The organism is Streptomyces purpurogeneiscleroticus (assembly GCF_020024005.1).
Taxonomy (GTDB): Bacteria; Actinomycetota; Actinomycetes; order Streptomycetales; family Streptomycetaceae; genus Streptomyces; species Streptomyces purpurogeneiscleroticus.
In genome coordinates this window covers 1-52,115 of sequence record NZ_NHSG01000386.1, presented here as the reverse complement: position 1 = coordinate 52,115, position 52,115 = coordinate 1, and the positions used below count along the sequence as shown (strand labels likewise).

47 protein-coding genes and 2 pseudogenes are annotated in these 52,115 nt (G+C 70.4%); 23 read left to right on the top strand and 26 right to left on the bottom strand.

Annotated features, from left to right (window positions below; translation table 11 throughout):
- Positions 1–346: DUF6314 family protein (locus tag CCS38_RS28220; RefSeq protein ID WP_223736158.1), on the top strand; the 346-nt coding region annotated here is incomplete at its 5' end.
- Here CCS38_RS28220 and CCS38_RS28215 read toward each other — a convergent pair.
- Positions 325–4,902 (bottom strand): caspase, EACC1-associated type, encoded by a 4,578-nt coding sequence (locus CCS38_RS28215; protein WP_223736157.1) that lies wholly within the window; start codon positions 4,900–4,902, stop codon positions 325–327. The genes CCS38_RS28220 and CCS38_RS28215 overlap by 22 nt on opposite strands.
- A 3-nt stretch (positions 4,903–4,905) precedes the next feature.
- Positions 4,906–5,346 carry an effector-associated constant component EACC1 gene (locus CCS38_RS28210; protein ID WP_223736156.1) on the bottom strand — a complete coding sequence of 147 codons (441 nt, stop codon included), beginning with the start codon at positions 5,344–5,346 and terminating at the stop codon, positions 4,906–4,908.
- Between the two features lie 403 nt (positions 5,347–5,749).
- On the opposite strand from CCS38_RS28210, the gene CCS38_RS28205 reads away from it, so the two are divergent.
- The 3 genes from CCS38_RS28205 to CCS38_RS28195 are packed head-to-tail and all read left to right on the top strand — an operon-like array spanning position 5,750 to position 9,154.
- Positions 5,750–8,269 (top strand): YwqJ-related putative deaminase, encoded by a 2,520-nt coding sequence (locus CCS38_RS28205; RefSeq protein WP_223736155.1) that lies wholly within the window; start codon positions 5,750–5,752, stop codon positions 8,267–8,269.
- 29 nt (positions 8,270–8,298) lie between these two features.
- Positions 8,299–8,775, top strand: coding sequence for an SUKH-3 domain-containing protein (locus CCS38_RS28200; protein WP_223736154.1), 477 nt, complete (start codon positions 8,299–8,301; stop codon positions 8,773–8,775).
- Positions 8,738–9,154, top strand: coding sequence for a YwqJ-related putative deaminase (locus tag CCS38_RS28195; protein WP_223736153.1), 417 nt, complete (start codon positions 8,738–8,740; stop codon positions 9,152–9,154). The genes CCS38_RS28200 and CCS38_RS28195 overlap by 38 nt, the downstream gene beginning before the upstream one ends.
- A gap of 442 nt (positions 9,155–9,596) precedes the next feature.
- On the opposite strand, the gene CCS38_RS28190 is transcribed toward CCS38_RS28195, so the two are convergent.
- Positions 9,597–10,970 carry an FAD-binding oxidoreductase gene (locus tag CCS38_RS28190; RefSeq protein ID WP_223736152.1) on the bottom strand — a complete coding sequence of 458 codons (1,374 nt, stop codon included), beginning with the start codon at positions 10,968–10,970 and terminating at the stop codon, positions 9,597–9,599.
- A gap of 181 nt (positions 10,971–11,151) precedes the next feature.
- Here CCS38_RS28190 and CCS38_RS28185 point away from each other — a divergent pair, with 181 nt between their 5' ends.
- The 10 genes from CCS38_RS28185 to fabG all read left to right on the top strand — a co-directional run bounded on the left by CCS38_RS28185 (position 11,152) and on the right by fabG (position 21,034).
- Positions 11,152–12,171, top strand: a complete 1,020-nt coding sequence (locus tag CCS38_RS28185) for a beta-ketoacyl-ACP synthase III (protein ID WP_223736151.1) — start codon at positions 11,152–11,154, stop codon at positions 12,169–12,171.
- A gap of 62 nt (positions 12,172–12,233) precedes the next feature.
- A complete protein-coding gene (locus tag CCS38_RS28180) occupies positions 12,234–12,476 on the top strand; it encodes an acyl carrier protein (RefSeq protein WP_223736150.1) in 243 nt (80 codons plus the stop codon).
- Entirely contained in the window at positions 12,473–13,696 is a 1,224-nt protein-coding gene (locus tag CCS38_RS28175; RefSeq protein WP_223736149.1) for a beta-ketoacyl-[acyl-carrier-protein] synthase family protein, read from the top strand. The genes CCS38_RS28180 and CCS38_RS28175 overlap by 4 nt, the downstream gene beginning before the upstream one ends.
- Before the next feature lie 57 nt (positions 13,697–13,753).
- Positions 13,754–15,598 carry an acyl-CoA dehydrogenase family protein gene (locus tag CCS38_RS28170; RefSeq protein WP_223736148.1) on the top strand — a complete coding sequence of 615 codons (1,845 nt, stop codon included), beginning with the start codon at positions 13,754–13,756 and terminating at the stop codon, positions 15,596–15,598.
- A 5-nt stretch (positions 15,599–15,603) separates the two neighbouring features.
- A complete protein-coding gene (locus CCS38_RS28165; RefSeq protein ID WP_223736147.1) occupies positions 15,604–16,020 on the top strand; it encodes an acyl-CoA thioesterase in 417 nt (138 codons plus the stop codon).
- Positions 16,017–16,904: a fumarylacetoacetate hydrolase family protein gene (locus tag CCS38_RS28160; protein ID WP_223736146.1), complete on the top strand. Its 888-nt coding sequence runs from the start codon at positions 16,017–16,019 to the stop codon at positions 16,902–16,904. Before CCS38_RS28165 ends, CCS38_RS28160 begins: the two co-directional genes overlap by 4 nt.
- On the top strand, positions 16,901–17,575 hold the full coding sequence (locus CCS38_RS28155) for a 4'-phosphopantetheinyl transferase family protein (RefSeq protein ID WP_223736145.1): 675 nt from the start codon (positions 16,901–16,903) through the stop codon (positions 17,573–17,575). The genes CCS38_RS28160 and CCS38_RS28155 overlap by 4 nt, the downstream gene beginning before the upstream one ends.
- A gap of 3 nt (positions 17,576–17,578) precedes the next feature.
- Positions 17,579–19,162: an acyl-CoA carboxylase subunit beta gene (locus CCS38_RS28150; protein WP_223736144.1), complete on the top strand. Its 1,584-nt coding sequence runs from the start codon at positions 17,579–17,581 to the stop codon at positions 19,160–19,162.
- Between the two features lie 29 nt (positions 19,163–19,191).
- Positions 19,192–20,274 carry a branched-chain amino acid aminotransferase gene (locus CCS38_RS28145; RefSeq protein WP_223736143.1) on the top strand — a complete coding sequence of 361 codons (1,083 nt, stop codon included), beginning with the start codon at positions 19,192–19,194 and terminating at the stop codon, positions 20,272–20,274.
- Positions 20,275–20,329: 55 nt separating this feature from the next.
- Positions 20,330–21,034, top strand: a complete 705-nt coding sequence (gene fabG, locus CCS38_RS28140) for a 3-oxoacyl-ACP reductase FabG (protein ID WP_223736142.1) — start codon at positions 20,330–20,332, stop codon at positions 21,032–21,034.
- Between the two features lie 61 nt (positions 21,035–21,095).
- Here fabG and CCS38_RS28135 read toward each other — a convergent pair whose 3' ends face one another.
- Positions 21,096–21,677, bottom strand: coding sequence for a helix-turn-helix domain-containing protein (locus tag CCS38_RS28135; protein ID WP_223736141.1), 582 nt, complete (start codon positions 21,675–21,677; stop codon positions 21,096–21,098).
- 66 nt (positions 21,678–21,743) lie between these two features.
- Here CCS38_RS28135 and CCS38_RS28130 point away from each other — a divergent pair, with 66 nt between their 5' ends.
- Positions 21,744–22,436, top strand: a complete 693-nt coding sequence (locus CCS38_RS28130; protein WP_223736140.1) for an AzlC family ABC transporter permease — start codon at positions 21,744–21,746, stop codon at positions 22,434–22,436.
- A complete protein-coding gene (locus CCS38_RS28125; protein ID WP_223736139.1) occupies positions 22,433–22,771 on the top strand; it encodes an AzlD domain-containing protein in 339 nt (112 codons plus the stop codon). The genes CCS38_RS28130 and CCS38_RS28125 overlap by 4 nt, the downstream gene beginning before the upstream one ends.
- Here the strand turns inward: CCS38_RS28125 and CCS38_RS28120 are convergent.
- From CCS38_RS28120 to CCS38_RS28060, 13 genes and pseudogenes are all read right to left on the bottom strand, one after another.
- On the bottom strand, positions 22,737–23,141 hold the full coding sequence (locus CCS38_RS28120) for a response regulator transcription factor (protein WP_223736138.1): 405 nt from the start codon (positions 23,139–23,141) through the stop codon (positions 22,737–22,739). The two genes, CCS38_RS28125 and CCS38_RS28120, sit on opposite strands and share 35 nt — an antisense overlap.
- A 10-nt stretch (positions 23,142–23,151) precedes the next feature.
- Positions 23,152–23,868 carry a thioesterase II family protein gene (locus tag CCS38_RS28115; RefSeq protein WP_223736137.1) on the bottom strand — a complete coding sequence of 239 codons (717 nt, stop codon included), beginning with the start codon at positions 23,866–23,868 and terminating at the stop codon, positions 23,152–23,154.
- Positions 23,868–24,725 carry a class-II aminoacyl-tRNA synthetase family protein gene (locus CCS38_RS28110; RefSeq protein WP_223736136.1) on the bottom strand — a complete coding sequence of 286 codons (858 nt, stop codon included), beginning with the start codon at positions 24,723–24,725 and terminating at the stop codon, positions 23,868–23,870. The genes CCS38_RS28115 and CCS38_RS28110 overlap by 1 nt, the downstream gene beginning before the upstream one ends.
- A gap of 2 nt (positions 24,726–24,727) precedes the next feature.
- A complete protein-coding gene (locus CCS38_RS28105; protein ID WP_223736135.1) occupies positions 24,728–24,988 on the bottom strand; it encodes an acyl carrier protein in 261 nt (86 codons plus the stop codon).
- Between the two features lie 41 nt (positions 24,989–25,029).
- A complete protein-coding gene (locus CCS38_RS28100) occupies positions 25,030–26,226 on the bottom strand; it encodes a cytochrome P450 (RefSeq protein WP_223736134.1) in 1,197 nt (398 codons plus the stop codon).
- Between the two features lie 64 nt (positions 26,227–26,290).
- Positions 26,291–27,493 carry an MFS transporter gene (locus CCS38_RS28095; RefSeq protein ID WP_223736133.1) on the bottom strand — a complete coding sequence of 401 codons (1,203 nt, stop codon included), beginning with the start codon at positions 27,491–27,493 and terminating at the stop codon, positions 26,291–26,293.
- A 189-nt stretch (positions 27,494–27,682) separates the two neighbouring features.
- Positions 27,683–28,837 (bottom strand): annotated as a pseudogene (locus CCS38_RS28090) (FAD-dependent oxidoreductase); the annotation flags it as partial.
- Between the two features lie 111 nt (positions 28,838–28,948).
- Positions 28,949–31,003, bottom strand: a pseudogene (locus tag CCS38_RS28085) (molybdopterin oxidoreductase family protein); the annotation flags it as partial.
- Between the two features lie 121 nt (positions 31,004–31,124).
- Positions 31,125–31,949, bottom strand: coding sequence for a PAS domain-containing protein (locus CCS38_RS28080; RefSeq protein ID WP_223736132.1), 825 nt, complete (start codon positions 31,947–31,949; stop codon positions 31,125–31,127).
- An 87-nt stretch (positions 31,950–32,036) separates the two neighbouring features.
- Entirely contained in the window at positions 32,037–32,753 is a 717-nt protein-coding gene (locus CCS38_RS28075) for an SDR family oxidoreductase (protein WP_223736131.1), read from the bottom strand.
- On the bottom strand, positions 32,750–33,166 hold the full coding sequence (locus tag CCS38_RS28070) for a hypothetical protein (protein WP_223736130.1): 417 nt from the start codon (positions 33,164–33,166) through the stop codon (positions 32,750–32,752). Before CCS38_RS28070 ends, CCS38_RS28075 begins: the two co-directional genes overlap by 4 nt.
- Positions 33,167–33,185: 19 nt before the next feature.
- Positions 33,186–33,518 (bottom strand): cupin domain-containing protein, encoded by a 333-nt coding sequence (locus CCS38_RS28065; protein ID WP_223736129.1) that lies wholly within the window; start codon positions 33,516–33,518, stop codon positions 33,186–33,188.
- A gap of 232 nt (positions 33,519–33,750) precedes the next feature.
- Positions 33,751–34,527, bottom strand: a complete 777-nt coding sequence (locus tag CCS38_RS28060; RefSeq protein ID WP_223736128.1) for a methyltransferase domain-containing protein — start codon at positions 34,525–34,527, stop codon at positions 33,751–33,753.
- Positions 34,528–34,810: 283 nt separating this feature from the next.
- On the opposite strand from CCS38_RS28060, the gene CCS38_RS28055 reads away from it, so the two are divergent.
- Positions 34,811–36,649 carry a helix-turn-helix domain-containing protein gene (locus tag CCS38_RS28055; RefSeq protein ID WP_223736127.1) on the top strand — a complete coding sequence of 613 codons (1,839 nt, stop codon included), beginning with the start codon at positions 34,811–34,813 and terminating at the stop codon, positions 36,647–36,649.
- An 8-nt stretch (positions 36,650–36,657) separates the two neighbouring features.
- Here the strand turns inward: CCS38_RS28055 and CCS38_RS28050 are convergent, their stop codons facing one another.
- On the bottom strand, positions 36,658–37,836 hold the full coding sequence (locus CCS38_RS28050) for an IS701 family transposase (protein WP_223736126.1): 1,179 nt from the start codon (positions 37,834–37,836) through the stop codon (positions 36,658–36,660).
- A gap of 10 nt (positions 37,837–37,846) precedes the next feature.
- Between CCS38_RS28050 and CCS38_RS28045 the strand changes: the two genes are divergently transcribed.
- Both CCS38_RS28045 and ilvA read left to right on the top strand, forming a co-directional pair.
- Entirely contained in the window at positions 37,847–38,071 is a 225-nt protein-coding gene (locus CCS38_RS28045) for a hypothetical protein (protein ID WP_223736125.1), read from the top strand.
- A 35-nt stretch (positions 38,072–38,106) separates the two neighbouring features.
- Entirely contained in the window at positions 38,107–39,351 is a 1,245-nt protein-coding gene (gene ilvA / locus CCS38_RS28040; protein WP_223736124.1) for a threonine ammonia-lyase IlvA, read from the top strand.
- Positions 39,352–39,452: 101 nt separating this feature from the next.
- On the opposite strand, the gene idi is transcribed toward ilvA, so the two are convergent.
- The 5 genes from idi to CCS38_RS28015 all read right to left on the bottom strand — a co-directional run bounded on the left by idi (position 39,453) and on the right by CCS38_RS28015 (position 43,880).
- The gene (gene idi / locus CCS38_RS28035; protein ID WP_223736123.1) at positions 39,453–40,037 is read right to left on the bottom strand and encodes an isopentenyl-diphosphate Delta-isomerase; all 585 of its coding nucleotides are present in this window, start codon (positions 40,035–40,037) and stop codon (positions 39,453–39,455) included.
- Between the two features lie 33 nt (positions 40,038–40,070).
- Positions 40,071–40,985 carry an aromatic prenyltransferase gene (locus CCS38_RS28030; RefSeq protein ID WP_223736122.1) on the bottom strand — a complete coding sequence of 305 codons (915 nt, stop codon included), beginning with the start codon at positions 40,983–40,985 and terminating at the stop codon, positions 40,071–40,073.
- 17 nt (positions 40,986–41,002) lie between these two features.
- Positions 41,003–41,542 carry a cupin domain-containing protein gene (locus tag CCS38_RS28025; protein WP_223736121.1) on the bottom strand — a complete coding sequence of 180 codons (540 nt, stop codon included), beginning with the start codon at positions 41,540–41,542 and terminating at the stop codon, positions 41,003–41,005.
- Between the two features lie 49 nt (positions 41,543–41,591).
- Positions 41,592–42,593: a type III polyketide synthase gene (locus CCS38_RS28020; protein WP_308050885.1), complete on the bottom strand. Its 1,002-nt coding sequence runs from the start codon at positions 42,591–42,593 to the stop codon at positions 41,592–41,594.
- Positions 42,594–43,055: 462 nt separating this feature from the next.
- Positions 43,056–43,880, bottom strand: a complete 825-nt coding sequence (locus CCS38_RS28015) for a helix-turn-helix transcriptional regulator (protein ID WP_223736119.1) — start codon at positions 43,878–43,880, stop codon at positions 43,056–43,058.
- Between the two features lie 83 nt (positions 43,881–43,963).
- On the opposite strand from CCS38_RS28015, the gene ilvD reads away from it, so the two are divergent.
- Both ilvD and CCS38_RS28005 read left to right on the top strand, forming a co-directional pair.
- Complete coding sequence (gene ilvD, locus CCS38_RS28010) at positions 43,964–45,808, top strand: dihydroxy-acid dehydratase (protein WP_223736118.1); 1,845 nt, start codon at positions 43,964–43,966, stop codon at positions 45,806–45,808.
- A gap of 88 nt (positions 45,809–45,896) precedes the next feature.
- On the top strand, positions 45,897–46,757 hold the full coding sequence (locus CCS38_RS28005) for an NAD(P)H-binding protein (RefSeq protein WP_223736117.1): 861 nt from the start codon (positions 45,897–45,899) through the stop codon (positions 46,755–46,757).
- A 127-nt stretch (positions 46,758–46,884) separates the two neighbouring features.
- On the opposite strand, the gene CCS38_RS28000 is transcribed toward CCS38_RS28005, so the two are convergent.
- A complete protein-coding gene (locus CCS38_RS28000) occupies positions 46,885–47,742 on the bottom strand; it encodes a LysR family transcriptional regulator (protein WP_223736116.1) in 858 nt (285 codons plus the stop codon).
- 58 nt (positions 47,743–47,800) lie between these two features.
- On the opposite strand from CCS38_RS28000, the gene CCS38_RS27995 reads away from it, so the two are divergent.
- A complete protein-coding gene (locus CCS38_RS27995) occupies positions 47,801–48,265 on the top strand; it encodes a PDDEXK family nuclease (RefSeq protein WP_223736115.1) in 465 nt (154 codons plus the stop codon).
- Between the two features lie 161 nt (positions 48,266–48,426).
- Here the strand turns inward: CCS38_RS27995 and CCS38_RS27990 are convergent, their stop codons facing one another.
- Both CCS38_RS27990 and CCS38_RS27985 read right to left on the bottom strand, forming a co-directional pair.
- Positions 48,427–49,359, bottom strand: a complete 933-nt coding sequence (locus CCS38_RS27990) for an alpha/beta hydrolase (protein WP_223736114.1) — start codon at positions 49,357–49,359, stop codon at positions 48,427–48,429.
- Positions 49,360–49,615: 256 nt separating this feature from the next.
- Positions 49,616–50,533, bottom strand: coding sequence for a helix-turn-helix transcriptional regulator (locus CCS38_RS27985; protein WP_223736113.1), 918 nt, complete (start codon positions 50,531–50,533; stop codon positions 49,616–49,618).
- Positions 50,534–50,670: 137 nt separating this feature from the next.
- Here CCS38_RS27985 and CCS38_RS27980 point away from each other — a divergent pair, with 137 nt between their 5' ends.
- Positions 50,671–51,966 (top strand): MFS transporter, encoded by a 1,296-nt coding sequence (locus tag CCS38_RS27980; RefSeq protein ID WP_223736112.1) that lies wholly within the window; start codon positions 50,671–50,673, stop codon positions 51,964–51,966.
- Positions 51,967–52,115: the final 149 nt, after the last annotated feature.

Below are 52,115 nucleotides of genomic sequence, written 5' to 3'. Positions count from 1 at the left end.
GAGCGAGGGGTGGCTGCATGTGGAGAAGGGCGTGGTGGAGTGGGGCGGCGTGACGGGGGACGCCGGCAGGACCCTGCGGATGCTGGCGCTCCCGGACGGCACCGCGGAGGTGTCATTCGCGGACGGCCGCCCCTTTCACCTGCTGGATCTGCGCCGCGGCCGCTGGACGGCCGTGCATCAGTGCGCCGCTGACCGTTACGAAGGCACGTTCACCGTGTTGTCGCCGGATGAGTGGCACCTGCGGTGGGCCGTCCGCGGCCCCGCCAAGGATCAGCTGCTCACCTCGGTCTATCGTCGCGTCCGCGAGCCGGCCGGGCGGTGCGGTCAGTCGCAGGAGGGGCGGTAGGAGAGATGGGGGAAGAGGTCGCGCCATTGGGTTTTTGTGAGGTTCGACGGGTGTAGGCGGCACAGGCGGTCGTAGGCGCGGCCCGGATCGAGCGGGAGCACGAAGGTATGGTCGTCGTCGCCTTCCGCGCCGTCGGGTACGACGGTGAGGTAGGGGCGTTCGTCCGGGAAGAAGGCGGCGTCCTCGGCGAACGGCAGGGCGGTGAAGGCCGGGGTCTCCCAGCGGCCGCTGCTGCGGGCCGTCCAGAGGCGGTACGGCGTGCTGGTCATCACCCACGCACCGTCCGGGCTGGTGGCCAGCGCCCGGACGTCCTTTTCCAGGCGCAGGCTGTCCATGCGGCGGATGTTCTTCGGGTCCGAGACGTCCCACACCAGTACCTGACCGCTCGTCAGGACTGTGGCCAACTCGCCCTTGCGCAGCCGGAAGTAGCCGTTGGGTGCGGCCGGCAGCAGCTCGCCGCGGACCGGGTGCCGCATGTCGGACAGGTCCCACAGCCGGAGGTTGGCCCCCGGCTCCTCGGTCAGCAGCATGCGTGCGGAGCGGATGTAGGCGGAGCCGCCGCCCTGGAGGGTGGCGTCGCGGAAGCGGGCGCCCTTCTTCGGCCGGGCGGGGTCGCTGACGTCCCACAGCCGCAGGTCGTCCTTCTCCTGCACGCCGATCGTCCGGTCGTCCAGCCACCACAGGAACCCGTTCAACGCGACCAGCGGCACACGCAGGACACCGCGCCGGTGCGGGTGCCGGATGTCGTCGACGTCCCAGAGCTCGACCGTGCCCCTGGTCCCGCCGAGAGCGAGCAGCCGGCCGTTGGGACTGGGGCTGGACAGCACATCGCCCTCGTCGAACCGGATCTCCTTCCCCGGTACCGGCGGCGCGTCCGGACCGGAGGCGAACTCCCACAGACGGTAGGTGTTGAAGTCATCGCCGTTCCGGAAGCGGTGGGTGAGCAGGACAGGGTGCGGACGCTTGTGGAGGAAGTACTGGGCTCCCCACTGCTCCGGGGGAGTGAACCGCCGCCGGGGTGCTGCCGGGTTGCTCAGGTCCCAGACCGTAGTCCGGGACTCGTAACCCTTCGTGCGCTCGCGGGTGAGCGCCAGCTTTCCGTCGTCGCTGAACGAAGGGCGTTCCGGCTCCCCGGCGACCTGTCTGCCCTGGAGCACGGGGGCCGGGAAGCCGTCGCGCCACAGTCGGATCTCACCGCGGAAGTCCCCGGCGGCGAGCACCTTCCCGTCCGGGCTCCAGGCGACGGACTGCACCGGCTGGGCGGCCGGCAGCCTCCCGAGCGCCGCCGAGCTGTCGAACAGGTCGTTCATCGCGGTCCCGGTCTTCCGCTGCTCCACCGACCCCGAGGCGGCGGTGTTGGCCGCCGCGAGGACCTTGCCGTCCGGCCGGAAGGCCAGGGACGGGGCCTCGGTGCCCCAAGTGGTGCCGTACAGACCGCGCTTGGCGGCCGTGAGTTTCCCGTCCCGGCCGACGGTCCATGCGTACAGTCCGTCGGCGCCCGTGGCGGCGATCATGTTGCGTTGCGGGTGGAAGGCGACCGCCATGATGGAGCGGGCGCCGGCGGTGTCCCGCAGTGCCGGCCGCGCGGGATCACGGACGTCCCACAACCGGACCTGCGCCGACCCGTCCTTCCCCGCGCCGTCCTTCCCCGCTTCTTCCGTTCCTTCCGGAGCGCCTTCCGGAATGCCGTTTCCCGCGGCGAGGTACCGGCTGTCGTGGCTGAAGGCCACGGAGATCACCTGTTGCTCCGCAGCCTCCTTTTCCCACCGCAGGTCGGGTGCCGACGGGTCGGTCATGTCCCACAGCGCGAGCCGCCCGTCGTCCCTGCCCGCTGCCAGGGTGCGCCCGTCGTGGCTGAACGCCAGGGAGAACGTGACACGGGACGCGGTCCGGCGCTCGGCCAGCCGCTCCGGGTGCCGCAGGTCCGAGACGTCCCATACGGTGAGCCGGTCGGCGGTCTGCACCGCGAGGACCGGCTTGCTCGGGTGGTAGGCCAGGACCGGGTTGCCTTCGTCGCTCCTCATCGGGATAACAGCCGCCGGACGCTGGGCGGCGGCACCGGACCCGAGCCGCCACAGCACCAGCTGGGCGGGCTTCTTCCGCTTGCCGTCCCGCTCCAGCCGGAGGGCCGCCGCCAGGCTCCGCCCGTCGGGCGCGAACGCCAGCTTCAGCACGGGCCGGGAGGCCGCCTGGAGTATCTCGGGCGTACGGGTGACGTACGAGGAGTACAGCGCGGACCGGGCCTCCGGGGTGGGGGAGAGCCGGTAGGCCGCCAGGCTGAGCCGGAGCGCGGTGACCGGGTCCTGGTCGCGGATGTCGTCGGCGCGGGCGGCGATCTCCTGCGCGATCTCCACGGCCTCCTTGTGCGCCGCGTCCTTCGCGGCCCGGTCACCCCGCACGACCGCGATGCCGAGCACCAGCGCCAGTACGACCAGCAGCGAGATGCCCGCCCGTAGCCGGAACCTGCTGCGGCGTTGTGCCGTCCGTCCGGCGGCGAGGAAGTCCCGTTCCACCTGGCGCAGTTCGAGCACCTGGCCGCCGCCGTCGATCCGGTGCTCGACGGCCGTCAGGTGCTTGCCGGTGTACAGACCGCTCGGGAGCCGGCCCGCCGCGTCCCAGGCGTCGGCCGCCTCCGCCAGACTGCGGTGGGTCAGCAGGACTTCGAGGTTTTCGGTGATCCAGGTGCGCAGCGCGGGCCAGCCGTACAGGAGCGAGTCGTGGCACAGCTGGGCCCAGTTGTCGTCGACCACGACGAGCCGGGCCTCGACGAGGCGGTCGAGCAGCGCCGTATTGCGCTGCCTGCCGTGCTCGTCGGAAGCCGCGACGAGGTCGTCGGTCCTGACCCGGCGGCGTACCGCCTTCCCGCCGTCGCCCACCAGGTGCACCAGCCGCAGCAACACCGTACGCAGCGCCTGCTGTCCGGCCGGTTCGAGTGCGGCGAGGAGGGTCTCGGCGGTCTGGGCGACCGAGCCCCGGATGCCGCCGGTGGCGTGGTACCCGGAGATGGTCAGCCGGCCGTCCCGGCGCCTGGCCCAGGTCTCCTGGAGGGCGTGGGCGAGGAACGGCAGGGCGATGGTGTCGCCGCTGCCTCGGTGCTCCTCGCGGACCTCCCGCAGCAGCAGGTCCGCGAGCCCGTCCTCCAGCCGCAGCCCGGCGTGCTCGGCGGGCCCGGTGACGGCCCGGCGCAGCTCCTCGTCGGTCATCGGCGGGATGGTGAACTGGCCGGTCCGCACGGCCCGGGACAGCCGGGGATCCCGCAGGCAGTGCCCGTAGTAGTCGGCGCGCAGGCCCAGTACGACACGGGGGCCGGGCCCCGTGTCCGTGGGGGCGGTCACCGCACGGACGAAGAGCTCCCGCTCCTCCGCGTCCCTGCACTGCGTGAAGAGCTCCTCCAGCTGGTCGACCACCAGCACGCCGGGGGCGCGGCCGCCGTCCGCCGGACCGGGGAACCGGCCCGCTCCCAGCGCGTCCGCCACCTCCCCGAACGGCCGGCCCACCGCCCCCGCCCAGCAGGTCACCAGCTCACGGAACGGCGTCGGCCCCGGCGCCGGCACCAGCAGCACCGGCCCCACCCCGTCCGCGGCGGCCAGCCCGGCGCGCAGCAGGGACGATTTGCCCGCACCCGACGGGCCCACCACCACCACGGGCCCCGGCGCCGCGGTGTCGGTCACCCGCTCCAGCAGCGCCCGCGTCAGCTCGTCCCGGCCGAAGAACAGATGGCGCTCCTCGGGCAGGAAGGGCCGCATACCGGGATACGGGCAGGGCGTGCCGTCATGCACCGGCTCGGGCGGCGGGACGTCGGGCGCCGCGACGTACCGCGGGTTGGGCGCGAGGACGAAGTCCCCCATGCGCCCCACACTGTCGGCGTGCGGCCGGGCGGGACCGTGCTGGAAGTGCCGGTCCAGGTGCCGGTAGACGTCGGCGAGGGTGAAGCGGCTCGGGCCCGCCGCGTCCCCCTCGGTCAGCAGCCGCAGCAGCGCACCGCTGAACAGGGTGTGCCGCTGCCCCTCCGGGGCGAAGGACACGGCGTAGTGGGAGGCAGAGGTCAGCAGGAAGCTGCCGGCGGGCCGGGCCGAGGCGTACGGGTCCCGGTGCTGCCCCCGCGATGCAGCTTCGGCGAGCCCGGAGAAGCAGCAGTCGAGGATCACCACCGGGCGGACGGGGGCCGCGCTCAGCAGGTTCCTGATCTCCGCGTACGGGACGGCGTGCACGGTGCTGTCCGCCGACGTGCTCGCCGCGGTCGCCAGGTACAGCTGGTCGCCGGGGCCGAGGAGGCCGTGCCCGACGAAGCAGAAGACGACGACGCCGTCCGCCGCCTCGTCGACCGCCCGCTCGACGGCGGCCAGCACCTCGGTCGGACCCTCGGGATCGGTCAGCAGCGCGATGTGCTCCTCGGCCATGCCGCACGCGGTGTGCAGCGCGGCGGCGAGGTCGGCCGCCGAGCGGCGCGCGCCCGGCAGGTCCGACAGCAGGGCCCCCTCCGGATGCCGCCCGGTGCCGACCACCACCGCACGGCAGCCGGCACCGGACAGCCCCCACGTTCCCGGCTGTTCCACGGCTCAGCCCTGCTCCTGCCGCGGACCGTTCCCGGCCGCCGGCTCCGGCTGCTGGGGCGCTCCGGGGTCCTGAAGCGCCGCTGCCGGGTCCTGGAGCGCCTCGGCGATCTGCCGGGCGAGATCGCCCGAACCCTCCGCGGTCAGCCCGCGCACCCGCTCGGACGTGACGGTGACCTGGGTGCCGTCGGGGCGCGTGATCGTGACCGTCTGGTTGCCGCGACGGTGCTGCAGCCAGGCCACGACGGCTGCCGCCAGGGCGGCCGTCAGCCCGCCGGGAGCGAGGAGTACGGAGATCAGCTCGCCCGCCGCACCCATCGTGCCGGCCGGCGGTACGGCCCCGGACGGCCCGGCGGTACGGCTGCGCAGTTCGGGATCGCGTAACAGCCAGCGCCGCAGATCCCCACACGCACCGCTGTCACTGCCGACCGACAGGGTGATTCTCATGAACCCCTCCCCGTAACGAGCGCCCCCTGCGCCCCTCCCGGAGGCTAGCGCCTGGCGTGCGCCCCCACCAGATCGTTGCGCCCAGCACCAGGTCATCGCGCACGACAACCGGCCACGCGGACACCCTGGAGGGAAAGTGGGGCGAGCCCGCTTCGTGAAGCTGCTTGGTAGGCGGACGACATGGTGACGAGCCTTGGCAACGCCGTGCGGAAGACAGCACACTGACGGCGTTTGCCGGCAAGGACATCCGTGAGTGAATATGGCAACTTAGCCGTGTTGCATGTGTGGCCGACGTGACCGGTCGGGCTGTCGTGCATCAGCACGTCTGCGGGACGCGGCACACGGATCCGTGGTCGCCGGTGCGGGGCTGCGCCGTGTTGCGCGGAAGCGGGGGGTAAGTCAGGTGGAGATCAAGCTCAAGCCGGAGGAGATTCCGCAGTACACCGGCGACCTGGAGCAGTTGGAGAAGGACCACGCGGCACTGAAGAAGGACGCCGGGAACATCCGTTCCGCTGGCGCGGACGTCCACTCCCACTTCCAGGGCCTGTCCGCTTACTACAAGGCCCCCGAGGCCGAGCAACTCTTCGCCACCACCAAGCCAGTGCAGGACCGGGCGGACGGTTTCGCCGACGACCTGGAGACCGTTGCCTCGGCGCTGTCGGACTACGCCGATGAGATCCGGCCGCTGGTCCCGAAGCTGGCGGAGCTGAAGACCAAGGCGCGGGACTTCATCCGGGACCACAGGGACGATGACGACGCGGATTACGACGCTGAGCTGACCGCCGAACACAATCGGATCCGGGATGACATCACCGCCACGGTCGCGGCGTTCTGGGCGGCGGAGCGGACCTGTTACAACAAGATCGTCGCGTTGTGGAACGGCCCGAAGATGGTCGCCGGCGACGGCAGCAAGAAGGCCCATCAGTACGGGTTTGCCGCCGAGGACATGAAGAACGCCAAACTCCCCTGGGGCGACCCGGTGGAGCAGAAGCACCACTGGTACGACGTCGGCCACTGGGTGAAGTCCTTCGTGTGGGACGGCCTGATCGTCGACGGGATCTGGGGCACCATCAAGGGCCTGGGCACGCTCGTCGGCTGCGACGGCTGGGAGGCCATGGGGCAGGCGTGGAAGGGCTTGGCGCAGCTCGGCACTGGTCTGGCCATTCTGACGCTCGGCGGTCCCGGGGCGGCAGCCTTCATGGTCCTCCCGGACGACAAGCTGCCTTCCTGGCTGCGGGATTCGCGTACCGCGATGAAGGAGACCGGCAAGGCGCTGGTGGCCTGGGACGAGTGGGGCAAGAACCCCGGCCGCGCCGCGGGTGCGGTCACCTTCAACGCGCTCACGACGGTCCTCACCGGCGGGGCGGGCGGAGCGGCAGCCGGGGCCGGGAAGGCCGGGTCGGTGGCCAAGGCCCTGTCTGTGGCAGGCAAGGCCGGCAAGGTCATCGATCCGATGACCTATGTGGGGAAGGCCGCCGGGGCGGGCCTGTCGAAGGTCGGGGACATCGCAAAGAGCCTGAAGGGCATCGGCAAGGTCGACATCTCGGGCCTGCCGGCGGACGCACTGAAACTTCCGGAGGGTACGGTCCACCTGCCCGACGGCACCGTCCACCTCCCCGAGGGCGCGACGCTCCCCGATGGGGCCACCAAACTGCCGGGCGGCAACGTCAAGCTGCCCGACGATGTCCCGGCGCTGCCCGAGAATGCCACCCCGGTGCCCGTCGATCCCGGAAAGCCGGCCCGCTACTTCGACGGCCAGGGCAACCTCCTTGACGAACACGGCAAAGTGCTCCAACACATCGACGACGCGCCCAAGGAAGGCTCCCCGACCGCCAATCCCCACACCGGAGCGGACGCTCCGCGGGTTGAGGCCCCGGTCAAGCAGCCCGCCCTGGTTGGCGCGGGCGTGCATGCGGTCGACAACGCAGGCCATCACATTCGCGTAGGCGACAGCCCGAGCAATGGCCTCGGTGATGTCGGTCGGGTGAGCGAGGATGCAACCAGCCTCCGCCTTGGCGACAACACACCCGGCGGAGGCATCAGCGGTCACAACGAGGGTCCCGGCACTGGCGGCGGTCACAGCGATGGTCCAAGTGGTCCCAGCGACACTGAGCGACTGGGGGAGAACCATGGAGCCTCGGGGCGTCATCCTGATGACGGTGCTCACCGTGCCTCCGAGAGCCATCACGATCCGTTTGCGAGCCATTCCGACGACGTATCGTCCGGCGACGGCGTTCATGCTGATCAGGGAGGGGGCAATGGCCCCGCACACCCTGTCGCGAATGACGCCGGCAACGGACCGGAAGGCGCTCCGCTGGAGCCGCAGCCCGACTGGCACGGACAAAGCGCCGATCAGATGCGCCATTACCGCCATCCTGCGCTGGATGTGTCGCACCTGACGCCGGAGGAGCAACTCTCCGTTCTGGAGCATGAAGCGGCGACGTTGGCAGATGAGGCTCGCGGGCTACCCCCGGGTGAGGCGCCTCCTGGGCAGAATCATCTCAAGACCGGCTGTGCAGGCTCTTTCCTGCACGACAACGTGGTTACGGCGCACAGCAGCACCACCAAGATGCACGGACAGGGCCTTCCGCACACGCACAAGGTCCTGGCGGACATCCTGAAGCAGATCGACGATGACGCCAAGGCGGGCGTCATCGACAAGAAGGGAAGCGGGCACGGGAAGTGCGCTGAGATTTCACTGATCAGTGACCGGTTGGCGCAGCTGGATCCGACCGGCACGCAGATCCGTACAATCGGTGACGCCCGTCGGGTACTGGACGGGGGTGTCATGCACACCAGACGCATCGGAGATTTTGTCATCAAGAGGACCGGCGAGGTGCGGGGTCGGCACGGTGACTATCTCCCGCCGTGCGACACGTGCAAGCATGTGCTCCCTCAACTCGGTATCCAGCCACACTCTTGACCGTGCACCACAGAAAGGGAATCGCCCTGATGACCTCCACCGCACAGCCGCCGCAAGTGCATGACTGGCTGCGCCAGCAGGGCTGGTATTCCGGCCGTGACATCGGGGACGAAGCTGACGCTCTTGTGTCTGTGAGACTTCAGGACGCATCGGCGCAGGGTTACCCTCTGGAGGCTGTGGACGCTGCCGTTCGCGTGATCCGCGCTTATGGAGGGCTGAAGTTGGCTCATCCAAGGGCCTCGGATTCTGCGTTCGAGATGGATCCAACGGGTGGATATGACGGCGATGCCGGTGAGATCGCAGAGATGGCGTCAGGTCTTGGAAAGAAGCTCTTCCCCGTAGGCTTCGAATCTTCGGAATACGGCATCCTTCTCGTGGATGAAACAGGCCGCTGGTTCCTTCTTCATCACACGGGAGGGTACTTCTTGGGGGAGGACGACCAGGACGCGTTCGCGCGATTCATCACCAATGCGGATACACCGGACGTGGAGGACTACTTTGTCTGACCGGCTGCCCGCTGTCGCATCGTCGCTGTTGGTACAGGGGAAGGTGCTGAGTCACACCAGCATCACCGGTGAGGGCCGCCCGAATCTGCATCCGGCAATCTGGGATTTTGTGCAGGAGCTGCCGGAGGGGCCACGTGAATCCTTCACGGGCCGATGCGCAGAGTCCGCTCTGATTTCCGACCAGCTCTGGCAGCTCAGTGGAGCCGGCGGCAATGACCATGCGGTGACGCTTTCTCAAGCTACTCCGCATTTCGCGGGATCAGCTATTACCTCTCGGAAGGTCAGAGAGTCGGGTAATCCTGAGCACGGCGAGGTCACGGATCCGTGCGCCGTGTGTTCCGCCTTGCTCGAGAGGCTGGGTGTCCGCATCATCCGATAGAACGGACTCGGGGAAATTGTGCGCGTCCCGCACTCTTGGCAGACCTCGTTTGAAACCGAGGAAAGCGACCACCACCGTTTCGCTGATGAACACGAACCTGTCCGGCGTTCGCCGGGCGACAGCCAGTTGCCTCGTGACCTCGACGTGCTGCCGACGCCGTTCTTCCAACGCCGCTGCCGCCATGACACGGTCGGTCTCGGTCTGCTCGATGGCAGCACGACTGCTTTCGATTTCCTTGGGCGGTTCTTCAGGCCTGGGCGAATGACCGCGCGTTCCTCCGCCCGTCTCAGGTCGCCCTCGCACGGCAGCGCGCGATGCATCATCATTGCCCTTGGGTCTTCAGGAGGGCGTCCCCTACGCCACGCGTGACCAGGTGACCGCCGCGGGCCGGCCGGGTTATGGTCGGCCCGCGGGATTTCCGCCGTCGTGGTCGTCCGCCCGGTTACGTGAACACCTTGCCCGGGTTGAAGATCCCGGCCGGGTCGAGGGCCCGCTTCACCGCGCGGTGCAGGGCGAGTACCTCATGGCCCAACTCCGCCTCCAGGCCCCGCTTTTTCAGCAGGCCCACACCGTGTTCGCCGGTGACCGTGCCGCCGAGGGACAGGGCCTCGTCGACGACGCGTTCCAGTGCCGCGTGGCCGCGGGCCCGCGCGTCGTCGTCGCCCGGCGGCACCACGGTCATCGGGTGCAGATTGCCGTCGCCCGCGTGGGCCAGGGTGGCGATGGTGACGTCGTGTGCGGCCGCCACGTCCTCGATGCGCCCCAGCATCTCGGGTACCAGCATCCGGGGCACGCAGACGTCCTCGGTCAGCACCGCGCCCAGCCGCTCCAGCGCCGGGTAGGCGAGCCGCCGCGCGGCGAACAGGGCGTCCGCCTCGGCCTCGTCCGTGGAGCGGGCGCTCCAGGTGGCGCCGCCCTTCTCGAAGCAGGACAGCACTCGCTCGGCCTCCTCGTCACCGGCCGGCCCCGGCGCGTCGCACCGGGCGAGCAGCAGGACGTCGCCGCTCTCGGTGAGGCCCATGTGCTTCCAGTCGTCGACGGCCCGCAGGCAGTGCCGGTCGACCAGTTCGAGGGCGCTGGGGACCACCCCGGATGCGGTCACCTCGGCGACCGCGCGGCCCGCCGCCGCGAGACCGTCGAACGCGCCGACGACGGTGCGTTCCGCCGCCCGTGCTCCGCGCAGCCGCAGTGTCACCTCGGTGACCAGGCCCAGCGTGCCCTCGGAGCCCACCATCAGCCCGGTCAGGTCGTATCCGGCGACGCCTTTGGCGGTGCGGCGGCCGAGGCGGACGACATCGCCGCGCCCCATGACGGCCTCCAGGCCGAGGACGTAGTCCCGCGTCACGCCGTACTTCACACAGCACACCCCGCCGGCGTTGGTCGAGACGTTGCCGCCGATCGTGGACCAGGGGGCGCTCGCGGGGTCCGGTGGGTACCACAGGCCGTGGCGGGCGGCGGCCTGCCGCAACTCCTCGTTGACCACGCCCGGTTGCACCACGGCGAGGCGCTCTTCCGGATCGATGCGCACGATCGCGTTCATTGCCTCGAACGACACCACCACACAGCCCGGGACCGCGTTGGCACCGCCGGAGAGCCCGGTGCCGGCGCCGCGCCCGATGACGGGGATGCCGTGCTCGGCGCAGAAGGCGACGACGGTCGCCACTTCGGTGGTGCTGCGCGGCCGCACCACCGCGCCGGGGACGGCGAACGGGGCGCGCTCGGCCTCGTCGTGGGCGTAGGAGGACAGCACGTCCGGATCGGAAAGGAAACGGCCTGCGGGAAGGGCCCGGCCCAGCTCCAGCAATAGCGAATTCATTCCCGCACCATATTTTCCGAAGTGATGGGTGCTCAAGAGAAAACCGGGGGGTGAGTGGGGTGTACCAAAGGTCAATTGCGGTGGTCAGGCGCGGCGTGGAAGGTTCTGTGCGAGGTACTTCAAGGCAATGTGCGAATTCCGGGTGCGGGGTTCGGAATCGCCGAGGAAGGGGGATGTTCTGATGGCCGCCGTAATCTCCGGTCTGGGCGGTGCGCTGCCCGCGGATGTCGTGACCAACGACGACCTGTGCCGGACGCTCGACTCGACGCACGAATGGATCGAGACCCGTACGGGCATCAGCGAGCGGCGCATGGTCGCCAAGGGGCAGTCGACGCGGGACCTGGCCGTCGCGGCCGGCGCCCGCGCGCTGAAGTCGGCGGGGCGCGACGCCGTCGACGCGGTCGTGGTGGCGACCACCTCGGCCGACCGGCTCTGCCCGGCCGTCGCGCCCGAGGTCGCCCACGAGCTGGGCCTGGGCACGGTACCGGCCTACGACCTGACGTCCGCGTGCAGCGGATTCCTCTACGGACTCGCCTCGGCCGTCGGCCACATCGCCTCCGGTGTGGCCGACTCCGTGCTGTTCATCGGGGCCGAGGCGTTCACCACGATGGTCAACCCCGAGGACCGCGCCACCGCGCCGATCTTCGGCGACGGGGCGGGCGCGGTGGTGCTGCGCCGGGGCACCCCGGACGAGCCGGGCGCGGTGGGCCCGTTCGACCTCGGCAGCGACGGCTCCCTCGCCGATCTCCTGGCCATTCCCGCGGGCGGCTCGCGGCAGCGCTCCGCCACAGGAGGGCCGGTCGCCGGGCCGGTGCCCACCGAGGACTGGTACCTCCACATGGAGGGCCGCCCCCTGTACGTCCAGGCCGTCGAGCGCATGGCGGCCTCGTCGCGTGCCGTGCTCGACCGCGTCGGCTGGTCCGTCCGGGACGTCGACGTCTTCGCCGGGCACCAGGCCAATGTCCGCATCGTGCGGGCCGTGGCCGAGGAACTCGAACTCCCCGAAGAACGCGTCGCCGTCAACATCGGCCGGGTCGGCAACACGCTGGCCGCTTCTGTTCCGCTGCTTCTCCTCGACGCCGCGGTGAACGGCCGGCTGGTCCCGGGAAACCGGGTCCTGCTGTCCGCGTTCGGCGCCGGACTGTCGTGGGGTTCCACCGTGCTCACCTGGCCGGAACTTCGGGTGGAAGAAGTGGTCTGACCCTCGAAGGAAATTCCCGGTCAGCGCTGCGAAAAAGACAAGAAAAGTAAGAGGAGAAATTGATGAGTGCGCTTTTCGATGCCGTCGCCGATGTGATCGTCACCCGCTTCGGGCTCGACCGTGACGCCATTACCGCCGAGGCGACGTTCGACGACCTCGGCCTGGACTCGCTCTCCCAGATCGAGCTCGTGACGGCGCTGCGCAAGCGCCTCGGCGCCGACATCGACGACGAGGAGATGGCGGAGCTGTCCGCCGTCGGCGAGGTCGTCGAGGCCCTGGAGGCGAAGGGGCTGACCGTCGCATGACGGGCTTCGCGGCGGCGATCACCGGCATCGGCCTGGTGACTCCGGCCGGTGTGAGCGTGCCGGACAACTGGGAGCGCGTCGTTGCGGGCCGGCCCACCGCGGCCCACGCCCCCGGCCTGGCGGGGCTCCCCGTCCCCATGGCCTGCCAGGTCCCGGACTTCGGGACCGCGCTGAACGGGATGCGCGGGGCCCGCCAGTGGGACCGCTACACCCAGTTCGCCGTGGTGGCCGCGTACGAGGCGCTCGCCCAGGCCGGGTTCACGGCAGGGGACTGGCCCGACAGCGCACGGGTGGCCGTCGTCGTCGGGTCCGGCGCCGGCGGCACCGCCACGCTGGAGGAGCAGCACGCCGTGCTGCTCGCCGAGGGGCCCGACGACGTCTCCCCGCTGACCCTGCCGATGGGCCTGCTCAACATGGCGGCCGGCCAGGTCGCCATCGAGCTGAAGGCCAACGGCCCCTGCCTCGCCCCCTGTTCGGCCTGCGCCTCCGGGGCGTCGGCGATCGGCATGGCGCGCGACATGCTGCGTACGGGTGTCGCGGACATCGTCGTCGCGGGCGGTGCCGAGGCCCCGGTGACACCGCTGTACGCCTCGGCGTTCGCCAGGATGCGGGCCCTGTCCCGGCGCGTGGACGACCCGCAGTCCGCCTCGCGCCCCTTCGATGTGGACCGGGACGGCTTCGTACTGGGCGAGGGGGCGGGGATCTTCGTCATGGAGTCGGAGGAGCACGCCCGCAGCCGCGGGGCGCAGCCGATCGCCAAGGTCGTCGGGTACGGCGCCTCGGCGGACGCCCATCACGTCACCCAGCCCCACCCGGACGGCCTCGGCGCCAAGCTCGCGGTGCGCGCGGCGCTGAAGGACGCGGGGCTGACCGGTGCAGACGTGGCGTACGTCAACGCGCACGGCACCTCGACGCCGCGCAACGACGCCGTCGAGTCCGCCGTGATCCGGGAGGTGCTCGGCGCCGGTACCGCGGTCAGCTCGACCAAGGGCGTGACGGGACACCCGCTGGGCGCCGCCGGGGCCATCGAGGCCGCCTACGCCGCGCTCACCGTGCAGCGGGGCGTCATCCCGCCGACGGCCAACCTGACCACGCCGGACCCGGTGGTGGACGTGGACCTGGTGTACAAGGCGGCGCGGCAGGGCCCGGTGGACGTGGCCCTGAGCAATTCCTTCGGCTTCGGCGGCCAGAACACGGCGCTGCTGATCGCCGCCGCCTGACCCCGCGACAAGGACCGCCTGTCCCAGCGACAAGGACCGATGGAGAGAACACACTCGATGACCTCTGACGCATCCCACCGGGACGACCTCACCCGGCTGGTCTTCGACGGCTCGTACGAGCAGACGCACGCCGACATCAAGGAGACGCTGCTCGACCCGATCTTTGACGCGCGCGAAGGGCTGACCCTCCGGGAAGCCGGCCTGCTGGCGTACGAGCGCTCCCGCTTCCTGCACGGCAAGCTCGAACGGCCGACCGAGATCGTGCGCACGCCGCGGCGCCTGTTCGCCCTGGCCGAGTGGCCCTCGCTGCTCGACGTGTCGACCTTCTCGCTGCTGATGGTGCACTACAACCTCTGCTTCGGCACGGTCCTCGAACACGGCGCGGACCGGCCGGACGTGAAGGACTACGTCGACGAGCTGGACGGCCTGAAGTCGTTCGGGCCGTACATGGCGACCGAGCTCGGCTACGGCAACAACGTCGCGGCCCTGCGCACCGAGGCCGTCTACGACCGGGCCGACGAGAGCTTCGTCCTCAACACCCCGGACCCGCTCGCGCAGAAGTTCATGTCGTACAGCGGCTTCGGGGACATACCGAAGATCGCCGTGGTGATGGCCCGGCTGATCGCGGACGGCAAGGACCACGGGGTCTTCCCGTTCCTCGTCCGGATCAGCGACGAGCACGGCCTGTGCGAGGGCGTGCACGCAGCGGCCTGCCCCGAGAAGCCGGTGCAGGGCCTCGACAACGGCGTCACCTGGTTCGACCACGTCCGCATTCCGCGGCGCAACCTGCTCATGGGTGACATGGCCGGCTTCGACGAGGACGGCACCTTCCGCCCCGCGCCGGGCAACCAGCGCAAGCGGTTCCTGCGCGCCATGTCCCGCATCCAGCCGGGCCGCCTGTGCGTGTCGAGCTCCGCCGTCGGCGCGGGCCGGGCGAGTGTCTACATCGCCCTGCGCTACGCCGCCCAGCGGCTCACCAACGCCCCCGGCCGGCCCGACACACCGATCATCGAGTACCGCAGCCACCAGGCCGCCCTCTTCCCGGCGCTGGCGAAGGTGTACGCGATGACGTTCCTGCTCAACCACGCCAAGCGGGAGTTCCTCCGCTCGCCGCACGACATATCGGCCGACCTCAACAACCTGATCTCGATCACCAAGGCGCTGTCCACCTGGGAGATGACCGACGTCATCGCCACCTGCCGGGAGCGGTGCGGCGCCCAGGGCATCTTCAGCGCGAACCGCATCGCCGACTACGGCTCGCTGCTGCAGGGCCTGGTCACCGCGGAGGGCGACAACCAGGTACTGCTCGCCACCACCGCCGCGCAGATGCTGGCCGGGCGCGATGCCACCGACGAGCGGACCGTCCCCGCCCCCGGGGGCCGCGACCTGCTCGAACCGGGCTTCCACAGTGAGCTGTTGCACTACCGCGAGGACAGCCTGCTGCGCCAGGCGCGCACCGCGATGACGGACGGCCCCGACGACCAGACGTACTTCGACGCCTGGAACGGCAATGTGAACACCGCGCTGGACATGGCCAGGACCAAGGGCGTCCGCATCGCTCTGGAGCACTTCCGGGCCGCCGCCGACGACGCGCGGTCGGACGTGGTGCGCACAGCGCTCGGTGACCTCGCCTCGCTGTACGCCCTCACCGAGATCGACCGGCACTCGGGCTGGTACCTGGCCCGCGGTGCGATGACCGGGCAGCAGGTGAAGGAAATCCCCGCCCGGATCGACGGCCTCTGCGTCCGCCTCCTGCCCCACGCATCGATGCTGATCGACGGCTTCCAGCTCACGCCGGAGCTGCTGCGCGCGCCGATCGCCGCCGACGACTACGTGTCCGCGTTCCAGCGGCTGGCAGGCGCCGCGCCGGCCACCGCACCGGTCACCGCCGAAAGGAGCTGACCCGCATGGCGCGCCATGTGTACCGCTGCCCGCTGCGCTGGTTCGACATGGATGTCTACGGCATCGTGAACAACGTGGTCTACCTCCGTTACCTGGAGGAGGCGCGGGTGGACTTCATCTTCCGGATGGGGCCCACCGAAGGCGACGCGTTCTTCAAGGACGGGTCCGTCGTGGTCAGCCATGAGATCGCGTACAAGAATCAGCTGACGCACCGTCATGAGCCGGTGGACATCGAAATGTGGGTCAGCCGCCTGGAGTCGGCGACGGTAGCCGTCGACTACCAGGTCAAGGACGGCGACACCGTGTATGCCACCGCTTCCACGGTCATGGCGCCGTTCGACTACGAGCGCGGCCGCCCCCGCCGGCTGACCGACGAGGAGACCGCCTTCTTCGAGAAGTACCTGGAGGAGCGGGCCGCATGAGGCTGCTGAGGGTCGGCCCGGCCGGCCACGAGCGTCCCTGTGCCGTCGATGCCGACGGCATGGTGCGGGACCTGTCGAAGTGGCTGAACGACTGGACGGGCCCCCTGCTCGACCCGGAAACACTGTCCGAGACCGAACGGCGGCTCGCACGCGAGGCGGCCACCCTGCCCGCGGTCGATGTGCGGGCGGCCCGGATCGGGCCGCCCGTCAAGGCGGGCGGCCATCTGATCTCCATCGGCCTCAACTACCGTGCGCACGCGGCGGAGGCGGGGATGGAACTGCCCGCCGAGCCCATAGTGGCCAGCAAATCGCCGTGGTCGATGGCGGGCCCGTACGACGATCTGCAGCTGCCGCCGGGCGAGAGCAACACCGACTGGGAGGTCGAGCTCGCCGTGGTGATCGGCCGCCGGGCACGCTATCTGACCGACGACTGCGATCCATTGGCGTACGTGGCCGGGTACTGCACGGCCAACGACGTCTCGGAGCGGCGCTGGCTGCTGGAACGCGGCGGACAGTGGGTCAAGGGAAAGTCGTTCGACACCTTCACCCCGCTCGGCCCCCACCTGGTGACCCCGGACGAAGTGGGCGATCCGCAGAAGCTCGCGCTGACCTGCAAGGTCAACGGGCGGACCATGCAGGACGGCAACACCTCCGACATGGTCGTCCCGGTGGCCGAACTCATCAGATACCTCAGCCAGTTCATGACGCTCCAGCCGGGCGACGTCGTGCTCACCGGTTCCACGGCCGGTGTCGCCCTCGGCCGCCCCGACACGCCCTATCTGAAGTCCGGGGACATCGTCGAGGCCGAGGTCGAGGGCCTGGGGGCGCACCGTCAGCGATGCGTTCCCGCGCAGCGGACCACTGGCGCGCCGGAGCGTCCGTGATCCAGGACGTCGTGGCCGCACAGGCCAGCTGCGCGGAGACGGCCGGCGATCCGCCCGGCCTGACCCTGCACCCGGCAGAGGCGGACGCGGTACGCAACGCCCTGCCGGGCCGCCGGGCGGAGTACACCACGGGCCGGCACTGCGCGCGCCGCGCCCTGGCGGGCCTGGGGGTCACAGCCGATGCGATCTCTCGCGACCCGAAGGGCGCACCGCGCTGGCCGGCCGGCATCGTCGGGAGCATCACGCACTGCGAGGGCTACCGCGCCGCCGCCGTCGTCCGCACGACGCACGCCAGGGCGCTCGGCATCGACGCCGAACCCAACCAGCCGCTCGCAGAAGGGGTGTTGGAAGTCGTGGCGCTGCCGCAGGAGCAGGCACACCTCGCGGACCTGCGTACGCGAAGAACCGACATCCACTGGGACCGCCTGCTCTTCAGCGCCAAGGAATCCGTCTACAAGAGCTGGTACGCGCTGACGGGCACCCCGCTCTGGTTCGACGACGCCGTGCTCGACTTCGACGCCCGCAACGGGACGTTCACGGCGCGCGTCGTGCGGCCCGGCGGCCCCGGCACCACTCTGCGCGGGCGCTGGACCGAGCACAACGGCCTGCTCGCCACCGGGATCGTCATCCCCGCAGCGGGGACGGACGAGACCGCCGACGGAAGGAGGTAGCACATGACGACGTCCGCACAGGCGCCCATGGAACCCACCGACGGGCGCGGGCGCGTGGCCGAGCTGCACGCGATCCGTGAGCAGGCAGCGCGCGGTCCCAGCGACAAGGCGACCGAGGCCCAGCACGCGAAGGGCAAGCTGACGGCGCGCGAGCGCATCGCACTGCTCCTGGACGAGGGGTCCTTCAATGAGGTGGAGCCGCTGCGCCGGCACCGGGCGACCGGCTTCGGGCTGGAGAACAAGAAGCCCTACACCGATGGTGTGATCACGGGCTGGGGCACGGTGCACGGCCGGACCGTGTTCGTGTACGCGCACGACTTCCGGATCTTCGGCGGCGCGCTGGGCGAGGCCCACGCGCAGAAGATCCACAAGATCATGGACATGGCCATTCAGGCCGGTGCGCCGCTGGTGTCGCTGAACGACGGTGCCGGTGCCCGTATCCAGGAGGGCGTCTCGGCGCTCGCCGGGTACGGCGGCATCTTCCAGCGCAACACCAAGGCGAGCGGTGTCATCCCGCAGATCAGCGTGATGCTGGGCCCGTGCGCGGGCGGCGCGGCGTACTCGCCCGCGCTGACCGACTTCGTGTTCATGGTCCGGGACACCTCGCAGATGTTCATCACCGGGCCGGACGTGGTCCGTGCGGTGACCGGTGAGGAGATCACCCAGAACGGGCTGGGCGGCGCGGACGTGCACGCCGAGACCTCGGGTGTCTGCCACTTCGCGTACGACGACGAGGCCACCTGCCTCGCCGAGGTGCGGTACCTGCTGTCGCTGCTGCCGCAGAACAACCACGAGAACCCGCCGGCGGTCGCCTCCGCGGACCCGGTGGACCGCCGCTCGGACGCGCTGCTCCAGCTCGTCCCGGCGAACGGCCGGTTCCCGTACGACATGCGGGGAGTCATCGAGGAGCTGGTCGACGACGGCGAGTATCTGGAGGTCCACTCGGCCTGGGCCACCAACGTGCTGTGCGGGCTGGCCCGTCTCGGCGGGCGCTCGGTCGGCATCGTCGCCAACCAGCCGCAGCACCTCGCCGGGGTGCTCGACGCCAGAGCGAGCGAGAAAGCGGCCCGCTTCGTGCAGCTGTGCGACGCCTTCAACATCCCGTTGGTGACGCTCGTCGACGTGCCCGGTTTTCTGCCGGGCGTCGACCAGGAGCACGGTGGCATCATCCGGCACGGCGCCAAGCTGCTGTACGCGTACTGCAACGCCACCGTGCCGCGGATCTCGGTCGTGCTGCGCAAGGCGTACGGCGGTGCCTACATCGTCATGGACTCGCAGTCCATCGGCGCGGATCTGACGTATGCCTGGCCGACGAACGAGATCGCGGTGATGGGCGCGGAGGGCGCCGCCAACGTGGTCTTCCGCAAGCAGATCGCCGAGGCCGCCGACCCGGAGACCATGCGGGCCCGGATGGTCAAGGAGTACAAGGCGGAGCTGATGCACCCGTACTACGCGGCGGAGCGCGGCCTGGTCGACGACGTGATCGACCCCGCGGAGACCCGCGAGGTGCTGATCCGTTCCCTGGCGATGCTGCGCACCAAGCACGCCGACCTGCCGCCGCGCAAGCACGGCAATCCCCCGCAGTGATGGAACACGTACACCCCATGGAGTACCGCATGAGCCTGGAATTCTCGCAAGAACGTGTCGTGGGCACCCCGGACGCCGAGCGCGCCCGGGTGCTCGCCGATCCGGTCTTCGGCGAGGTGATGACCGACCACATGGTGACCATCAAATGGAGCCGGGAGCGGGGCTGGCACGACGCGCGCCTCGGCGCCTACGGGCCGCTGACGCTGGACCCGACCGCGCAGGTGTTCCACTACGGTCAGGAGATCTTCGAGGGGCTGAAGGCGTACCGGCGCGCGGACGGGTCGATCGTGTCGTTCCGGCCCGATGCCAACGCCGCCCGGCTGAACACCTCGGCGGCGCGGATGGCGATGCCCGCGCTGCCCGAGGAAGCGTTCTTGGAGGCGCTGCGGCTGCTGGTCGACGCCGATCGCGACTGGGTGCCCACCGGCGAGGGCCGGAGCCTCTATCTGCGTCCTTTCATGATCGCGACGCAGAGTTCGCTGGGCTTCTACCGCCCGTCGGACTCCTATCTCTTCGTCGTGGTCGCCGGTCCCGCCGGTGCCTACTTCAAGGGCGGTGTCGAGCCGGTCTCCGTGTGGCTGACGACCGACTACACCCGGGCCGCCGACGGCGGGACCGGGGCCGCCAAGTGCGGCGGCAACTACGCGGGCACCCTCGTCGCCCAGGAGCAGGCCGCGGAGCACGGCTGCGACCAGGTCGTCTGGCTGGACGCCAAGGAGCGGCGCTGGGTCGATGAAATGGGCACGAGCAATATGTTCTTCGTCTACGGCGACCGGCTGGTGACCCCCGAGCTGACCGGCACGCTGCTGGCCGGTATCACCCGGGACTCCGTCCTCACGCTCGCCCGGGACCTCGGGCTGGTCGCGGAGGAGGGCAGGATCAGCGTCGAGCAGTGGCGGGCGGACGCGGAGGCCGGCCGGCTGACCGAGGTCTTCTCGTGCGGCACCTCGTCCATGATCACGCCCGTCGGCCGGGCGAAGAGCGCGGACGGGGAGTGGCTGATGGGCGATGGCCGGCCCGGCGCGGTCACGATGCGGCTGCGCGCGGAACTGATGGGCATTCAGTCCGGTGAGCTGCCCGACCGGCACGGGTGGGTCCACAAAATGGCCTGAGCCGTTGTTACTTGAGCCTCTCCGACATTCTCATGACGTACCGAAAGGTCGACCGTTGAACCGCTCGATTCTCGTTTCCGGGGGCAACCGTGGCATCGGCCTGGCCGTCGCCCGTGCCTTCGCCGACGCCGGCGACAAAGTGGCCCTCACCTATCGCTCGGGGGAGCCGCCGGAGGGCTTCCTCGGCGTCCGCTGCGACATCACCGACAGCGGACAGGTCGAGCAGGCGTACAAGGAAGTGGAGCGCGAACACGGCCCCGCCCAGGTCGTCGTGGCCAATGCCGGGATCACCAAGGACGCCCTGATGGCCCGCATGTCGGAGGACGACTTCAGGTCGGTCCTGGACACCAACCTGACCGGTGCCTTCCGCCTCGTGCGGCAGGCTGTCGGTGGCATGATGCGGGCGGGCGGCGGCCGGATCGTCCTCGTTTCCTCGGTGGTGGGGCTGTACGGCGCGGCGGGTCAGGCCAACTACGCCGCTTCAAAGGCCGGCCTGGTCGGACTCGCCCGGTCCCTGGCGCGCGAACTCGGCTCGCGCGACATCACCTGCAACGTGGTCGCCCCGGGCTTCGTCGACACGGACATGACCCGGGGGCTGAGCGAGACGCAGCGCACGCGGGTACTGAATCAGGTTCCGCTGGGGCGGTACGCGCGTCCCGAGGAGGTCGCGGGGGTCGTCCGCTTCCTCGCCTCCGAGGAAGCCGCGTACCTCACGGGAGCCGTGATCCCGGTGGACGGCGGCTTGGGCATGGGCCACTGACGGTTCATCAGGTGGATCGAGAACGTCGGGTACGCCAAGTACGCCAAGTACGTCAGATGCGTCAGTAGTGGTCGGAGGCGAGCAGGGCCCGGGTGGCCGGCTCCAGCGCCTCGAAGACGTGCGGCTGGTCGGCCGGGTAGGTCACGAAGTCACCGGGGTGCAGTTCGACGGGCTCGTCGGACGGGCCGGCCAGGGCCCTGCCCGAGGAGAGCAGGACGTGTTCGACGACCCCCGGCGAGTGGGCGGCGGAGTCCCGTGACGTGCCCGGTTCGGCCTCGATGCGGTACAGGTCGCGGCGGGCTCCGGGCGGGCAGGCCGACAGCAGGGTGGCCCGGTAGTCCGCCCGTGACGAGGCGACCGTGGCGCCCTCGCCCGCCCTGATGACCTGCACGGGTGTCCGCGGCGGGTCGAGGAGCTGGGAGAACGGCAGCCCGAGGGTCGTGCACAGGGCCCACAGCGTCTCCAGGCTCGGATTCCCCCGGCCGGCCTCCAGCTGGGACAGGGTCGACTTCGCGACGCCCGCCCGGAGCGCGAGCTCGGTCAGGGACAGTCCCGCGGCCTCGCGCGCCCGGCGGAGGGCCGCCGCGATGAAGTCCAGGGGCGCCTTGGCGGCGCCGGCGTCGGGCTTCTCCCGTTGCGTCATGCGTTCGCTCCAGAAGTCGATTGTTCGCCTTGACGAACACTCATCAGGGTGTTCACTATATCGGTCATGGGTTCGTTATGGAAAACGCTGGACCGGGCGCTGCTGCGCGACGTCGCGTTGGTGTGTCTGGCCGTGGGCGTCATCGGTCTGTCGTACGGGGCGATCGCTGTGGCGTCCGGCTTCCCGTTGTGGCTCCCCGTGGTCCTCGGGCTGCTGGTGGTGGCCGCGTCGTCGGAGTTCCTGTTCATCGGGATCATCGCCGCGGGCGGCAGCCCGGTCGCCGCGGTCATCGCCGGTCTCCTGGTCAACGCCCGGCATCTGCCCTTCGGGCTGGCCGTGCCCGACGTGCTCGGGCGCGGCGCCTGGTGGTTCCTCGGCACACACCTCATGAACGACGAGACGGTCGTCTTCGCCCTGTCCCAGAAGGACACCGCCCGCGGACGCGCCGCCTACTGGGCCTGCGGCCTGGGCATTCTGGTGTGCTGGCCGATCGGGGCCGCGATCGGCGGCCTCGCCGGCACCGTCATCGAGGACACCGACGCCTTCGGCCTCGACGCGATGTTCCCGGCGATCCTGCTGGCCCTGATCCTCCCGGCGCTGCGCGGCGACCGCGAGAAGCGCCGGGCCGCCCTGGCGGGCGCCGCCCTCGCCCTCGCCACCACCCCCTTCCTGCCCGCCGGTCTTCCCGTGCTGCTCGCGCTGGCCGGGCTGGCGCTCACCGCCGTAGGAGAGAAAGCTCCGCGAAAGGCCCCGCGATGAACACGTCCGTGATGCACAGCCCCCTCGTCCTGGTCGTCTCGATCCTCGTGCTCGCCGTGGGAACGTACGGATTCCGCCTCGCCGGACCGCTGCTGCGCTCCCGTATCACCTTTCCGCCGCGCGCCGAGCGGCTGATGGAGACGGCTGCGGTCGTCCTGCTGGCTTCCCTGGTCGCGACGACCGGCCTGATGGAGGGACACGAAGCGGCCGGCGTCGCCCGGCCGGTGGGGGTGGCGGTGGCGGGCCTGCTCGCCTGGCGCAAGGCGCCGTTCGTGGTGGTGGTACTCGGCGCAGCCGTGGTCACCGCGTTGCTGCGGTTGGCCGGGATCCACTGAGGGGCAGTGGCCCGGAGGCGCCACAGGCGACGGGCGACGGCCGGAACGGCGGACCCTCGTCGAGGTGTGCGGGCCGGGTCCAGGCGAAGGCGATGATGCCGGCCTGCAGCCGGGACTCGACGCGCAGCTTCGTCAGGACCTGGGCCACATGCGCCTTCACCGTCCGTTCCGTGATGGCCAGGCGGCCCGCGATCCGTCGGTTCGACGCGCCCTCCCCGAGCGCCCGGAACACCTCCAGCTCACGCTCGGACAACGTCGAGACGCGGGCGAACACGGTGTTCCAGTCCTCGTACGGGGCGGCCGAAGCGGTGGGGGGCGGCGCGCTGCTCGGTTCTCGTCGCTGCGCCGTGACTAAGGGATGGGTGCGCATGGATGCTTTCCTAACGGTGCACCGGTGCGATGTGGGGGGTGATCGCGGCGGCCAGTGGCTTCGCCTGCTGCTCCAGGTAGAAGTGGCCGCCGGGGTAGGTCAGGAGCTCGTGGCTCCCCGTGGTGGCGGCGTTCCAGGACTTCAGCTGGAGCGGGGTGAAGATGTCGTCCGTGCCGCACACCGTGACGATGTCCGCGCGGGTGACGGTGTCGCGGTGGCGGCGCAGGAACGTGTCGGTCAGGGAGAAGTCGGCACGCAGCAGGTTCGCGGTCCACGGGCCGAGCATGGGGTGGTCGCGGATCCGCGGGTCGACGTCGCCGCCCGCCCGCCGGGCCATCGCGAAGGTCTCCTCGTCGTTCAGCAGCAGCGGCGAGCGCGGGCTGGGCAGGACGGCGTTGCTCGGTGCCGCGTTCGCCGAGGCGAACAGCGTGGTGCACCGCGCGCCGCGCGGCCGCTCGTCGAGCTCGGCGGCCAGCGCCAGGCCCAGATAGGCGCCCAGACTGTGGCCGAACACGGCGAAGTCCCCGGTGAGTTCGTCGGTACGGCGCAGCAGATCGGCGACGGCGTCCTCGACCGTGGTGACCAGGGGCTCGCGCCAGCGCCGGCCGCGGCCGGGCAGCTCCCAGACCAGCGGCGCGACGGAGGCGGGCAGGGCGTCGATCAGCTCATGGAAGATCTGCGCCGACCCGCCCGAGTGATGCAGGAGCAGCAGGGGAGTGGCGGCCATCACGCCCCTGTCCCGGCGCCCGCCGCGACCTCGGCGCCGGCCCGGCGCAGCTCGCGCACGGCGACGTCCGAGTCGCCCTTGTACGTCGTCAGCAGCATGTGCGTCCAGCGCTCCAGGCCCGCGCCGAGACACGCGGAGTAGGCGTACTCGCCCCCGGGCCCCCGGATGTCGCACCGCTCCCCGAAGAAGTTGCGGTGCAGGTTGACCGACGACACCGCCAGGTCGCCGTCGTGGACCAGCTCCTCCTTGACCTTGGACAGCCGCTGCATCATGGCCCGCGAGCCGCCCGAGTCGAAGAACGGGTCGGACGCGGGCTGCAGCCGCGCGTCGACGTCGAGCCGGGCCACCACGTCGGTCAGCCACTGCTTGCCGCGCCGCGCGAACTCCTCGGCGGACTCCTGGGTGCCGATGTGGATGACCTCGCGCATCTGGAACGTGCGCAGCCTGCGCAGGGACTCGTAGTACGACTCCGCGCGCGAGCACAGTGCGCGCGTGGTCAGCAGCACGGGCGCGTCGAGCCGGGTGCCGCTGTACGCGAAGTACGCCCCGTAGCAGGCCGCCGACGGCAGTACGAGGGAGGTCGGCCGGAGGTGCTCCTGCCGGATGTCACCGGCGGTGAACTCTTCCGAGGCCGCGGGGGCGAGGGTGGCCACCGCATGGGCGAGGTGCGGGAAGTTGGTGAAGTAGTCGATCTTCGCGAGGTTCCGTGCCTCGACCATGGCCGGCAGCCCGACGGCCTCGGCGCCCGTCGTGCGGGCCCAGTCCGACACCAGGTCGTCGACCGCGGTGAGGACGGCGATCTCGGGGCCGCGCAGCAGCGGAAGCCCGAGGGAGGAAACAGCGGTGGTCACGGTCATGGTCACTCCCCTGCCGTGAGGCTGTGGGCGAAGTGGCGGTCGACGATGGACCGCAGGGTGCGGAACGAGTCGATGTCCATGTCCTCGGACGGAATGGCAGCGCCGCGCAACTCCTCGATGAACAGCAGGAATTCGACGAACTGGAGCGAGGTCACCGTCCGCGTCTCCACGATGTCCAGGTCCTCCGGTATCTCTCCGGCCTCCGGGTTCTGCTGCTTGATCCAGTCGCTGAGGCGACGCATGACGAGTGCGTTGTCGGACACGGTGTCCTCCAAGTGGCTGTAAAGGGAGCGAAGTTGAGGGGTCAGGAGAAGATCACGGAAAGGTCCGGCGCGTGACGGAACGAGTGGCCGTGCTCCGTGTCGCTGCCGGGCACCACGGTGAGCGCGGAGAAGCGCTCGGCGAGGCGCACGCAGGTCTCGGCGAACTCAGCCTCGGCGAGGTTCGTCCCGGGGCAGGCGTGCGGGCCCGTGGCGAAGGACAGGGCACCGCGCTCCCCGCGGTCCGGGTCGAAGGTGTCGGGCCGGCGGAAGACCGCCGCGTCGCGGTTGGCGCTCGCCAGGGAGAAGAGGATCGGGTAACGGCGTTGGATGTCCGTGCCGGCCAGGGAGAAGTCCCGCTGCGCGAACCGCAGGACGGAGTGGACGGGCGGGCGCAGCCGCAGGATCTCGCGGATGACGCGTACCGCGTCGTCCTTCGTACGGCACTGCTCCAGCGCCCCCGGCTGGGCCGCGAGCCCGTGCACGATGTTGGTGATCGCGGCGATGCTGGTTTCGGTCCCGGCGAGCAGGACGAGCAGCAGCGTCGCCAGGACATCGGCGATCTCGAACGGGTCCGCGCTGTCCTGCATCGCCGCGAGGATCCCGCCGGTCATGGTGTCGCGGCCGATGGCGCCCTGGGAGACGAGGCCGCGCAGATAAGCCTCCACGACGTCCTTGGCCCGCCGCACGTCGGCCGAGGTGTCGGGCGGGTAGTCCAGGGTCCGCGCGATGGGCCGCATCTGTTCGTACAGCCAGCGCGCGTCGGCCTGCGGCAGCCCCATGAGGCCGCACATCAGCCGGTAGGGCACCACGGCGGAGATCCGTTCCACGACGGGAGTGGCCGCGCCCGGTTCGAGGGCGGCGACGGTCTCCGCCACGAGCGGCACGATCGCCGTGGGGAGGTACGAGCGGACGGCGCGTGCGCCCAGGAGCGGCGCGATGTGCTTGCGGAAGGCGCGGTGGGCCGCGCCGTCCAGGTCGAGAAGGTTCCGGCCGAAGGTGCGCCGGCTGGTGCGCAGCGGGAAGTCCGCGACCACGGCCTCGTGGGACAGCCCCGCCTTCACCGCCTCGTGTCCCACGACGACATAGCAGTTCGCCGCCGTGGAGAAGTGCACCGGTCCGGCCTCCCGCAGCGCCCGGTAGACCTGCCACGGGTCGCTCTGGAAGAGGGGCGAGTGGTAGTCGAAGCGGTCGGCGACGGGCTGCTCAGGGGGAGAAACCTGCTGAACGGATGTGGTCATCGGCTTGGTGGATTCCTCTCGTACGGGGGCGGCCGTCGGACAGGCGGGACGTTGCCGGGACGGCCTAGGCGCGGGTCGTCTCGCGCTCCGGGCCGGCCTGCCGGGGTACCGGCGGCGCCGTCCGCGGCTTGGGGTCGGGCAGGAGGAACGAGCAGGCGACGGCGACGAGCGAGGCGCCGAACACCACGATGAAGACCGGGCGCAGGCCGTGGGCGTCGGCGAGCCGGCCGAACAGCGGCGACGACAGGCCGCCCACCGACATCGCGAGGCCGAGCGTCAGACCGCTCGCGGTGCCGGGGCGCGTCGGCAAGTAGTCCTGCCCCAGGGTGACTTGGGGCGCGAACGGCAGGAACAGTGCGGTTCCGCACAGCCCGGCGCAGATCAGCAGAACGGGCAGCGAGGGGGCCCAGGTGATCCCGGCGAGCGCTACGGCGCCGAGCACATAGCCGGTGCGTACGGGCACCAGGCGCCCGAAACGGTCGGCCGCCCAGCCGCCGAGCAGGGTGCCCGCGGCGCCCGACAGGGTGAAGGTGGTGAGGGCCGCCGCGGCCTGCGCCGTGGACGCGTGCAGATCGCTCCGGGCGTACAGGGAGATCATCGCCGTCACGGTGACGTACGGGATCGACCACAGCACCATGACCGCGACCAGCCGCGCGAATGCCCGCCAGTCGTCCTTGGCGCGCGGCGCCCCCGCCGCGGCCGCCGTCGCCACCGGGCGCGCGGCGGGCCGTGACCAGTCCTTCTTGGCCAGCCACAGCGCGGCCATGGCGAGCGCGGGAGCGGCCAGGAGCCAGCTGGCGGACAGGCCGAGTCCGCCGACCACCAGCGTGACGAGCGTGGGGGCGAGGGAGGCGCCGAGCGTGCCGCCCAGGGCGAAGACGCTCATCGCCTTCTGCGACTGGCCGCCGGCCTGCCGGGCCTGGCTGGTGGCCGGCGGGTGGTAGGCGCCGATGCCGACGCCGGCCGCGGCCACACACACCCAGGTCGCCCAGTAGTTGTCCACCAGGCCGGCCGCCGCGACGCCGACGGCCGCGGTCGTGAAGCCGGCCGGCACCAGCCACGGCCGCGGCTTCCGGTCGGCCAGGACGCCGAAGAAGGGCTGCAGCACGCTGGAGATCCCGGCCACGGCCAGCGCGATTCCGGACACCGCCGCGTAGCTGTAATGACGCTGCGACATCAGGAACGGCAGCAGTGCCGGTACCGCACCCTGGTAGAGATCATTGACGGCATGGGTGCCCGCCAGGAACCCGAGTTGCCCCTTCCGCATGGGCATTGCTCTCCTTACTCCGGTCGACTGTCTGCGGCCGACCGACCTGGGTCGACTGACTTGGGCCGACTGACATGTGTCGACTGATTCCGGTCGACTGTCTTCGGTCGACTGCACGGTGTGGAAGCCGAGTTCGGCATCGGTGATCAACGGAAGCACGGGGCGTGATCATGAATCACGGTGGCGCCGTCACCCCGTTGCGGCCAGTGCGGCACCCACGAGCTTCAATGGGGGCGAATTGTCGGAGTCGGTGAACTCGGGAACGGATTCGCCCAGCAGGTGCCGGGCCACCATGTCGGCCATCCGGTACCCGGGCGCGGCAAGACCGTGGCAACGGCCGGCCACTGCCGCGCACTCGCCGACGGCCCAGATGCGCGGGTCCGCGGTGCGGCAGCGCCGGTCGACGAGAAACCCGCCCCGCTCACCCCGCGCGAGCCCCGCGGGGCCCGCGAGTCCGTCGGCGGGGATGATGCCCGCCGCGAAGACGACCAGATCGGCCTCCAGGACACGTCCGTCGCCGAGCTCGACCGACCCCACCCGGCCGTCCGGGCGGGCCGCGATACGGCTGAGGCCGGTACCGCAGTACAACCGCAGCCCCAGGCCCTCCAACTCCCTTGCCAGGCTCAGGCTTTCGGCCTCGTCGAGCTGCGCCGCCATGATGTACGGAGCACGCTCCACCACGTGGGGCCGCATGCCCAGGTTCCGCAACGCGCTCGCGGCCTCCAGGCCGAGCACACCACCGCCGACCACCACGCACGGCCGACCGGGGGCCGCGGCGGCACGGATAGCGTCGAGGTCCTCGAAGGTGCGGTAGACGAAGCAGCCGGCCGCCTCACGGCCCGGTACCGGAGGCACGAAGGGATGCGAGCCGGTAGCCAGTACCAGCGCGTCGTAGCCGACCGAGTCACCCTCCGAGGTACGCACCGTGCGCGCCGCCGGATCCACCGCTTCGCCGGAGACGCCGAGCCGGAACCCGACCATGGGATCGGCGAGCAGGTCGGCACCGGCCAGTGTCAGATCCTCCGCGCTCTTCCCGTCGAGGTACGAGGAGAGGGAGACCCGGTCGTAGGCGGGGCGGTGCTCCTTGCCCAGGACGACGATCCGCCACTGGTCCGCCAGGTCGCGGGACCGGAGCGTCGCGACCAGCCGGTGGCCGGCCATGCCATTGCCGACCACGACCAGGGTGCGGGGCGATGCCGTACGGGTCCGCCGCACCGCGGGCGCGGGTGCGGGCGGTGGAGCCGATCCGGCGAGCCGCTCGACAACGTTGCGCACGTCCGACTCGCAACCGCCGCACCCGGTGGTGGCCCGGGTGGCCGCGGCGAGGTCCGCGACGGAGCGGGCGCCGGCCTGCCACGCGGCGGCCAGCTGCCGCCGTGACACGCCGTTGCACAGGCACACCACGGCCTCGGACTGCTCGCTCGTCACCGCCCGACGGACGTCCGGGCGTGCGCACGGCGCGACGCGGACGGCGCTGAGCTTGAACTCGGGCATCCGGCTGACCGGGTCGAGAGCGCCGCCGGTCAGCAGGTTGGCCCGGCCGTCACCGGCGAAGTGGAACGGCACGAACACCGTGTCGGGGCGAATGCCGTCCGACAGACGGGCGCGCGCCCGCATGCTGCCGCGCGCGGAGGTGACCTCGGCCATCTCCCCGTCGCGCACGCCCAGCCGCCGGGCGGTGTCGGGGTGCAGCTCGACGAAGGGCTCGGGGGAGGCGTCCCGCAAGGTCTCCACCCGCCGGGTCTGCGCCCCCGACTGGTAGTGCGCGAGGACGCGGCCGGTGGTGGCCCGCAGGGGGAAATCTGCAGTGGGCCGCTCGCCGGGCGGTGCGGGGGCGACCGGCGCGAAGCGGGCCCTGCCGTCCGGGTGCGCGAAGGCGTCGAGGAACAGCCGGGGCGTGCCGGGGTGGCCGCCGTCCGGGCAGGGCCAGTGCAGTGTCTCACCGGCGTCGAGACGGTCGTACGTGATGCCGGCGTAGTCGGCGGTCCCGCCGCGCGTGGCACGGCGCAGTTCCTCGAAGACGGCGCGCGGTGCGACCGGATAGTCCCCGGCGGCTTCGCCGAGGCGTACGGCGAGGCCGCGCAGCACGTCCAGGTCGCTGCGGACTCCGCCGGGCGGGTCGAGCAGCCTGCGCCTGCGCAGGACCCGGCCGTCGAGACCGGTGAGGGTGCCCTCCTCCTCGGCCCACTGGGTGACCGGCAGCACCACATCCGCGAGCCGGGCCGTCTCGCTGGGGACGAAGTCGGCCACGACGAGCAGGTCGAGCGCCCGGAGCCGGTCACCGACGTGCGCCGCGTTCGGCGCGGAGACGAGCGGGTTGGTACCGAAGACCAGCAGGGCGCGCGGCCCGTCGGCGGTACCGAGCGAGTCGAGCAGTTCGTACGCGCTCGGGCCCGCTCCCGGCAGCCGTTCCTCGGGTACGTTCCACACCGAGGCGAGGTGCCGGCGCGCCCGCGGGTCCGTGATCGAGCGGTAGCCGGGCAGCTGGTCGGCCTTCTGCCCCATTTCGCGTCCGCCCTGGCCGTTGCCCTGCCCGGTCAGCGCGCCGAAGCCGCTGCCCTCGCGGCCCGGCAGCCCCAGGGCGAGCGCGAGGTTGATGAACGCCGAGGCCGTGTCGGTACCGTCGCGGTGCTGCTCGGCCCCGCGGCCGGTCAGGACGTAACCGCGGCGCGCCCCGGCGAGGAGCCGCACCGCCTGACGCATCGCGGCCACGGGAACCCCGGTGAGCGCGGCCACCCGCTCGGGCGTCCAGGCGTCCGACGCCGCCCGTGCCGCGTCGAAACCGCTGGTCCGCGCGCGTACGTAATCGAGGTCCGCGTGCCCCTCGTCGATCGCGAGCCGCAGCAGGCCCACGGCGAGTGGGAGGTCGGTACCGGGCGCCGGCTGCAGATGCAGCACGGCACGCCGGGCCGTCGGGGTGCGCCGGGGGTCGATCACGATCAGCTCGGGGCGTTCCAGGTGGCGCATGAGCGGGGGCATGGTCTCGGCCGGGTTGGCGCCCGCGAGCAGCACCACGTCGGCCCGTCCGAGGTCGGTCACCGGGAAGGGCAGCCCCCGGTCCACGCCGAAGGCCCGGATGATGGCGGCTGCGGCCGAGGACATGCAGAACCGGCCGTTGTAGTCGATCCGGCTCGTGCCGAGCGCGAGCCGGGCGAACTTCCCCAGCAGGTACGCCTTTTCGTTGGTGAGCCCGCCGCCGCCCAGGACGGCCACCGCGTCCGGGCCGTGCGCGTCGCGCAGCGCGCGCAGGGTCGAGGCGACCCGGTCGAGCGCCTCGTCCCAGCCCGCCGCCCGGGGACCGGCCTGCCGCGTCTCACGTATCCACGGCTGACGCAGACGGTCGGCGACGTTCAGCAGCGCCGGTGCCGTCCAGCCTTTCTGGCACAGGCCGCCTTGATTCACGGGGTGGTCGGGTTGCGGCCGTACCGTCGTCGTGCCCGCCGTGGCACCGCTCAGCAGGGTCGCGCACTGCAGCGCGCAGTACGGGCAGTGGGTCGCCACCTCGGACATGGCGGCCTCTCCCGGTGCGCGGGCTGCGGATTGCGGTACCACGGCGAACTCCTGGAGGTCGGAGCGGAAAGGGGGGCCCGGCGGGGCGGCCGGCCTCGTCGGTGGCCGCCCCGCACACGGGTCAGAAGGACAGGTCGAGCGCGGTCACGCGGTCGCGTCGGCGAGTGGGCTCGTTGTCGGGGAAGACGAAGCACCGGGTGTTCTTGAGCGTGCCGCCCTCGACGTTGGCGGTCGAGAAGATGACGACCGGCACCCGCTCACCCTTGTTGAGGAAGTCGGCCCGGAAGTCGATGATCGGGGCATCGTCGTCCCAGCGGCCCAGGAAGTCCTCGACGATCTCCTTGTCGGCGTAGATGTTGCGGATATGGTGCCCGACATAGCTGTCCGGAGCGTCCGACGCACCGACGATCGCGATGTCCTTCCAGTTGGCATGGGCGACGGTGCCGTCCTCCTCGATCAGGTGGATGGCGACCGGGCAGTGGTCGTAGTAGGCGCGCAGCAGCGGCACGGCGTCCTCGGTCACGGGCGTGTACGCCGGGTCGGGCGCGTCGACCCGGGCGATCCAGGCCGCCGCGGTGGCCGCCTCCTGAGGAGCCGGCTTCTCCGAGGGCGTGGGGTGGGTCGTGGCCGGGCGCAGCGCCCAGAAGCCGTGGACGGCCCCGTCCACCTCGCCGAAGCCCAGGTTGGCGAAACCACCGGGGAACGTGACGTTGGCGAAGGAGACGGCGCGGTTCTCGACGACGGACCGGGCCGCCCGCAGCGCCGCGTAGTCATCGACCCCGAGGACGTCGGCGAGCCGGCTGCCGGGGGCGGCGCCGTCCGCGAGCAGTTCCCTGGCCGCCTTGTTGGCCAGCACGACGCGGCCTTCGGCGTCGGTGACCACCATGCCGGGGGAGGCCCAGTTGAACAGGTCGATGAGCTGATCGGCGGAGGGGTGAGCGGACATGGGTGTCCTCATTCCGTGAGTGTGTGGGGTGAGCGGAAACAATCGCTGCGGGCCGTACAAATCCCTGCTGGATTTATGGGCGCGCGGTTATGAAGCCTTGCGGCTGTAATTGAAGATCTGTCCGGTAGGGCCGTTGGCCGGGAATTCGGCGACGTCCACGATCCAGCGGGCGACAGTGCTGACGGACTTCAGCCAGTCGGTCCGGTATCCGGAGTTCAGCATGTTCAGGAATCGTTCGTCGGCGCCGCCGACCGTCATCGCGGTGGCGACCGGGCCGGGGCGCACCTCATTGGCGACCACACCGTCGCCGGCGAACGCCACCGCGCACGTGCGCATCAGCGACGTCAGCGCCGCCTTGCTCGCCGCGTACGGCCAGCGGGTCGGATCGTGGCCGGCCGCGGTGGACGACCCGACGAAGGTCAGCGACCCGCCGCCGTGCTGACGCAGCAGCGGGGCGGCGGCCTGGACGAGGTGCAGTGCGGTGGCGACGTTCGTGGCGTACACGTCGGCGGCCGACTCCCAGTCCACCTCGGTCAGCGGGCTCGGGGCCGGGGAGAGACCGGAGTTGAGGACGACGGCGCACAGCCCGTCGCGGACCTCCAGAGGGGCGAGGTCCGTCAGAGCGGAGCGTACGGCGGCCGCGTCCCGCAGATCGACGCGGAGGTCGAAGTAGCCGTCGGCAGCGGCGAGTTCCTCGTTGCCGCGGCGGGACAGGCCGATGACCTGGTAACCGCGGCCGAGAAACTCCTCGGCGACCGCGGCCCCGATCCCCGATGACGTGCCGGAGACCACGACGCTCTTCATACGATCCGGCCTCCCACGCTCAGCGCCGTGATCCGGGCGAGCAGCAGCATGACGCCGGGCCACTCGGCCGGGGTGAGACCGAGCGTGCCCGGTGAGGTGTACCGCGCGTCGAGGCGGCCCGACGCACCGTCAGCGCCCTCGATCGTGAAGCGGCAGACCGGGTCGGCGTCGGCAGCGGGGGCGTCCGATGTCGCGCGCAGCACGACGCCGTCGAATTCCAGGCACACGTCCGCGCTGAAGTGGCGGCGGATCAGCTCGAACGACGTCTCCAGGCGCCGGGCCCGCTCCGGCTCCTCGGAGACCCGCTGGAGCAGCGTGCTCGCCGTCTCCAGGACCCGGGTGAGCCGGCGCTTGCCCTGCACGTATTCGAGGACGACCGATGCCTGCTCTGTGGGGATGCTGCTGGTACTCATCTCCGTGCCGCCCCGCCGCTCAGTCGAACCGCAGTGCCGACGGCACCAGCGAACCGGGGACGAGGTCGAGGCGTCCGGGCGCGGACAGCTCGTACAGGACCGCTCCCTCGTCACCGACCTGGGTGAGGGTGTGCCGCCGGCCCGCCGGGATGAACGCCACGTCGCCGGACTGCAGTTCGTACTCCGTGCCGTCCGCGCCGAAATGCACCGCGCCCGAAACGACGACCACCCACTGCTCGTTCTCGTGCCAGTGCGGAGTGGTGTCCGGGCGTCCCGGCTGATCGGCGACGACGCGCATGCACGACATCTTGCTGCCCATCGTGAGACGCCTCGACATCTTCGTCTCATCCATCGGCAGTTCGTCACAGCCGGCCCAGTCGATTTTCACGTGCTGTCGCCCTTCTCGGGTTTCTGCGGGACGACAGGAACGCTAAGTGAATCGGACCGGCCGGGCGTGAAGTGCCCAGGAGATCCCGCAACTTACAGTAGAAAGATGCAAGTTGACGGAGTATGCGGGGCGGCGTTGCGTGCGGCGGTCGCTTCCAGGAAGGTGTCATATCTCGGAAGGTGTGCCGCGCCCGGTATCACTTCGCGGAAGGTGTCACTTCGAGAAGCAGGTGCTCCACCGCGTCCTCGCCCTCCCGCACCGTTCGCGACTCGCGCAGCCGGAGGTCGCGGCCGCACTCCGCGGCGAGGCGCCGCAGCAGGCCGGTGTCGCCGCGGTTGGTGAAGTGCAGCAGGACGCGGCCGCCGGGCGTGGTCCAGCGCACCGCCTGCTCCAGGAATCGCTGGTGCGCGGCGTACCCGGGATCCACGAACGCCTGCTCGCAGACATTGCGGTAGGCGTAGTCCTCGGGCGCCAGCACGTAGTTGGAGCTCCAGAAGATCACGTCGAACCGCTCGCCGGGCGGCAGTGAATCGAACAGGTCGCTGTGCGCGACGCGCATCCGGTCGCCCACTCCGTGCCGGGCGACATTGAGCTCGGTGTTCCGGACCGCATGCAGATTGATGTCGGTCCCGACCACTCGCTCGTAACCATCCAGCGCGGCCACGACGGACACCACCCCGGTGCCGCAGCCGATCTCCAGCATGCTGCCCCGGCTCCCCGCCGTGCGGGGACGGGCCGACGGGGACAGACCGAGGAAGTCCAGGGCGACGCCGGTGCTGGGGCTGTGGATCGGCGCGAAGACGTCGTCGAGCAGATCCCAGGAGAGGCCGGCGAGGTCGAAGACGCGCGGCCGGTCGGGCCGCGTCCGTGATGCCTCGCAGCGTGCAAGTGAACGTTTATGGCTTTGAATCTGCGAATGGCTCTCGCCCACAGGGGCGCTGGACGGCTGGTGGACGACGTTCGTCCGGTTCACGGAAACCTCCGGAGTGAGGGGCGGACACCGGCTGTGTCCGCCGGCCAGGTCACGATCTCGTCTTCCGGTACGCCGCAGTAGGGGCTCCGGCAACTGCTCATCGCCCCTGGACGGTGGTCACGACACCGATTCGATCGCATTACGGCTCCATATATTCACCTGGTGAGACGAGAAGTGGATCAGAGCGCGCCAGCTCTTTAGGCTCTTCCTACGAAGACCAACGGGCCGGCGAGGACCAACGCCGCCAGAAGGAGAGGTCGGGGTGCGCAGGGGGGAGTCGGCTGTGGGGGATGCCGTTACATATCTGGAGCTGCTGGCGAGTGAGGCTCCGCCCGTGGCCTTCCGTGAGCCGGTCGCGGACGCAAAGGCAGGCGGTATCGACGGCTCGGACCTGGAGCGGTTGATACGGGCGGAGCGGCTCGCGTACGACGTGTGCGGCCTGTTCGAGCACCGCAGACGGCGCGCCGCGAGCCTCTCGGCACTGCTCGACACCGCACGCGACCTCCTCGGCGCGGACGACGTGGCCACCGTGCTGGGCATCGTCACCCGCAGGGCGCGCACGCTGCTGAACCTCGACATGGCCTATGTCGCACTGCACGATCCGGAGCTGGGCGCGGACGTGGTGCGCGCCGTCGACGGACACGTCTCGGGGCTGACACCGAGTTTCCGGGTGCCGGGCGACGGCGGCCTCGGCGTCGCGGCCCAGCGGTGGATCGCCCCGTTCAGTACCCCGGACTATCTGGCCGACCCCGGCATACAGCATTCGCCGGAGATCGACGAGGTGGTCCGCATCGAGGGGCTGCGCGCGGTGGTCGCGGTACCGCTGAGCGCCCCTGACGGTTCCCACCTGGGCGTTCTCTATGCGGCGGCCCGCGAGGTGCGGCACTTCGAAACCGAAGAGATCGCCCTGATGGGAGAGCTCGGCCAGCTGGTCTCGCCCGCGGTCGCGGCCAGCCTGGACCGGCAGCGGATGCGGGACAAGGCGGAGCGGCTCGCCTCGGACGTGCGTCGCGCCGAGGAGGAGCGGGAAGGTGTCTGGCGGCTGCGGGACAGCCAGCACGCCTTGATGGAACTGATCCTCAGCGGGGCGAGTGTGGACAGGTTCCTGACCGTTGCGGGCCAGCTGCTCGATGCGGAGGTGAGCTTCGAGGAGGGCAACGGCGGCACTCCGCCCGATGGCAAGCAGGACACCGGCGCCGAGGTGGTCGGCGGGCGCTGGGTCTGTGCCGTGCGGGGAGCTGTCGACTACGGCCGGCTGACGGTGGGCCGTGCGCAGCCCCTGAGCGATGTGGACACCGCCCTCCTCCGCAGCTGTGCGCAGGCGTTGGCAGTCCTCCTGCAGAGCCGGGCCACCGGCATTTCACAGCAGGACGACTTCCTGGAAGTACTGCTCGCCGCCCAGCCGGGCACCAAGCAGCTCGCGGAGCAGCGTGCCCGGAGCCTCGGGTTCGACCTGCGGAGCCGGCACGTCCTGGTGGCGGCCCGTCCGGAGGGCGGCCTGTCCGACCGGATCCGTACCTGGGCTTCGGTGTACGCGCGGGAGGCGGGCGGGCTGCGAAGCTACCGCGCGGACCATGTGGTCCTCCTGCTGCCGGGCGAGGACCCGTCCGCCCTGGCCAGGGCCGTGGCGGATTCCTGCGCCGCCGCCACCGGGCAGCTCGTCACCGCGGGTGCGGCGGGACCGGGCACGGAGCCCGAGGCGGCGCCCGGCCTGTACAAGCAAGCCGCGCGCTGCCTCCACGCCGTCACGGTTCTTGGCGTCGCGGGCGGCGTTGCGTCGCCGCGGGACCTGGGATTCCTCGAACTGCTGCTGGCCGATGAACACGACATGGAGGGGTTCATCGGGGCGGTCATCGGCCCTCTCCTGGAGTACGACGAGAGGCGTTCCGCGGACCTGGCCCCGACGCTCGAGGCTTACTACGCCGCCAACGGCAGCCCGACCCGAGCCGGGGAGCAGCTCTTCGTGCACGCCAACACCGTCGCAAGGCGCCTGGAGCGGGTCACCGACCTCCTCGGGCCCCGCTGGCAGGACGGTGTGGGGGCGCTGGAGGTCCAGCTGGCGTTGCGTATGCACCGGGTACGCGCACGTCTGCGGGCGACGGACGGCAACCGCCAGGAGTGAGGTCCGGTTCACCCCGTGAGAATCCGTGGCTGCTGTGCGGCGGGAGACGGCACACGGTGCTGAGCCGACCGCTCCGGAGGGGCCTCGTGTGCGGTCAGTACGTGCACTGCGTGGGTCACCGACACCATCGTCATGTGCCGGTGCCAGCCGGTGAACGAACGGCCGCTGTAGTCGCGCAGCCCGGCACCGTCGGCCCCACTGGTCCGGCCGGCCGCACCGTCGAGGAGTGTGGTCAGGGACAGCAGGTCGGCGGCCGAGCCCGGAAGGTCGGTGAGCCAGCAGCGACGGGGCCGGGCCTCCGGTTCGTCCCACTCGGCGAGCAGTGTCAGTGGCTCCGGCTCGGCACCGGCTCCCGGGAGAGGGGCTCCGGGCAGCCGCACCCGCACCATGGCAGCGGTACGCCACGGTGCGGAGAGGTCCACGGGGCGTCGCATCTGCCGTATGCGCCAGAGGAGTTGATGTACCGGTACGCGGTCGGCACCGTGCCGGGAGCGCGTTGCCGGGACCACCGTGAGGGCATCGCTGATCTGCGCGAGCCACGGCAGCCGGGCCCGGGCGAAGCGGCCGAGGAGCGCGGCCACCGGCAGGTGGCGGGCGTCGATGACGAGCGGACGGGTGGACCCGAAGAGGCCGTCGACCAGGTCCGTGAGCGCCGACGACAGCGCCGGCAGCCCGGGATTCAGGTCGCGTACGTAGCGCTCCGGGATGTCGACCTGTCTTCTGCGCTGCGGATCCTGCAGCCACTCGTCGGGCAGTTCCAGATGCCAGTCCACCGGTGTGGCGAGCGTACCCGTGGTGTGCCACAGGCCGTAGGCGAACTGGCCATTGATGGTCTGCCCGAGCTCGGGCACGAAGCGCGTGTGCACACCGGCCGACCCGTTGCCCGTCTTGGACAGCACCAGAGGGTGCGCCACGTAGGCGGTTGCGGGGGCATGCCGTTCCACTGCCGTGGCCAGGGCGGCGCGGACGGGCTCCCAGTCCCAGCGCGCCTTTGCGATGAAGTGTTGGAAGCGCTGTTCGGCCGGTGGGTCCGACAAGCGCAATGCGATGTTGCGGGCCGTTTTCCGGCCGGGCGTAGTCGCCATCCCTCGCAGGAGCTGCTCAGCGGTTCTGCGCTGGTCACTCCGGGGCAGAGAGGCGAACACTTCGGAGCTCACTTCCGTGAGCAGGTCTTTCGCGTCGTGCATTCGAGTGATCATGAGGATCGTCGCACTTCCGTTCTTCGGTGATGACGGCCCTCAGGGCCGGACGACAGCTTTCCTCGACGCGCGTCCTGCCAGAAGGTGCCTTGGCTCGCGAGTTCGCCGGAAGTGCGGTGAGCCGGATGACGAACTGCCGCATGTCCGTCTCGGCACCGCGCGGGAAGTCGGCGTGAACATGGTGACCGACACACTGGAAGGAGTCCGCATTGTGGACCTGTGAAATTGCGCTGCACGAAGCGTTGTTAGCATCCCGGGATGTCGACAGTCCTCACTGCAACGGGAATTGAACAAGCCGCCCGGCGTATCGATTCGGTGGTACGCCGCACCGCGCTCGACGAGAATCAGCGGCTGTCCGCCCTGCTGGGAAGTCGGACGCTGCTGAAGCGGGAGGACCAGCAGGTCTGTCGTTCCTACAAGGTGCGTGGCGCCTTCAATCTCATGGCGTCGCTCCCGGACGATGAGCGACAGCGTGGCGTTGTGTGCGCGAGTGCCGGCAATCACGGCCAGGGAGTGGCCTTCGCCTGCAGCAGGCTCGGAATTCGCGGCAGGGTGTTCGTGCCGTCCACCACTCCGAAGCAGAAGCGGGAACGCATCGCGGCGTTCGGCGGCGACGCCGTGGAACTTGTCGTCGTCGGCAGTACCTATGACGAGGCAAGCGCCGCGGCCCACTGGGAGAGCGAGCGCGACGGTGCCGTGTACGTGCATCCGTTCGACGATGTACGGACGATGGAGGGGCAGGGCACGGTCGCCCGGGAGATCCTGGAGCAGGCGGACAGTCCGGTCGACACCCTGCTGGTGCCCGTCGGCGGGGGCGGCCTGATCAGCGGCATTGCCACGTGGGTGCGCGAGCACTCCCCGCGTACGCGCATCATCGGCGCCGAGCCGGCCGGTGCCGCCAGCATGACGGCGGCTCTGAAGCACGGCGCACCGGTGGCGCTCGACCGGCTCGACTCGTTCGTCGACGGAGCGGCGGTGGGCAAGGTCGGCGAACAGTCGTTCGCCGTGGCCGAACAACTGGTGGACGACGTGGTCGCCGTCCCCGAGGGTGCGGTGTGCACCGAGATGCTCGACCTCTACCAGACCGACGGAATCATCGCCGAGCCCGCCGGAGCGCTGGCGAGCGCGGCGGCCCGGCAGCTCGGGCCCACGGCGGGCACCACGGTGTGTGTGGTCTCCGGGGGAAACAATGACGTCAGCCGCTACTCCGAGGTGGTCGAGCGGTCCCTCGTGCATGTGGGGCTGCGGCACTACTTCCTCGTGACGTTTCCCCAGCAGCCGGGGGCGTTGCGGCACTTCCTCGACGGTGTACTCGACAAGGGCGAGGACATCGTTGCGTTCGAGTACGTGAAGAAGAGCAACCGGGAGACGGGGCCGGCCCTCGTGGGCATTGAACTCGAAGACGCCCAGGACCTCGACAGCCTGTTGCGGCGCATGGCGGACAGCCCGCTGTCCATTGAGCGCATCTCGCCGGGGTCGCCGCTGTTCTCCTTCCTTCTGTAGTTCTGCGGTGCCACGATTCACGGCACGACGAAACTCCGGTGGGACAAGGCGACTTGAGGCATCGCCCGCCCCACCGGAGCTTCGGTTCTCCTACTGAACGGTTACCAGCTGCCGGCGCCGCCCACCAGCTTGCGGATCCCCGGCAGCGCCGCGTCGAGCACCGTCGGGAACCACGCCGAGAACGTGGCGTTCTCCCGCAGCGCCGCCAGCTCCTCCGCCGTCACGAACGCGGTCTCCCCGACCTCCTCGGCGTCGGGCCGCGGCGCCTGCGAGACCAGCCCCACGAACAGGTGGTTGTACTCCTGCTCCACCAGCCCGGACGCCGGGTCGGGGTGGTTGTAGCGCACCGTTCCCGCCTCCTGGAGCAGCGCGGGGGCAATGCCCAGCTCCTCCCCAGTGCGGCGGGCCGCCGCCACGAAGGGGGGCTCGCCCGGGTAGGGGTGACCGCAGCAGGTGTTCGACCACACGCCGGGGGAGTGGTACTTGCCCAGCGCCCTGCGCTGCAACAGCATCCGCCCGCCTGCGTCGAAGAGGAACACCGAGAACGCCCGGTGCAGTTGCCCCGGAGACTGGTGCGCCGACAGCTTCTCCGCGGTGCCGATCGTAGTGCCCTGCTCGTCTACCAGCTCGAGCATGATGGCGGCCGGCGCTTCGGTCGGCGAGGAGTGGGAAGGGCTGGTCGGCATGAGCTTCCTTTGCGTGGTGAGAGCCGGACGGAATTACGCGGACTGTTCGTCCGGCGAGTTCGCCAGGTGCATGGCGTTCACAATGGCGGGCTGCCAGTGGTAGAACGGCTCCAGCTTGTAGTAATTCCCGCGTGCCGACAGCGTGGTCGCGTAAATGCACTTGCGGTCGGCGCCGGCGAACGGAACCCCGGCCGCGAACTTCGTAATGGTCGGCCCCAGGTCGGTCGGCACGAGCTCGGGCTCCGGGACGAGCACGGGGAAGCACGCACGGTCGATCTTCGACGATTCCCAGGAGAACGTGAAGTACACCGCGAAAGCCTTCGAGCACAGCTCCAGCTCGTACTCGCTCGGCTCGGGAATTCCGAGTTCGCGGGTCAGCTCGCGGACCCGCTCCGGCGCAAAGGTGCCGTCCGGCAGGCCGTCGAAGTAAATGTTGAGGGTGTGGGAGGTGTAGTCGACCGCGAACAGGCTGGCCGAGTGCAGCCCGTAGCGCGCCAGCAGGTCGAGATTGTCCGCAACGGCGCGCGGCATCGACTCCAGCTTCGACAGCTCATCGAGCGGCTGCGGCCGGCTGCTCGGGAAGAAGCACCAGATCTTCTGGAAGCCGGCGGCAATTTCGAAATCCCCGCCGGTGCCCTCGATCGGGAACCGCTCCTTGACGTCCTGGAAAAGCCGGTCCGCGGGGTGGTCGCCGCGCGCCAGCAGCCCCTTGGACACCGCGGTCTCATAGGGGTCCAGGTCACCGGTGTACTTGATGTACCGGTAACCCATCAGCTGTTCGCGACGCGCGCCGGTGGCAATGCGGAGGGCCACCGAGGCGTTGGTGAACGCCGGCTCGAACGCGGCCAGCGCGCCCTTGACCTTGTCGGACTCCAGCGGCAGGTCCAGCAGCTTCGCGGACTGCTCAATGGCGGAATAGACGTCGTCGATTTTTACGGTGTTCGTCATGGTGTCTTCTCCTGGGCTCAGCGGTCAGCGGCACCCGGCTGCGGGCGGTGGTGGCGCAGCGGGGTGAATTGCGTGATGTCGTAGTCGTGGCGCAGGCGCTCGATCGCCTCGGGATCCGGCGGCCCGGGCGCGGCGAAGATCTCCGCCAGCTTTTCGAAGTAGACCTCGTGCTGGGGCGACGGGCTCACGGTGAAGAGCACCCGCGCCGGTGCGTCGGTGCGATTCGCGAACCCGTGCGGGCAGCCCGTCGGGACGAAAGCGATGCTGCCCGCAGTGGCCCGCGCCGGGCGGTCTCCGGCGGCGGACTTCCAGTCCGTCCAGCCCTCCGAGGTGTAGCGCTCCGGTTCGAAGGCGAAGATGTCCAGTTCGCCTTCGAGCACGCAGAACATTTCCTGGGAGTGGTGGTGCTTGTGCGCGCCGACATCAAATCCTGGCGGCACGACGACTTCGAACACCGACGCACTCGAGCCGTCCGCGCCCGTCACCTTGAAGGTGATTTCCTGCGCCGGCGTGATGATTTTCCGCCCGCCGCCGGGCCCAACGACAATGCCGTTCACTGGGTAACCTCATTCGCTTTTTTGGTCTGGCCGGCCGTGTCCATTCCTGCTAGACCCAGGTGCCGAGCGTCATCTCCGCGGTGATGCCCGGGCCGAAGCCCGCCAGCAGACCCTTGTGCCCGGGGGCCGCGCTGTCCTCGTCGAACAGCCGGCGCAGCGCGTCGAGCACGACGGCGCTGGCGATGTTCCCGTACTCGGTCAGCGTCGCCGAGCTGTGCCGGAAGGCGGTGCGGTCGACTTCGAGGTACTTGGCGAGGTCGTCCAGGATGCGCGGGCCGCCGGCGTGGATGACGTAGAAGTCGAGGTCACCCGCGTCCCAGCCGTGGGTCTCGCCGAGCTCGCGCAGCACCGGGGCGAGCGGCTCCATCGTCCCCGGGACGCGGCGGTCGAGCTGGAAGTGGAAGCCGGTGTCGCGGACGGCGTAGGAGATCCAGTCCTCGGTGTTCGGGATGAGGTACGAGGCGTTGCGCTCCAGCTGCACGCCGCGGACGCCGGTGGCGCCGCGGCCGCGCATCACGGCGGCCGCGACCGCGTCACCGAACAGCCCGTCGGACAGCAGCGAGCCGATGTCATCGGCGTCGGGCTGGTAGCACAGGGAGCACAGCTCGCAGGAGACGATCAGCACATTGCTGTCGGGGTGGGCCGCGCAGAAATCGTGGGCGCGGTTGATCGCCGCGCCGCCCGCCGCGCAGCCCAGCTGCGCGATCGGCAGCTGCCGGGTGTCGTAGCGGAATCCCATGTGGTTGATCAGCCATGCGGTCAGCGAGGGCATCATGAATCCGGTGCACGACACGTAGATGATCGCGTCAATGTCCTTGGCATTCAGCCGCGCGTTCGCCAGGGCTTCTTCGATGACTTCCGGGCAGCGCTTCTTCGATTCCAGCTCGTAGATGCGGTTGCGTTCCTCGAAGCCCGGGTGGTTGAGGGTTTCCTCGATGGGCTGGACCAGGTGCCGCTTCTGCACCCCGGTGTTCTGTATCAGCCGGAGTGCGAGCGGCAGCTGCGGCTTTCCCGCATGCGCCTCCCTGGCGAACTCCAGGGTCTGTTCCATGGTGATGATGTTTTCCGGAACGGCGACCGCAGGTCGACACAAAATAGCCAATTCAATTCCCCCTTTGTCATGCCCCAACAACACCAGTGAGCCGATGCGCGGATGCGGGCTGCTCCTGAGTGGCAGCCGGCGGCGAGGCGTTCGGCGATGCGCTCGCCGAACCGTCGGCGAGGCGCCCGCTCATGCTGTCGATGCGCACGGCTTCGGGCGCGGTGACTCACAGCGTGAACGGGAGTGCATTGGGGCCGCAGCACGTTGGCTTTGCCCTCAACTGGCCCGCCTACTATTCGACATCGGGGGACCGGTGTCAACGGGATTGATCTTGAAAGCCGCGGCTGACGCGCCGGTCATGTGTCGCATACCGGACATAAGGGCAGGCGAAACCGCAGGCTGCTGGGCCTGCAACAAGGCTGTTCAGGCGCTCAGTACGAACTCCCCCGCGTGTGCCGCTTGTTGGATCGCCTAGTGGTCGACAGGCGTCCTGTTGTCGTTCGTCCGGACCGGTGTGTAGACGACCACATGCACGTCGGGGTGGTCGGCAGGGGCCAGGCGATGGTGCTCGAAGTGCTGCACTCCCGCGATCGGGTGGTCGAAGACACGCATCCGGGAGGTGAAGCCCTCGATGTGGTGGTCCTGCCAGGCCGCACGGAACGCCTCGTTGGCCCCGAGCAGGCGCTGGATGGCGGGGGAGCCGGCGAGGTCACCGAGCCGGGGCCCGGCCTCCGCCCGGAACTCGGCGAGGAACCGACGGCTCGTCACTTCCCAGTCCGGCAGCAGGTCACGGACGTAGGGATCGGTGAACACCATCCACAACAGGTTGCGTTCCTCCGGGGCGACGGTGGCCACGTTCGGATACAGCTCGAGGTACGCGGCGTTCCAGCCGGTGACCGTCCAGTCGGGGGCGATGGCGTACGCGGGGAATCCGACGAGCGCGTCGAGTAACCGCTGCACGTGGGCGGGCGCGGTGTGGCCCGCCGGCCCGGCGGGCTGGGTGAGGGGGGCGTATCCGGCCAGGGTCAGCACGTAGACGTGCTCGGCGGGGGTCAGGCGCAGCGTGCGGGCGAGGGCGTCCAGGACGTGCCGGGAGGGCTGGATGTCACGGCCCTGCTCCAGCCAGGTGTACCAAGTGACGCTGACCTGGGAGAGCGTGGCGACTTCCTCGCGGCGCAGACCGCCACGACGGCGCGGACCGGCCGGGGGCAGGCCGACTTCTGTCGGATTGAGCCGTGCACGCCTGGCGCGCAGGAAGTCGCCCAGTTCCTTCCGCCGGTCTTCTGCTGTTCCCATGGACGCAGGATAAGTGCTGGTAGTGGGAGTAATAGCAGTCGGGGCGTCTTCTCGGTGCGCCCGTGCGCCACGAAGATCGGCGCATGCCAGAGTTGAGATCCCGCACCGTCACCCATGGCCGCAACATGGCCGGGGCACGCGCCCTGATGCGTGCCTCCGGTGTGCCCAGTGCGGACATCGGTGTGAAGCCGGTGATCGCGGTGGCCAACAGCTTCACCGAGTTCGTCCCCGGTCACACTCATCTGCAGCCGGTGGGCCGGATCGTCAGTGAGGCCATCGGCGCGGCGGGCGGCATCGCGCGGGAGTTCAACACCATTGCGATCGACGACGGCATCGCCATGGGCCACTCGGGGATGCTGTACTCGCTCCCCTCCAGGGAGTTGATCGCCGACTCCATCGAGTACATGGTCCAGGCGCACCGCGCGGACGCCCTGGTCTGCGTCTCCAACTGCGACAAAATCACACCGGGGATGCTGCTGGCCGCACTGCGGCTGAACATCCCCACGGTGTTCGTCTCGGGCGGCCCCATGGAGGGCGGCCGGGCAGTGCTGTCCGACGGCACGGTCCGCACGGGCCTGACCCTCGTCACCACCATGTCCGAGGCGGTCAACCCCGACGTCTCCGATGCCGACATGGCGTCCATCGAGGAGTCGGCCTGCCCGACCTGCGGCTCGTGCGCCGGGATGTTCACGGCCAACTCAATGAACTGCCTGGTCGAGGCCCTCGGGCTGGCCCTGCCCGGCAACGGCACCACGCTGGCCACCCACACCGCACGCAGAGCCCTGTACGAGCAGGCCGGGCGGACCGTTGTGGAACTGACCGAGCGGTACTACGGCAAGGGCGACGCCGGCGTGCTGCCCCGGGCGATCGCCTCCCGGGCGGCGTTCGACAACGCGATGGCGTTGGATCTGGCGATGGGCGGCTCCACCAACACCGTGCTGCACTTGCTCGCCGCCGCCCACGAGGCCCAGTTGGACTACAACCTGTCCGACATCGAGGCGCGTTCGCGCGAGGTGCCGTGCCTGTGCAAGGTGGCCCCGAGCAGCGAGTACCTGATGGAGGACGTCCACCGGGCCGGTGGCATTCCCGCCCTCCTGGGTGAGCTGCACCGCGCCGGGCTGCTGCGTGAAGACGTGAAGGCAGTGCACGCCGACTCGCTCACCGAGTGGCTGTCCGGCTGGGACGTCCGCGCCCCCGCGCCCTCCCCGGAGGCGGTCGACCTCTACCACGCCGCGCCGGGCGGTGCCCGTTCCGCGTCCGCCTTCTCCCAGTCGGCCCGTTGGGAATCGCTGGACCTGGACGCGGCCGAGGGCTGCATCCGCGACAGCGCTCACGCGTACTCGCCCGACGGCGGGCTGGCCGTGCTGCGGGGCAACCTCGCTCCGGACGGGGCGGTGGTCAAGTCCGCCGGCGTCCCCGACGGCATGACCGTATTCACCGGCAAGGCCGTGGTCACCGACTCGCAGGAAGAGGCGGTGGAAGCAATCCTGTCCGGGCGGGTGGAGCCGGGCAGTGTGCTGGTCATCCGCTACGAGGGTCCGCGCGGCGGCCCGGGCATGCAGGAAATGCTGTATCCGACGGCGTACCTCAAGGGCCGGGGCCTCGCCCACTCCGTGGCAGTGGTCACCGACGGCCGTTTCTCCGGCGGCAGTTCGGGCCTGTCCGTCGGCCATGTCTCGCCCGAAGCCGCCGCCGGAGGTCCACTCGCCCTCGTCACCGATGGCGACCTGATCACCGTCGACATCCCGGCCCGCACCCTCGAACTCCAGCTGCCGGAAGCCGAGTTCGCCGCCCGGCGCGCTGAACGCGACAGCTCGGGTTACCGCCCACGCCGCGCCGAACGGCCCGTTTCCACGGCCCTGCGCGCCTATGCTGCGCTGGCCCAGTCCGCCGACACGGGCGCGGTGCGGGCCCTGCCCACCGACTGACTTTCCCCGCCTGCCGTGCGCACGCCGCCATACCTTAGGGGCCGAGCCCAGCCCCGTACGCACGGAAACCCGCAAGGAGACAACCCCCATGATCCTGGTCACCGGTGCCACCGGAAACGTCGGCCGCAACCTCGTGCGCGAACTGCTCGACGCAGGAGAGAAGGTACGGGCTCTCACCCGCGACCCCGCCACCTGCAATCTGCCCGACGGCGTTGAGGCCGTCGCCGGAGACCTCACCCGCCCGGAAACGCTGGCCAGCGCGCTGCAGGGCGTGGACCGCGCATTCCTTTTCCCCGTCCACGGTGCCCTCGACGCTTTCCTCGCCGCCGCCAAGACGGCCGGTACGCAACACATCGTGCTGCTCTCCTCGGACTCCGTCACCTTCCCCGAGCCCGGCTGGATCGGCGAGCAGCACCTCGCCTGCGAACAGGCCGTCGCCGACTCCGGGATGTCCTGGACCTTCGTCCGCCCCACCGTCTTCATGGCCAACGACCTCGGCTGGGCCCACCAGCTCAGGCACGACGGAACGGTACGCGGCGCGTACGGCGGTGGCGCCATGGCACCGGTGGACGAGCGCGACATCGCCGCGGTCGCCGCCCACGCCCTGCTCGCTCCGGACCCCGGCAAGACGTACGAACTCACCGGCCCGCAGGCGCTCAGCCAGATCGACCGGGTCCGCATCATCGGGGAGACGCTCGGTCTCCCGGCCCGCTTCGAGGAGGTATCCCGCGAGGACGTCCGCCAACGGCTGATCAACCACATGCCGCCCCCGGCCGTCGACTTCCTCCTGGACCAGCTCGCCGCCTCCCGGACTACGCCGACCCCCGTACTCCCCACCATCGAGCAGGTCACCGGCCGCCCTGCCCACACCTACGCCGAATGGGTCGCCCACCACACCGCGGACTTCGCCGGCGGCCGGCAGATCGAGCCGCGCGTCCACTCGTCCTGAAGGCCGGTCGTCCTGAAGGTCGGCCGGCAGCGGCGGCCGTTGTGCAGTGCGCCGTGGCCGGGCCGCGGCGGATGGTCGACCTGCTGCCCGGGCCCACACGTCAGCTCGAACGTCGTCGGATCGAATGTCAGCTCGCGCGATAGAGCGAGGTGAGCAGCTCGATCACGGCCTGGGTGGCGGGGTGCGGATCATCGCGCCACCAGGCGATCCGCACCGCGATCGGCTCGGCGTCGCGCACCGGCCGGTAGACGACACCGGGCCGTGGGTACTGGTTGGCGGTGGATTCCGCCGTCATGCCCACGCAGCGGCCCGTGGAAATCGCATTGAGCCAGTCGTCGACATCGCGGGTGTCCTCGGTCGCCGGACGGGCGCCGGGTGGCCACAGCTCCGTCGTCGTGGTGCCCGTCCGCCGGTCGATCAGCAGCGTACGCCCGCTGATGTCGGCGAGCCTGACCGAGCGGCGCCGGGCCAGTGGGTCGTCGGAGGCCATGACACACAGGCGCCGTTCCAGTCCCACGATGGCGGAGTCGAAACGGGTGTCATTGAGCGGTATGCGTACTACGGAAAGATCGCAGGCGCCGTCCGCCAGCCCGGCGGTGGCGGAGTTGACGCGCACGAGCTGCAGTTCCGTCTCGGGGTGCGTGTCACCCCAGCGGCGCTGAAAGGCCAGCGTATGGCGGCCGACTGCCGACCACGCGTAACCGATCCGCAAGCGTGTGTGCCCCGACGCGGCCTCCCGGACCAGATCCTCCACCTCACCGAGCACCCGCCGGGCATGCGACACCACGCGCAGCCCGGTCCCCGTCGGAGTCACCTCACGCGAGGTACGCCGCAGCAACCGCGCCCCGAGCGAGCGCTCGAGGGAGGCCAGGGTGCGGGACACAGCTGCCTGGGAGACGCCGAGCGCGATGGCGGCATCGGTGAAACTGCCCTCGTCGACAATCGCGACAAGACACCGCAACTGCCGCAGCTCCACACCGTCCATACCCCAACTGTATGGGCAAAACCGCAGATGCTTTCTGCGCAAGCGGGCCGATCTCGGGTTGCGGGAGCGGTCCGACCTGCAGAAATGGATCACCCGTGACCCCGCCCTCATCGAACCAGGCCTCCTCATCCTGACCGAGGAGTACGACAAGTGGGCGACCTCGGCCGGAGGCAAGGTCCGCGACCGGCTGGATTTGCTGGCCCTCGACTCGGACGGGCATCTCGTCGTCATCGAGCTCAAGCGCGACGCCGCGCCGGACGATGTGCATCTGCAGGCGGTCACCTATGCCGCCATGGTGTCCCGGCTCATCCTGGTGTCCCGGACGTTTCCACGGCAGGTGACATCGTCGGCCGTGTGGCTGAACGAGATGGGTATCGATGTGAAGCTCGTCCAGTTCCAGCTCTGGGACACCGGAGCGAGCCATGTGATTACAGCGTCGGTGCTCTACCCGGTGCCTGGCCTGGAGGAGTTCACGGTCGCTCCGGCCCGCGCGCTCCACCGGCACCAGGTACTGGGTGGATGACCAGGGCCGGGACCTGGCCGAACTCGCTGAGCTCCCCGCCGAAGGCGGTACCGGCATCGACGCAGACGCAGACTCAGGCGCGGACTCAGGCGCAGACGCAGACTCAGGCGCCGGCCGAGTCACGGTGGCTGCGGATCCCGCCCCCTGAGCACGCGCGGCGATCAAGTGCGGGCGGCGATCCAGGACAGCACCTTGCTCTTGATCCCGGGGGCGTTGAGGATGGCGCCGCCGTGGGCGTTGCCGGGGATGGTTTCGACGGTGACGCCGTTTGCGGGCATGTCGTGGTCGACTTCTTCGGCGCGTTCGAGGTCGGTGGAGTGGGTGACGGGGATGAAGTCGTCTTCGGAGTGCAGGAGGTACATGGGGGCGTCGTTGGCACCGGAGGCGCGGTTTTTGACGACGGTGTCCTTCCAAGTGCCCCAGCAGCTGGGGTGCATGGAAGTGTCGGTGTCTGTGGAGTCCGGGTAGCAGCGCGTCAGGACGGCAGCGTTGTCGCGGACCTTGCGTTCGTTGGCGGTGCTGGTGTCGTGGTTGCCGTCTTTCCAGGCGCGGTAGGGAGAGTTGACGGGGGAGAGGCCGACGACGCCCTTGACGCGGTCGGCACCGGAACCGTAGGTCGCCACCGCCGTGCCGATCTGGCCGCCTGCGGATGAGCCGAGGATGACGATGCGGTTCGGGTCGAGGTCGAAGCGGGCGGCGTTGGATTTGATCCAGGTGAGGGCGGAGAGGGCGTCGTTGCGCTGGGCGGGCCAGGGGGCGTCGAAGTTGAGTCGGTAGTCGACGGAGAAGGTGGCGTAACCGGCGTCGGCGAAGGTGCGGGACCAGGTGGCCCAGCCGGCGTCCTCGTACCAGTAACCGCCGTGGAGGATGACGATGCCCGGCTGTGTGCCGCTGGTGGGGTTCCAGTAGGCGTCCAGCTTCTGGCGGGTGTGCGAGCCGTAGGAGTAGGTGGCCTCGCTGCGGGAGGCCGCTGCCTCAGCGTCTGCCGGCTGCGCGGCCGCTCGGGCTCTGCCGGCGTTCGTGGCCTGGCTGCTGCTCGTATCGATCGTCAGGAGTGCTGCGACGAGTGCGGTACAGAACGCTAAATACTTCATATGACGACGCACGGAAAGTTGCCCTTCACCCAGTGAGCAGGCACCCGTGAATCTGGGCGCACACGCTCGTGGAAGCGAGCAGCGCGAACAGAGCGTGGGGGGCGCTCGAACGCCTGCCTTATTCGAGCGAAGCGAGCGGAACTATAGCCAGGCGAAGAAGCGGTATGTCAATACTCAGAGGGCGGTATGTGCGACTTCTGGTCTCTTCTCCTGGGAGAGAATGACTTCTCCGCACTTCACTCGATAAAGACCGTGTTCACTCCGGCCGCGAGCTGCTCCTGGGCTCGGCTGCCTGGGTTAGGGACTGGGTGGCGGCCAGGCTCGTGAGGAGCTTGAGGCGGTCTTCGGAGGCGGTGCCGGGCTCGGCGGTGTAGAGGGTCAGGTCGTGCACTGCCCGTTGGGACACGGGCAGGTCCAGGGACCGGTAGGTCAGCTCCAGGTGGCCGACCTCGGGGTGCTGCAACCGCTTGATTCCGCCGTGGTGGATGCGGACGTCGTGCGCGGCCCACATCGTGCGGAACTCGGCGCTGAGCGTGGACAGTTCACCGATGAGCTCACGCAGCGCCCGGTCGTGGGGCTCGCGCCCGGCCTCGGCGCGCAGCAGCGCGACGGTGGCTTTCGCGCCGTCCTCCCAGTCGACGAAGAAGTGCTGGGAGCCGGGGTCGAGGAAGTGGTAGCGGGCGAAGTTGGCACGCCCGTTCTTGTCCACGGTGTCACTGTCGAACATCGGCGCGTGCAGGGACCGGGCCAGCGCGTTACTGGCGACGACGTCCAAGCGGCCGTTGCGTACGAATGCGGCGGACATCGTCACGGAGTCGAGCAGCCACTGGACGGAGGGCGGGACCTCGATGTCCTTGCGGCGAGAAGGCGTGCGGTGGGCGGGCCGGGCCGCTCGGGCCAGGTCGAACAGGTAAGTCCGCTCGTCCTCGTCCAGTCGCAGTGCCTCGGCGACCGCGGCGAGCACGTCCTCGGAGACGCCGCTGATGTGGCCCTTCTCCAGACGTGTGTACCACTCGGTGCTCACTCCGGCGAGTACGGCGACCTCCTCGCGCCGCAGCCCCGGGACCCGGCGCCGGCCGCTGGTGGGCAGTCCGACCTGCTCCGGGGTGATCTTGGCCCGCCGGCTGGCGAGGAAATCGCGGATGTCGGTGCGGTTGTCCGCGCGGTGGTCCATCTGATCCACGGTAGCCACTGACCGCCGAGTAGGGAGGTTGAGGTTGTCCCCCCCCATAAGCCCGACCTGTTGCGCGCGCGACAAAGCCGGTTTCGTGGGATCGACAGCTTGATCACCACCCCCTGTGGAAGGAAGCAATGAGTACGCGAGGCGGCGTCCTGCGCCCCCCTGGCGACGTGCGCATCGAAGAGAGCGAGCGTCCGGCCACCCGGCTTCCGTTCGTGATCCATGTACTGGCCCTGGGTACGTTCCTGATGGGCACGACCGAGTTCGTGGTGGCGGGCCTGCTGTCGGAGATGGCGGGCGACCTGGAGGTGAGCGTCGCCCGGGCGGGACTGTTGATCACGGTCTTCGCGGTCGGGATGATCATCGGCGCGCCGCTGATGGCGATGCTGACGCTGCGGCTGCCCCGGCGGCTGACGCTCATGCTCGCCCTGGCCGTCTTCGCGGCCGGACACATCGTCGTCGCGCTCGGCTCCAGCTTCGCGCTGCTGCTGGCAGCACGATTCCTGACCGCGCTGGCGACCGGAGCGTTCTGGGCGGTGGCCAATGTGGTGGCCGCCCGTATCGCCGGGCCCGCCGCCGGCTCCCGCGCACTGGGCCTGGTGGGGGCCGGGGGCATGCTCGCCAATGTTGTCGGTGTGCCGCTCGGCGCGTTCGCCGGACAGTTCATGGGCTGGCGGGGACCGTTCTGGGCACTCGCGGCCCTGGGCGTGGCGGCCGTGGGGCTCATCGCCCGTTACGTCCCGCACGACAGCCCCGACCCCCAGGCGATCTCCATCCGGTCCGAGCTGTCGGCGCTGCGCTCCGGCCGCCTCTGGCTGGCGCTGGCGGCATGCGCGACCACGACCGGCGGTGTGCTGTCGGCGTACTCCTACATCTCGCCGCTGCTGACCGACCGGGCCGGCATCGCTGCCGGCCTGGTGCCGCTGGTACTCGTGGGCTTCGGCATCGGCGCCCTGGCGGGCTCGATCATCGGGGGCCGTATCGGGGACGCCCGCCCGCACGCGACGACCATCGTGGCGGCTGCCGCGTCCACGATGATCCTGATGGCTGTCCGGCTGCTCTCCGGCCATGCGGCGCCCACGGTCGCGCTGGTCGCCCTGCTGGGGCTCTTCGGGCTCGGTGCCAACCCGGTACTGATCGCGCTGGCCGTCCGTTTCGCGGGGCGGGCGCCCACCCTGGGGTCCGCCCTGACCGTCTCGGCGTTCAATTTCGGCACCGCGATCGGATCGTGGATCGCCGGCCTGGCCCTCGACTCCGGTCTCGGGGCGACCGGCCCCGTTGTGATCGGCGTCGGCATCGCCGTACTGACCCTGATCCCCACGGTCGCCATCGCCGTCATCCAACGCCGCCGCTCCACGACGGCCGTCGTCCAGGGCACCGCGCAAGGCACCGCGGATGCCGACGCCACCCACGCCGCAGGCGTGTGACCCGAATGGCGGCACGGACCGGCCCCCGACCCGCCGACAAGCCTCACACGAGCACCTGAAACCAGGCACCTGAAACCAGCCACCTGACACCAGCGCCCCGAAGCGGGCCCCAGAACAACCACCCCGAACCAGCACCCCCACCAAGTACC

Excerpts from the sequence above, each read along its gene's own strand:
- CCS38_RS28120 (WP_223736138.1), bottom strand. The coding sequence starts at position 23,141 with ATGCGCACCCATCCCTTAGTCACGGCGCAGCGACGAGAACCGAGCAGC.
- ilvD (WP_223736118.1), top strand. The coding sequence starts at position 43,964 with ATGCCAGAGTTGAGATCCCGCACCGTCACCCATGGCCGCAACATGGCC.
- CCS38_RS28165 (WP_223736147.1), top strand. The coding sequence starts at position 15,604 with ATGGCGCGCCATGTGTACCGCTGCCCGCTGCGCTGGTTCGACATGGAT.
- idi (WP_223736123.1), bottom strand. The coding sequence starts at position 40,037 with ATGCCGACCAGCCCTTCCCACTCCTCGCCGACCGAAGCGCCGGCCGCC.
- CCS38_RS28030 (WP_223736122.1), bottom strand. The coding sequence starts at position 40,985 with ATGACGAACACCGTAAAAATCGACGACGTCTATTCCGCCATTGAGCAG.
- CCS38_RS28080 (WP_223736132.1), bottom strand. The coding sequence starts at position 31,949 with ATGTCCGCTCACCCCTCCGCCGATCAGCTCATCGACCTGTTCAACTGG.
- CCS38_RS28110 (WP_223736136.1), bottom strand. The coding sequence starts at position 24,725 with ATGACCGTGACCACCGCTGTTTCCTCCCTCGGGCTTCCGCTGCTGCGC.
- ilvA (WP_223736124.1), top strand. The coding sequence starts at position 38,107 with ATGTCGACAGTCCTCACTGCAACGGGAATTGAACAAGCCGCCCGGCGT.
- CCS38_RS28190 (WP_223736152.1), bottom strand. The coding sequence starts at position 10,970 with ATGAATTCGCTATTGCTGGAGCTGGGCCGGGCCCTTCCCGCAGGCCGT.
- CCS38_RS27990 (WP_223736114.1), bottom strand. The coding sequence starts at position 49,359 with ATGAAGTATTTAGCGTTCTGTACCGCACTCGTCGCAGCACTCCTGACG.
- CCS38_RS28115 (WP_223736137.1), bottom strand. The coding sequence starts at position 23,868 with ATGGCCGCCACTCCCCTGCTGCTCCTGCATCACTCGGGCGGGTCGGCG.
- CCS38_RS28095 (WP_223736133.1), bottom strand. The coding sequence starts at position 27,493 with ATGCGGAAGGGGCAACTCGGGTTCCTGGCGGGCACCCATGCCGTCAAT.
- CCS38_RS28015 (WP_223736119.1), bottom strand. The coding sequence starts at position 43,880 with ATGGGAACAGCAGAAGACCGGCGGAAGGAACTGGGCGACTTCCTGCGC.
- CCS38_RS28210 (WP_223736156.1), bottom strand. The coding sequence starts at position 5,346 with ATGAGAATCACCCTGTCGGTCGGCAGTGACAGCGGTGCGTGTGGGGAT.
- CCS38_RS28045 (WP_223736125.1), top strand. The coding sequence starts at position 37,847 with ATGAGGATCGTCGCACTTCCGTTCTTCGGTGATGACGGCCCTCAGGGC.
- CCS38_RS28195 (WP_223736153.1), top strand. The coding sequence starts at position 8,738 with ATGCGGATACACCGGACGTGGAGGACTACTTTGTCTGACCGGCTGCCC.
- CCS38_RS28180 (WP_223736150.1), top strand. The coding sequence starts at position 12,234 with ATGAGTGCGCTTTTCGATGCCGTCGCCGATGTGATCGTCACCCGCTTC.
- CCS38_RS28005 (WP_223736117.1), top strand. The coding sequence starts at position 45,897 with ATGATCCTGGTCACCGGTGCCACCGGAAACGTCGGCCGCAACCTCGTG.
- CCS38_RS28065 (WP_223736129.1), bottom strand. The coding sequence starts at position 33,518 with ATGGATGAGACGAAGATGTCGAGGCGTCTCACGATGGGCAGCAAGATG.
- CCS38_RS28020 (WP_308050885.1), bottom strand. The coding sequence starts at position 42,593 with ATGGAACAGACCCTGGAGTTCGCCAGGGAGGCGCATGCGGGAAAGCCG.
- CCS38_RS28075 (WP_223736131.1), bottom strand. The coding sequence starts at position 32,753 with ATGAAGAGCGTCGTGGTCTCCGGCACGTCATCGGGGATCGGGGCCGCG.
- CCS38_RS28070 (WP_223736130.1), bottom strand. The coding sequence starts at position 33,166 with ATGAGTACCAGCAGCATCCCCACAGAGCAGGCATCGGTCGTCCTCGAA.
- CCS38_RS28185 (WP_223736151.1), top strand. The coding sequence starts at position 11,152 with ATGGCCGCCGTAATCTCCGGTCTGGGCGGTGCGCTGCCCGCGGATGTC.
- CCS38_RS28170 (WP_223736148.1), top strand. The coding sequence starts at position 13,754 with ATGACCTCTGACGCATCCCACCGGGACGACCTCACCCGGCTGGTCTTC.
- CCS38_RS28135 (WP_223736141.1), bottom strand. The coding sequence starts at position 21,677 with ATGACGCAACGGGAGAAGCCCGACGCCGGCGCCGCCAAGGCGCCCCTG.
- CCS38_RS28160 (WP_223736146.1), top strand. The coding sequence starts at position 16,017 with ATGAGGCTGCTGAGGGTCGGCCCGGCCGGCCACGAGCGTCCCTGTGCC.
- CCS38_RS28150 (WP_223736144.1), top strand. The coding sequence starts at position 17,579 with ATGACGACGTCCGCACAGGCGCCCATGGAACCCACCGACGGGCGCGGG.
- CCS38_RS28130 (WP_223736140.1), top strand. The coding sequence starts at position 21,744 with ATGGGTTCGTTATGGAAAACGCTGGACCGGGCGCTGCTGCGCGACGTC.
- CCS38_RS28145 (WP_223736143.1), top strand. The coding sequence starts at position 19,192 with ATGAGCCTGGAATTCTCGCAAGAACGTGTCGTGGGCACCCCGGACGCC.
- CCS38_RS28000 (WP_223736116.1), bottom strand. The coding sequence starts at position 47,742 with ATGGACGGTGTGGAGCTGCGGCAGTTGCGGTGTCTTGTCGCGATTGTC.
- CCS38_RS27985 (WP_223736113.1), bottom strand. The coding sequence starts at position 50,533 with ATGGACCACCGCGCGGACAACCGCACCGACATCCGCGATTTCCTCGCC.
- CCS38_RS28050 (WP_223736126.1), bottom strand. The coding sequence starts at position 37,836 with ATGCACGACGCGAAAGACCTGCTCACGGAAGTGAGCTCCGAAGTGTTC.
- CCS38_RS28125 (WP_223736139.1), top strand. The coding sequence starts at position 22,433 with ATGAACACGTCCGTGATGCACAGCCCCCTCGTCCTGGTCGTCTCGATC.
- CCS38_RS28175 (WP_223736149.1), top strand. The coding sequence starts at position 12,473 with ATGACGGGCTTCGCGGCGGCGATCACCGGCATCGGCCTGGTGACTCCG.
- CCS38_RS28100 (WP_223736134.1), bottom strand. The coding sequence starts at position 26,226 with ATGACCACATCCGTTCAGCAGGTTTCTCCCCCTGAGCAGCCCGTCGCC.
- CCS38_RS27980 (WP_223736112.1), top strand. The coding sequence starts at position 50,671 with ATGAGTACGCGAGGCGGCGTCCTGCGCCCCCCTGGCGACGTGCGCATC.
- CCS38_RS28200 (WP_223736154.1), top strand. The coding sequence starts at position 8,299 with ATGACCTCCACCGCACAGCCGCCGCAAGTGCATGACTGGCTGCGCCAG.